50 protein-coding genes and 2 pseudogenes (1 of these 52 running past the window's edge) are annotated in these 57671 nt (G+C 41.5%); 30 read left to right on the plus strand and 22 right to left on the minus strand.

Annotated elements, in window-relative coordinates:
• Positions 1-39: 39 nt before the first annotated feature.
• The 3 genes from L4C39_RS02455 to L4C39_RS02465 all read left to right on the plus strand — a co-directional run bounded on the left by L4C39_RS02455 (position 40) and on the right by L4C39_RS02465 (position 4160).
• Positions 40-1926: a methyl-accepting chemotaxis protein gene (locus L4C39_RS02455; protein WP_136994794.1), complete on the plus strand. Its 1887-nt coding sequence runs from the start codon at positions 40-42 to the stop codon at positions 1924-1926.
• A 213-nt stretch (positions 1927-2139) separates the two neighbouring features.
• Positions 2140-2640: a hypothetical protein gene (locus L4C39_RS02460; RefSeq protein ID WP_429744208.1), complete on the plus strand. Its 501-nt coding sequence runs from the start codon at positions 2140-2142 to the stop codon at positions 2638-2640.
• Between the two features lie 14 nt (positions 2641-2654).
• Complete coding sequence (locus tag L4C39_RS02465; RefSeq protein ID WP_429744210.1) at positions 2655-4160, plus strand: GGDEF domain-containing protein; 1506 nt, start codon at positions 2655-2657, stop codon at positions 4158-4160.
• 9 nt (positions 4161-4169) lie between these two features.
• On the opposite strand, the gene L4C39_RS02470 is transcribed toward L4C39_RS02465, so the two are convergent.
• Positions 4170-5735 carry a DHA2 family efflux MFS transporter permease subunit gene (locus L4C39_RS02470; RefSeq protein WP_429744315.1) on the minus strand — a complete coding sequence of 522 codons (1566 nt, stop codon included), beginning with the start codon at positions 5733-5735 and terminating at the stop codon, positions 4170-4172.
• Between the two features lie 12 nt (positions 5736-5747).
• On the minus strand, positions 5748-6914 hold the full coding sequence (locus L4C39_RS02475) for an HlyD family secretion protein (protein ID WP_171755728.1): 1167 nt from the start codon (positions 6912-6914) through the stop codon (positions 5748-5750).
• 171 nt (positions 6915-7085) lie between these two features.
• On the opposite strand from L4C39_RS02475, the gene L4C39_RS02480 reads away from it, so the two are divergent.
• The 4 genes from L4C39_RS02480 (at position 7086) to L4C39_RS02495 (ending at position 12813) form a co-directional block, all read left to right on the plus strand.
• Positions 7086-7991, plus strand: coding sequence for a LysR family transcriptional regulator (locus L4C39_RS02480; RefSeq protein WP_017051362.1), 906 nt, complete (start codon positions 7086-7088; stop codon positions 7989-7991).
• A 116-nt stretch (positions 7992-8107) separates the two neighbouring features.
• Entirely contained in the window at positions 8108-9643 is a 1536-nt protein-coding gene (norR, locus tag L4C39_RS02485) for a nitric oxide reductase transcriptional regulator NorR (RefSeq protein ID WP_429744213.1), read from the plus strand.
• A gap of 195 nt (positions 9644-9838) precedes the next feature.
• A complete protein-coding gene (gene hcp / locus L4C39_RS02490) occupies positions 9839-11503 on the plus strand; it encodes a hydroxylamine reductase (protein WP_017051364.1) in 1665 nt (554 codons plus the stop codon).
• 224 nt (positions 11504-11727) lie between these two features.
• Complete coding sequence (locus tag L4C39_RS02495) at positions 11728-12813, plus strand: FAD-binding oxidoreductase (RefSeq protein ID WP_429744215.1); 1086 nt, start codon at positions 11728-11730, stop codon at positions 12811-12813.
• A 282-nt stretch (positions 12814-13095) separates the two neighbouring features.
• On the opposite strand, the gene L4C39_RS02500 is transcribed toward L4C39_RS02495, so the two are convergent.
• Positions 13096-14064, minus strand: a complete 969-nt coding sequence (locus L4C39_RS02500) for a LysR family transcriptional regulator (RefSeq protein WP_429744217.1) — start codon at positions 14062-14064, stop codon at positions 13096-13098.
• A 171-nt stretch (positions 14065-14235) separates the two neighbouring features.
• Here L4C39_RS02500 and L4C39_RS02505 point away from each other — a divergent pair, with 171 nt between their 5' ends.
• The 4 genes from L4C39_RS02505 (at position 14236) to L4C39_RS02520 (ending at position 18925) form a co-directional block, all read left to right on the plus strand.
• Positions 14236-15186 (plus strand): universal stress protein, encoded by a 951-nt coding sequence (locus L4C39_RS02505; RefSeq protein WP_429744219.1) that lies wholly within the window; start codon positions 14236-14238, stop codon positions 15184-15186.
• A 14-nt stretch (positions 15187-15200) separates the two neighbouring features.
• The gene (locus L4C39_RS02510; RefSeq protein ID WP_017051369.1) at positions 15201-15644 is read left to right on the plus strand and encodes a phosphate-starvation-inducible PsiE family protein; all 444 of its coding nucleotides are present in this window, start codon (positions 15201-15203) and stop codon (positions 15642-15644) included.
• Positions 15645-15962: 318 nt separating this feature from the next.
• Positions 15963-18122: an AAA family ATPase gene (locus L4C39_RS02515; RefSeq protein WP_429744221.1), complete on the plus strand. Its 2160-nt coding sequence runs from the start codon at positions 15963-15965 to the stop codon at positions 18120-18122.
• Between the two features lie 380 nt (positions 18123-18502).
• Complete coding sequence (locus tag L4C39_RS02520; RefSeq protein WP_429744223.1) at positions 18503-18925, plus strand: TIR domain-containing protein; 423 nt, start codon at positions 18503-18505, stop codon at positions 18923-18925.
• 79 nt (positions 18926-19004) lie between these two features.
• Here L4C39_RS02520 and L4C39_RS02525 read toward each other — a convergent pair whose 3' ends face one another.
• On the minus strand, positions 19005-19148 hold the full coding sequence (locus tag L4C39_RS02525) for a hypothetical protein (protein WP_261890207.1): 144 nt from the start codon (positions 19146-19148) through the stop codon (positions 19005-19007).
• Between the two features lie 80 nt (positions 19149-19228).
• Between L4C39_RS02525 and L4C39_RS02530 the strand changes: the two genes are divergently transcribed.
• Positions 19229-19858, plus strand: coding sequence for a hypothetical protein (locus L4C39_RS02530; RefSeq protein ID WP_261890208.1), 630 nt, complete (start codon positions 19229-19231; stop codon positions 19856-19858).
• 234 nt (positions 19859-20092) lie between these two features.
• On the opposite strand, the pseudogene L4C39_RS02535 reads toward L4C39_RS02530, so the two are convergent.
• From L4C39_RS02535 to L4C39_RS02575, 9 genes and pseudogenes are all read right to left on the minus strand, one after another.
• Positions 20093-20196 (minus strand): annotated as a pseudogene (locus L4C39_RS02535) (integrase); the annotation flags it as partial.
• 336 nt (positions 20197-20532) lie between these two features.
• Complete coding sequence (locus L4C39_RS02540; protein WP_261890112.1) at positions 20533-21141, minus strand: deoxynucleoside kinase; 609 nt, start codon at positions 21139-21141, stop codon at positions 20533-20535.
• A 33-nt stretch (positions 21142-21174) separates the two neighbouring features.
• Positions 21175-21594 (minus strand): ParE family toxin-like protein, encoded by a 420-nt coding sequence (locus tag L4C39_RS02545; RefSeq protein ID WP_429744226.1) that lies wholly within the window; start codon positions 21592-21594, stop codon positions 21175-21177.
• Positions 21482-22348, minus strand: a complete 867-nt coding sequence (locus L4C39_RS02550; RefSeq protein ID WP_429744228.1) for a viperin family antiviral radical SAM protein — start codon at positions 22346-22348, stop codon at positions 21482-21484. The genes L4C39_RS02545 and L4C39_RS02550 overlap by 113 nt, the downstream gene beginning before the upstream one ends.
• Before the next feature lie 62 nt (positions 22349-22410).
• A complete protein-coding gene (locus L4C39_RS02555; RefSeq protein WP_261890110.1) occupies positions 22411-23112 on the minus strand; it encodes a hypothetical protein in 702 nt (233 codons plus the stop codon).
• Positions 23113-23446: 334 nt separating this feature from the next.
• A complete protein-coding gene (locus L4C39_RS02560; protein WP_261890109.1) occupies positions 23447-23938 on the minus strand; it encodes a hypothetical protein in 492 nt (163 codons plus the stop codon).
• Positions 23939-24377: 439 nt separating this feature from the next.
• The gene (locus tag L4C39_RS02565) at positions 24378-24743 is read right to left on the minus strand and encodes a hypothetical protein (protein WP_429744231.1); all 366 of its coding nucleotides are present in this window, start codon (positions 24741-24743) and stop codon (positions 24378-24380) included.
• Between the two features lie 176 nt (positions 24744-24919).
• Positions 24920-25420, minus strand: coding sequence for an RDD family protein (locus L4C39_RS02570; protein ID WP_429744233.1), 501 nt, complete (start codon positions 25418-25420; stop codon positions 24920-24922).
• Between the two features lie 16 nt (positions 25421-25436).
• Positions 25437-25691: a hypothetical protein gene (locus tag L4C39_RS02575; RefSeq protein WP_371729989.1), complete on the minus strand. Its 255-nt coding sequence runs from the start codon at positions 25689-25691 to the stop codon at positions 25437-25439.
• Positions 25692-25906: 215 nt separating this feature from the next.
• Between L4C39_RS02575 and L4C39_RS02580 the strand changes: the two genes are divergently transcribed.
• The 3 genes from L4C39_RS02580 to L4C39_RS02590 all read left to right on the plus strand — a co-directional run bounded on the left by L4C39_RS02580 (position 25907) and on the right by L4C39_RS02590 (position 29643).
• Entirely contained in the window at positions 25907-27094 is a 1188-nt protein-coding gene (locus tag L4C39_RS02580) for an alpha/beta hydrolase (protein ID WP_429744235.1), read from the plus strand.
• Between the two features lie 212 nt (positions 27095-27306).
• Positions 27307-28656 (plus strand): MFS transporter, encoded by a 1350-nt coding sequence (locus L4C39_RS02585; protein ID WP_171755719.1) that lies wholly within the window; start codon positions 27307-27309, stop codon positions 28654-28656.
• Positions 28657-28854: 198 nt separating this feature from the next.
• Positions 28855-29643, plus strand: a complete 789-nt coding sequence (locus L4C39_RS02590; protein WP_171755718.1) for a phytanoyl-CoA dioxygenase family protein — start codon at positions 28855-28857, stop codon at positions 29641-29643.
• 125 nt (positions 29644-29768) lie between these two features.
• On the opposite strand, the gene L4C39_RS02595 is transcribed toward L4C39_RS02590, so the two are convergent.
• Positions 29769-30665 carry a LysR family transcriptional regulator gene (locus L4C39_RS02595; RefSeq protein WP_261890105.1) on the minus strand — a complete coding sequence of 299 codons (897 nt, stop codon included), beginning with the start codon at positions 30663-30665 and terminating at the stop codon, positions 29769-29771.
• Positions 30666-30768: 103 nt separating this feature from the next.
• On the opposite strand from L4C39_RS02595, the gene L4C39_RS02600 reads away from it, so the two are divergent.
• Positions 30769-31137 (plus strand): DoxX family protein, encoded by a 369-nt coding sequence (locus tag L4C39_RS02600; protein ID WP_113797050.1) that lies wholly within the window; start codon positions 30769-30771, stop codon positions 31135-31137.
• A 425-nt stretch (positions 31138-31562) separates the two neighbouring features.
• Positions 31563-33362: a hypothetical protein gene (locus L4C39_RS02605; RefSeq protein WP_261890104.1), complete on the plus strand. Its 1800-nt coding sequence runs from the start codon at positions 31563-31565 to the stop codon at positions 33360-33362.
• Between the two features lie 158 nt (positions 33363-33520).
• On the opposite strand, the pseudogene L4C39_RS02610 reads toward L4C39_RS02605, so the two are convergent.
• Together L4C39_RS02610 and L4C39_RS02615 are read right to left on the minus strand one after the other, a co-directional pair.
• Positions 33521-33601: pseudogene (locus tag L4C39_RS02610) on the minus strand (ferric citrate ABC transporter ATP-binding protein FecE); the annotation flags it as partial.
• Positions 33602-33676: 75 nt separating this feature from the next.
• Complete coding sequence (locus L4C39_RS02615; protein WP_261890103.1) at positions 33677-35146, minus strand: ADP-ribosylglycohydrolase family protein; 1470 nt, start codon at positions 35144-35146, stop codon at positions 33677-33679.
• Positions 35147-35264: 118 nt separating this feature from the next.
• On the opposite strand from L4C39_RS02615, the gene L4C39_RS20190 reads away from it, so the two are divergent.
• The 5 genes from L4C39_RS20190 (at position 35265) to pepE (ending at position 40234) form a co-directional block, all read left to right on the plus strand.
• On the plus strand, positions 35265-35339 hold the full coding sequence (locus L4C39_RS20190; RefSeq protein ID WP_489686396.1) for a BrxR family helix-turn-helix transcriptional regulator: 75 nt from the start codon (positions 35265-35267) through the stop codon (positions 35337-35339).
• Between the two features lie 60 nt (positions 35340-35399).
• Positions 35400-35975, plus strand: coding sequence for a hypothetical protein (locus L4C39_RS02620; protein ID WP_261890102.1), 576 nt, complete (start codon positions 35400-35402; stop codon positions 35973-35975).
• A gap of 118 nt (positions 35976-36093) precedes the next feature.
• Complete coding sequence (locus L4C39_RS02625) at positions 36094-37869, plus strand: McrB family protein (RefSeq protein ID WP_429744239.1); 1776 nt, start codon at positions 36094-36096, stop codon at positions 37867-37869.
• Positions 37869-39206 (plus strand): 5-methylcytosine restriction system specificity protein McrC, encoded by a 1338-nt coding sequence (locus tag L4C39_RS02630; protein ID WP_429744241.1) that lies wholly within the window; start codon positions 37869-37871, stop codon positions 39204-39206. Before L4C39_RS02625 ends, L4C39_RS02630 begins: the two co-directional genes overlap by 1 nt.
• Before the next feature lie 296 nt (positions 39207-39502).
• Positions 39503-40234, plus strand: a complete 732-nt coding sequence (gene pepE, locus L4C39_RS02635; RefSeq protein ID WP_017054760.1) for a dipeptidase PepE — start codon at positions 39503-39505, stop codon at positions 40232-40234.
• 71 nt (positions 40235-40305) lie between these two features.
• Here the strand turns inward: pepE and L4C39_RS02640 are convergent, their stop codons facing one another.
• The 3 genes from L4C39_RS02640 to L4C39_RS02650 form a co-directional block, all read right to left on the minus strand.
• The gene (locus L4C39_RS02640) at positions 40306-41229 is read right to left on the minus strand and encodes a LysR family transcriptional regulator (RefSeq protein ID WP_017054761.1); all 924 of its coding nucleotides are present in this window, start codon (positions 41227-41229) and stop codon (positions 40306-40308) included.
• 210 nt (positions 41230-41439) lie between these two features.
• A complete protein-coding gene (locus L4C39_RS02645) occupies positions 41440-43362 on the minus strand; it encodes a sensor domain-containing phosphodiesterase (RefSeq protein WP_261890099.1) in 1923 nt (640 codons plus the stop codon).
• Positions 43363-43491: 129 nt separating this feature from the next.
• Positions 43492-44052: a DUF2301 domain-containing membrane protein gene (locus tag L4C39_RS02650; RefSeq protein ID WP_261890098.1), complete on the minus strand. Its 561-nt coding sequence runs from the start codon at positions 44050-44052 to the stop codon at positions 43492-43494.
• A 485-nt stretch (positions 44053-44537) separates the two neighbouring features.
• Between L4C39_RS02650 and pdhA the strand changes: the two genes are divergently transcribed.
• The 3 genes from pdhA to L4C39_RS02665 are packed head-to-tail and all read left to right on the plus strand — an operon-like array spanning position 44538 to position 47864.
• Positions 44538-45647, plus strand: coding sequence for a pyruvate dehydrogenase (acetyl-transferring) E1 component subunit alpha (gene pdhA, locus L4C39_RS02655; protein WP_113797126.1), 1110 nt, complete (start codon positions 44538-44540; stop codon positions 45645-45647).
• Entirely contained in the window at positions 45640-46623 is a 984-nt protein-coding gene (locus L4C39_RS02660; RefSeq protein ID WP_136994822.1) for an alpha-ketoacid dehydrogenase subunit beta, read from the plus strand. Before pdhA ends, L4C39_RS02660 begins: the two co-directional genes overlap by 8 nt.
• Positions 46620-47864 carry a dihydrolipoamide acetyltransferase family protein gene (locus L4C39_RS02665; protein WP_261890097.1) on the plus strand — a complete coding sequence of 415 codons (1245 nt, stop codon included), beginning with the start codon at positions 46620-46622 and terminating at the stop codon, positions 47862-47864. Before L4C39_RS02660 ends, L4C39_RS02665 begins: the two co-directional genes overlap by 4 nt.
• Before the next feature lie 131 nt (positions 47865-47995).
• Here the strand turns inward: L4C39_RS02665 and L4C39_RS02670 are convergent, their stop codons facing one another.
• On the minus strand, positions 47996-48982 hold the full coding sequence (locus tag L4C39_RS02670; RefSeq protein ID WP_261890096.1) for an electron transfer flavoprotein subunit alpha/FixB family protein: 987 nt from the start codon (positions 48980-48982) through the stop codon (positions 47996-47998).
• A 50-nt stretch (positions 48983-49032) separates the two neighbouring features.
• The gene (locus tag L4C39_RS02675; protein ID WP_261890095.1) at positions 49033-49812 is read right to left on the minus strand and encodes an electron transfer flavoprotein subunit beta/FixA family protein; all 780 of its coding nucleotides are present in this window, start codon (positions 49810-49812) and stop codon (positions 49033-49035) included.
• A gap of 138 nt (positions 49813-49950) precedes the next feature.
• Between L4C39_RS02675 and L4C39_RS02680 the strand changes: the two genes are divergently transcribed.
• Both L4C39_RS02680 and L4C39_RS02685 read left to right on the plus strand, forming a co-directional pair.
• Complete coding sequence (locus tag L4C39_RS02680) at positions 49951-51618, plus strand: electron transfer flavoprotein-ubiquinone oxidoreductase (RefSeq protein WP_261890132.1); 1668 nt, start codon at positions 49951-49953, stop codon at positions 51616-51618.
• Positions 51619-51944: 326 nt separating this feature from the next.
• On the plus strand, positions 51945-52745 hold the full coding sequence (locus L4C39_RS02685) for a class I SAM-dependent methyltransferase (RefSeq protein WP_390903269.1): 801 nt from the start codon (positions 51945-51947) through the stop codon (positions 52743-52745).
• A gap of 450 nt (positions 52746-53195) precedes the next feature.
• Here the strand turns inward: L4C39_RS02685 and cysS are convergent, their stop codons facing one another.
• Positions 53196-54569, minus strand: coding sequence for a cysteine--tRNA ligase (gene cysS, locus L4C39_RS02690; RefSeq protein WP_261890094.1), 1374 nt, complete (start codon positions 54567-54569; stop codon positions 53196-53198).
• A 474-nt stretch (positions 54570-55043) separates the two neighbouring features.
• Between cysS and L4C39_RS02695 the strand changes: the two genes are divergently transcribed.
• The 3 genes from L4C39_RS02695 to creD form a co-directional block, all read left to right on the plus strand.
• Positions 55044-55766, plus strand: coding sequence for a response regulator (locus tag L4C39_RS02695; RefSeq protein ID WP_017054771.1), 723 nt, complete (start codon positions 55044-55046; stop codon positions 55764-55766).
• Positions 55766-57208, plus strand: a complete 1443-nt coding sequence (creC, locus tag L4C39_RS02700) for a two-component system sensor histidine kinase CreC (RefSeq protein ID WP_429744247.1) — start codon at positions 55766-55768, stop codon at positions 57206-57208. Before L4C39_RS02695 ends, creC begins: the two co-directional genes overlap by 1 nt.
• Before the next feature lie 75 nt (positions 57209-57283).
• Positions 57284-57671: the 5' portion of a cell envelope integrity protein CreD gene (creD, locus tag L4C39_RS02705; protein WP_429744249.1), read on the plus strand. Its footprint extends 953 nt past the window's final position; the window shows 388 of its 1341 coding nt (coding positions 1-388); its start codon is at positions 57284-57286; its stop codon lies beyond the right edge, outside the window.

Genomic DNA, 57671 nt, shown 5'->3' on the forward strand with positions numbered 1-57671 from the left:
GCATGCTGCTAACTAATACAATTAAAAATAAGAATTATTATGTTTAAAAAACTATCTCTAAAAAACAAGCTAGCCATATCCGCAAGCGCCGCCATCATTTTAGGGGGCGTGTTGGTAGAAGCGTTATCATTTAATGCATCATTAGATCGACTAGATATTGAAGTAGAACAGCGACTAGAAAGTACAACCGCTTCGTACAATCAGTATGTTGCTGACTGGCTGGTGTCAAAAGAGCGAGCACTCAAGTCGCTCACTTCAGAAGCAGACAAAGCCGCGATTGTGGTGCATTTAAAGCAAGTTCGAGATTCTGCTAAGTTTGATAATGTTTTCTTAGCTTACCCTGATGGCTCACAAGCAAACGCCAATGCGGTCGTATTACCACCTGGTAATGATGACCCACGTAAATGGGGCTGGTACACCAATGCCGTCGCAAACCCTTCAAAAGTGTTCATGGATAACCCAACGGTTGCCGCTGCGACAGGGGCTAATGTTGTTTCTCTTGGTAAAGCGCTTGATTTACATGGTCAGCAAGTAGTACTTGGTGCAGATGTAGAGATCACCGATATCCTAAATAGCATGGAAAAGGTCATTCTCCCGGGTGAAGGCTACATGTTCATTGCCAATGATAAAGGCAATATTTTCACTCACCCCAATACTAAATTGCTAAACAAGCCCGTTTCTGAGCTAGGACTTAATTTCCCAACACTTCAACAAGCCGCAAACAGCAATTCAGATATGCAGGTTGAATTGAATGGCGAGCAGTATGTTATCTACGCAAAAAGTATCGAAGGCACGAGCTTGATGACCGTGAGTGTCATTAATTACAACTCTCTCGTTGCTCCACTATTTGATGCGGTATACGGTCAAATTTTAGTGACGGGTATTGTCGTGATCATCTGTACACTACTATTCAACTTGTTATGTAACATTCTATTCCGCCCACTGAACTATGTATCGGAAGCGCTCGCACAGATCGCAAATGGTAGTGGTGATTTGACTCAGCGCATCCATGTTGAAAACGAAGATGAAGTTGGCGAACTGGCACACAATTTCAATACTTTCGTCGCGAGTTTACAAAACCTGATTGGTCACATTCGTCAGCAATCTCACCAATTAACCGATCAGTCAGACCAAAGTGCTAAGCGTGCGAATAGCTCAGTGAATGAGCTTAACCTCCAGCAACAAGAGATCACTATGGTTGCAACCGCCGTTACCGAAATGGCATCTGCTACTCGTGAAATTGCCTCTCATGCTGAACAAACCGCTCAAGCTGCACAAAACTCATCAACGAGTACTAACGAAGGCCACACATTAGTGCTTCACACTAAAGGCTCAATCAATAACCTCGCTAATGAAGTCAGCGAAGCTAGTTCTGTGATCAGCGAGTTACAGCAACATGCACAAGAGATCAATACGGTTCTTTCAACGATTCAAGGCATTGCAGAGCAAACCAACTTACTTGCACTTAATGCTGCGATTGAAGCCGCTCGCGCTGGCGAACAAGGCCGTGGTTTTGCCGTCGTTGCTGATGAAGTTAGAGTGCTTTCTCAACGAACTCACACTTCAACGGAAGAGATCAAATCAACCATCGACACTCTTCAACACACCACAAATCGCGCAGTTTCGTTAATGGAAAGCAGCTCGACTTTAGCAACAAGCTCGGTTGAAGATGCCGATCGTGCGACCCTTGCTCTAGAGGAGATCAGCTCTGCGGTAACATTAATCAGTGACATGGCAACTCAGATCGCTACGGCGGCAGAAGAGCAGACTCATGTAACGGGAGAAATCACGCAGAATGTGACGTCGATTAAAGATGTGACCGATCAGCTTGTTATTGGCTCTGAGGACAGTTTATCGCAGTCAAATGAACTCAAACAACAAGCCATTGAATTGAGTGAAAAAGTAGCAACCTTTAAGCTCTCTTAACGGACGCTTTCATATACATTTATAATGGCGCTCAATGCGCCATTTTTTATGCCGTCATAACACTTTAATGCCCTCGTTCATGCCATATCATGCGTGAGCTCTAGTTGTGGCCGATAAACGTAAGTAAAAAGTGAATTTTTCCTCAAAATTCCCAGCTATTGTCTAGACTTAACTTTATAGCACCCGTTTAGATTGAAAAGCTAAGAGAGCATTATGGCGAGATTTTATCTAATTTTAGCGTTACTCATGTCTGGGCATTCAAACGCTACCTCTATCGCTTCATTTCCCGATGATATTGATAGTATGATCTTAGTAAAACAGAGTGTGCTCCCTGGCAACGATGTCGTTCTACCTCCAAACACCGCCCTTTTCGTTCAAGAAACCGTAAAAATGTATAACTGGATTAATAACGGTCAGGGCACCAAGCTCAATATTTTTGTTCCCAAGGAGAGAGTTAAAGCTTACAAGAATCATGGTCCATACCCTGATGGGATCACTGCGGTTGCCATATATGAAGATCAGGATATTGTCTTTGTCACTGAACATCTCGCTGGAGAGGCGATGTATGGGACCTATGATATAAATGGCAATGACATCAGTTCGCAACATCCATCTTTTGCGACGGAGGTTTGCTACGCTTGCCATCTTGGTCATCAAGACATCTGTATCAATGGCACCTGTGCGGTTCCAATTATCGAAATATTCGATAAATAGCTCTGAGATACACTATGAAAATTGCCATATTTCACTCTATCCGTACCAAAATATTTGCTTCACATCTGTTGTTGATACTAGTGATCATCGCGAGTTTGACCTATCAGCACCACAAGAATGAGATCAACAATACCGTTAGTATGACAACTGCATTTCATCAAGAGGCAGCCATTCCTCTGATTTCTGACATCAGTACCGCTATTTCCGGTGGCAACTATTCCAATCTCCTATTGCCTAAATTCAAAACACAATTAATGAATACGCCAGATCTGTTGTACCTCAAAATTGTTGGCCGTTCAGATAATAGGAGCATCCCTATCGAGGTACAGTTCGATCGCGAAGTATGCCAAGTATGGCGTTCTCATTTTCCGCTGAATTTCCAACAAAACACTAAAGACAGAATTGAGAGGATTCAAGCACGCTTAGCCACTAATGAAGGGGATATCGTTAAACTCAATTATCTGCTCAATAGAGCTAAAGAAGCGCTCAATACGTTCGAGCTCTCCAACCAACTCGAAGCAAAATACCACTTCGATTTTGATAACAATAACGAATTCAACGCGTCCTATTTTGATAGAGAAAAGAACATTCTATTTCTCTCTCTACCCACAACAAATAGCGCTGGTGGACGAGTTGACATGGTCTACGATATAAGTTCGATTAAGAAAGTGGAGCATGTCATATTATTCGATGCTCTGTCCGAGTTATTCGTCGCTTTAGCCATTGCTTTACCTGCTCTTGGTTTGCTCTCCTTTCACATCTCCGCACCATTGAAATCACTCTCAAAATGTATGAAGCGTGATATTAAAGATATCGATACAACAAAAATCCCAGAACAGAATCGACATGATGAGATCGGTGAACTCTCTACCGAATTCACGCACCTGATTAAGAAAATGGCCATTCACACCAAAGAGCTTGAATACCTGACTCGTAATGACCCATTAACAGGATTACTGAATCGACGTTCATTCAATTCACTACTGGCTGAGATTCAAGTTAAAAATCGATCAAAGTACGTCGCCATTATGTATGTCGATATCGATCACTTTAAAAAGTACAACGACACTTATGGGCACAACCTAGGCGATATTGCACTACAAAAAGTGGCCCAAGTATTAAGTGACAATACGGTCGATGAGAACGAAAAGGCATTTAGAGTCGGAGGCGAAGAGTTTGTGGTGACGCTCAATATTAGCAATCTTGAGCAAGCGATTACTCGAAGCGAAAAGATCCGCAAAATGGTGCACGAATTAGAGATTGAACATAAAACGAGCCCAACAGAAAAGGTCATCACCATTTCTGCTGGGGTTTGCATCTATACAAAACAAGATTTGCTCAACACAACAATAGAAGATGTGGTTGATTACGTTGACCATGTTCAATATCAAGCAAAACACAACGGTCGAAACCAGATCATCATTTGTGATAAATACATATCAAACCAAACTAACCGTTCTAACTTCGCTCAATTAGAAAACAATTATCACGACGACGGACTGCCTCCAACACACCCATAATTTTTTGATTTAATTCTCTTTCCTGACAAGTAACATCACCGCGGCAAGAGACAAGAATGCCGTCATCACCACAAAAATATCGTTGTACGCCATGATCCGACCATTTTGATACATGGTCGACATCAGCATTGAGTTTGCTTGCAAGTTCGCCGTCACAGGGTCACTTCCTGAACCAATGAAAAATTGAGCTTGTTGTTGTAAGTAATACCATGCATCAGAACTAACACTCGGCAGGCTACTCTGAACGTGTGCTAAATGTTCTCTAGCCTTGTTATCAAGTAACGTTGCGATGATCGCAATACCAAACGCACCACCCAAATTACGCATGATATTGGTTAGCGTCGAAGCGTCCGGTACGCTAGGTTTCGGAACGCCTTGCATCGCCACCATTGACAAAGACACCATCATAAATGGGCTACCAACTGCTCTAATGAGCATTGATACGACCAATTGATCATGCCCAAAATCAGCCGTCATGTGAGTATTCATCCAACAGCTCAACGCAAACATGCCAAAACCGAACGCCGCTAAATATTTGGGTTTTATGAACTTCAATACTTTAGGCACAAAAGGGAAAATCAATAACTGAGGAAACCCCATCCACATAAGTACTTCACCAATTTCAAGCGCGTTGTAATGCTGGATTTCCGTCAAATACAGTGGGATCACATAAATCGATCCCATCAATCCCATCCCCAAAATCAAATAGGTAAAGCATGCCATTGCAAAACGTTGATTCCCCAACAAACGCAGGTTCACTAATGGATCTTTTCGACACAATTCATTAATGATGAAATAGGTAATACAGACCACCGCAATAACTGAAAGCGCAGTGATGAAGGTTGAACTGAACCACTCTTCTCGGCTTCCCTCTTCTAGAACGACTTCGAGACAGCCAAGCCCTACTCCCATCAACAAAATACCAGCCCAATCAGCATTGCGAAGGGATTCGATATTAATTTTTTCATCATCTAGACCGAACCTCACCATCGCAATGACTGCTATAGCAGGGACTAAGTTAATATAGAAGATGAAATGCCATGAGAAGTTTTCAGTTAGCCACCCACCAAGCGTCGGACCAATGGAAGGCGCAAACGTCGCGGTAATACCGAACAAGGTCATACCAAGCGCACGTTTATGCAGTGGTAGTAATTGCACCACCAGCGAAAATGCGAGCGGTATTAATGCTCCACCACTGAACCCTTGTATAGCTCGAAATGCGATCATTGAGGGCATATTCCAAGCAAAAGAACAAAGCAATGAAGACAAACCAAAGATCACGGTTGTACCCGTAAGGTAGCGGCGTTTGCCTAAGGTTTTAGACAACCAACCACTAAGCGGAATCGCCACCATTTCGGCAACTAAATAAGAAGTCGCAATCCACGAACTTTCATCGAGTGTTGCAGACAGTGCGCCTTGAATATCTTTGAGCGATGAGTTGGTGATCTGGATATCCAAAATCGCCATGAATGAACCTAGCATACCGCCCATCAGTGCAATCCAGCTACGTAAAGAAACTTCAGAAGTTGTTTCCTTCGGCTTTACTGATTCGGCTTGTGTATTTGAAGCAACCATTTCAGCCATGATTTAGCCTCTTGGCTCTAATGCAATATCACTACTTTCTGCCGCCAACTCACTCTCATTTTCGTTGCGAATATCATGCGTATCGACCGTAACGACTGCTGATAAACCTGGAATGATTTGCTGCGCTGCCAGTGTCTGATCATCAAAGTGGATTTTCACAGGGACACGTTGAACGATTTTTGTAAAATTACCCGTCGCATTCTCAGGAGGTAGCAGTGCAAATTGAGCCCCAGTGGCAGGAGAAAAGCTTTCTAATGTGCCTGTTATCTCGCGATTTGGAAACGCATCTAGCTCGATATTCACTTTTTGTCCCGGCTGCATTTTAGCCAGCTGAGTCTCTTTGAAGTTCGCTTCCACCCAAACATCCGACGTTGGCACTAAACTTATTAGCGGCATACCGGGCTGAATGAATAACCCTTCCCTTACGCTACGTCTACCCACAATGCCATCGACTGGCGCTACGATTTTGGTATAGCTTAAATTCAGCTCCGCTTGATCCAATTCCGTTTGAGCTTCTGCCACTGATGCTTGTGCTTGCACAATTTGGCTATCAATGACATTCAGCTTTTCTTGTTCAGCAATATAGTGTGACTGCGCTTCTTCTAATTGTGCTTTGGAGACTTTCAAATGAGCGAAAGCATTATCCACTTCATCTTGTGACGAATACTGTTTCTTGAGCAAACTTTGACTACGTTGAAGCAGTTGCTGTGAGCGTTCTAAATCTGCTTGAGCTGAATCAACTTCACTTTTAGTTTGAATAATGACTCGCTGCTGCAATCGATGCTGCGCTTGAGAATATTCAACCGATGCAAGTTGGACTTGTAAGTTGGCTATAGACTGAGATTTTTTAACCTGAAACTCACGATCATCAATCTTTGCCAGTAGCGTTCCCGATGTCACGAACTGATTGTCATCGACCAAAGTTTCGACGACGTAGCCTGAAACCTTGGCACTGATATTAGTGATATTGGCTTTTACGTAAGCATTATCTGTCGATTGGAAATATTGCCCATATCCGAACCAATAACCTGATGCAAGTAAACCTAAAGATACGAATATCATCGTCGCAATGATAGCCGCTTTAGGCTTCTTTCTAGGGGTAAGTTCAAGTGATGGTGCGGTTTGTAACGGTTGAGATGTTGCCTGATTAGTGGGATGTTCTGTGGCCAATGTTGTGTACCTTGTATTATAGAGCGATGAAATGTTGACTCAATAATGAAGCGGCTGATAGTGATGAGCAGCCATTTCTATGAGAAGCCCTATTTTATACAAAAAACATTATTTGATTAGATAGGATAAAAAGGAAATACTGTCCTAATAATCTTACTAATAGAGTGTGTTATGGACTTAAATGCCGTCGCTATTTTTGCGAAAGTCGTTGAATCTGGAAGTTTTACCCTTGCGTCAGAGAGCCTAAAACTCACCAAATCTACCGTAAGCCGCAAGGTTTTAGAGCTAGAGAATCAACTGGGGGTGAAATTATTAGTCCGTACCACTCGCCATTTAGCGACAACCGCAGAGGGACAAACCTTTTATCAGTCTTGCTCTGAGATGTTGTCGATCATGGAAAGTGCAGAGCAAGAGATCTGCGAAAGCCAATCCACGATTCGCGGGCATATCAACATCGCCATGCCCATTGAACTCGGCCACCAAATGCTGATGCCTTATATAGACGCTTTCTTGTTACGCTACCCAGAAGTGACCATTAATCTTGATCTGACCAATCGCCATATTGATTTAATCGCAGATGGTGTAGACCTGCATTGTCAGATAGGTGAACCCAAGCTCTCCAATAATGTGGCTCGGCTTTTTTACTCTTCAAATCAACAACTGGTGGCTAGCCCGAATTACTTAAAACAACACCCTAAGATCCATCACCCACACGATTTACGCACCAACCACAAGCGGGTGAAACTATCACGCCCTCAGTTAGAATCATTGTGGATGTTTAGCAATGGTGAGCAGCAAATTACAGTAGAACTCCCTCATCAACTCAGTGTGAACACCATTACGTCATCGCTCACCGCAACCATTGATGGGCTCGGTGTGTCGGTTCTACCTGAATACCTCTGCCGACCGCATATTCAAAGTGGAAAATTGACGCGACTGCTTCCAGAGTGGTCTATCCCGACGGTTGGGATCAGCTTTGTCTATCCAGAAAGAAAACTCATGCCTAAGCGATTAAGAGTGCTGCTCGATTTCTTACTCAGTGAGTTATCACAGCGAGATATTCATCCTAAAGATTGATCCCGCAGTGGGCGTGTTTAGGTAAAAAGTACATCAAGCAAGCTAGATCAAATCAAAACGTTTGATGTGTTTTTTACAACGAACTGATATTGTGTGCGTTCAATACGGAGCGCACCATGAAACTTTCTACTGAAAACGTCTTACTTCAAATCGCTTTAGACCTAAGCTCAAATCTGGCGAGCGATAAACATTACCAACGCTTAATTGACTCACTTCATCAAGTATTTCCTTGCGATGCCAGTGCTCTTTTCGTTTTAGACCAAGAAGATTTTCTTAAGCCCGTGGCCGTAAAGGGGCTCTCTCAAACCGTGCTTGGTCGACGCTTTTTTCCCAAGGCGCACCCACGTTTGGCGGCGATTATTGACAGCCAACATCCAGTCCGGTTTGCCGCCAATAGCGACCTACCGGATCCTTTTGACGGCTTGCTCCTCAATGAGTCAACTCACATTGATGTACATGACTGTTTAGGGTGCAGTTTATATGTTGAAAACAAACTTGTCGGTGTGCTCACTCTCGACGCTTTAGAAGTGGGCGCGTTCAATAAAATTGACAATATTACCATTGAAACTTTCGCGGCTTTGGCTGCGGCAACGCTCAGAAATCGAGCTCAATTTGATGCGCTAAAAGCCAAGAATAAACAGCAAAAATCAATCACGACAGCCTTGATTCAGCAAGCTCGTAGCATACAAGGTGAAATGGTTGGGATCAGCCCACAAATCCAAAAATTACGAAGCAATATTTCGATGGTCGCCCACTCCGATTACGCGGTGTTAATCAGTGGCGAAACAGGGGTGGGTAAAGAGCTCGTAGCCCATGCAGTCCATGAACAGTCACAGCGAAATGACAAACCAATGATCTACGTAAACTGTGCAGCGCTACCCGAAACATTGGCGGAAAGCGAGCTATTTGGTCATGTAAAAGGCGCGTATACCGGGGCCAATTCACAGCGAGCGGGTAAGTTTGAGCTTGCTGATGGCGGCACGATTTTTCTTGATGAAATTGGAGAACTACCACTACTGATTCAAGCCAAATTACTGCGAGTGATCCAACAAGGTGAAGTACAGCGCGTAGGTAGCGATAAAAATGTTCTCGTCGACGTTCGTTTGATTGCTGCAACGAACAGAAATCTTGAATATGAAGTCGATCAAGGTAACTTCAGAGCCGACCTTTTCCATCGTCTGAATGTATTTCCTATTCATATCCCACCACTGCGTGAGCGCGACGGAGATATTCCCGTATTAGCGGGGCATTTACTGGATAAGGTTCGCAGTCAATTTAATGTTCCAAACCTACACATTCATCCTAAAACACTCATGCATTTAGAACAGGTTGCTTGGCCCGGAAATGTACGAGAGTTAGAGCATACTTTAATGCGAGCGGCGCTAAGAACCATTCAGCACAACGAACACATCATTACTTTGCAGCACTTTGTTGATGAACTAGAAATCAAGCGGAGTGTAGAAATGACATCAAACATATTCCCTACTGAGAGCCAGCCAATGCGGGAATTAGTCGAATCGTACCAAAAACAATTGATTGAGCACGCTTTAGCCGAATCGAACGGGGTCTGGGCAAAAGCAGCAGAGTTCCTGCAAATGGATCGTGGAAATTTATATCGAATGGGTAAAAAACTCGATATAACAAAAACATAGGAACAATTTAAATTGATGTGTTTTTTACAACAGCTGCGATGTAAAAAACACATCAACCCTCTTAAGATAAAAATACAAAACCCTTCAAAAACAACAGGTTAACTTCTGGCACAGTCTGTGCTATAACGCTCGGTAATTATATTCGATTTCAGCAACGAACTGAGATCGCAACACTACTCAATGGAGCGACAATACATGTTCTGTATTCAATGTGAACAAACAATCCAAACGCCTGCTGTAAAAGGCTGTTCTTTCACACAAGGTATGTGTGGCAAAACTTCTGAAGTTTCTGACTTACAAGACGTACTCGTTTACTCTTTACAAGGTGTTTCATTTTGGGCTGAACAAGGTCGCAAATTTGACATCATCGTAGATGAAATTGATCAGTGGGCACCAAAAGCTTTCTTCGCAACATTGACTAACGTTAACTTCGACCCTGCTCGTATCGTTGAATTCGTACAACAAGCTAACCAATACAAGCAGCAACTAGAGCAAGCAGTTCGCGCAGCAGCAACACTTTCAAACGTAGAGCTTCCAGAGCTTTCGGCGGCAGCGAAATTCGAACTACCTACAGACGCAGAGCAGTTCCTTGCAATTGCACCTCAAGCAGCGGTTAACCGTGGCCATGATTCACAACACGAAGACGTTATCGGCCTTCGCTTACTTTGTCTTTACGGCCTAAAAGGTGCTGCAGCTTACCTAGAGCATGCACGCGTTCTTGGTCAAACTGACGAGAAAGTATTCGCTGAATACCACGAAATTATGGCATGGCTAGGTACTGATCCAACAGACCTAGGCGAGCTACTAGATTGCTCAATGAAAATTGGCCTAGTGAACTACCGCATCATGGAAATGCTTGATACTGGCGAAACGGCGACATTCGGTCACCCAGAACCTACTCAAGTGAACGTAAAAACTATTGCGGGTAAATGTATCCTTGTTTCTGGTCACGATCTTCACGATCTTGAGAAGATTCTTCAGCAAACTGAAGGCAAAGGCATCAACGTTTACACTAACGGTGAAATGCTTCCAGCACACTCTTACCCTGAGCTGAAAAAATACCCTCACCTAGTAGGTAACTACGGTAGTGCATGGCAGAACCAACAAAAAGAATTCGCAAACTTCCCTGGCGCTGTAGTGATGACTTCTAACTGTCTGTTGAACCCAAATGTAGGTCAATACTCAGATCGTCTATTCACTCGTAGCATCGTAGGCTGGCCTGGCGTTGCTCACATTGAAGGTGATGATTTCAGCCAAGTAATCGACTGTGCACTTGCACAAGAAGGTTTCAAACAGAACGAAATCGAACAGATGATCACTATCGGTTTTGGTCGCAATGCTCTTATGGCAGCGGCTCCAGCAGTTGTTGAACAAGTTAAAGAAGGCAACATCAGCCACTTCTTCCTTGTTGGTGGTTGTGACGGTGACAAATCTGAGCGTAGCTACTACACAGACTTCACAGCTCAAGCTCCTGAAGACAGCGTGATCCTAACGCTTGCATGTGGTAAATACCGCTTCAACAAGAACCAATTCGGTGACATCAACGGCATCCCACGTCTATTAGATGTAGGTCAATGTAACGATGCTTACTCTGCAATTCAGCTAGCGCTTGCTCTAGGTAAAGAGTTCGATTGCGACATCAACGATCTACCACTAACACTGGTTCTATCTTGGTTCGAGCAAAAAGCGATTGTTATCCTACTGACTCTATTCGCTCTTGGCGTTAAAGGCATCTACACTGGTCCAACTGCACCAGCATTCTTGACTGATAATCTACTTGCTATCATCCAAGACAAGTTCGACATGCGCAGCATTGGTAACGTTGAAGACGACCTTAAGACTATCTTAAAAGCGTCATAAGTCTCCGCTATCGCTAAGCAGTTAAGCAATTGAGCAATTGAGCAATTGAGCAGTTAAGCTTGATTAAAGCGACTAAATAGCGAATGACGTAGACCAAGTTCGATGCCTGATTACTTTTATATATGACTTTCATATTAAAGTGGCAGGCATCGAATTTTTCATAATGAAAGACACAAGATACACCTTCCATAATTTCTCATTTCTCGATTAAAAAAGTGACAATAATGATGACATTCGAATGGCCAAATACCACACCTGTAACTATGGTGTGTCTCAAAAAATGGTTTGAAACCGACGATACTGTTAGCCTACAAATCGCGCCAAAAAACAACGATGCTAGCTTTGACTTCAAACCCGGACAATTCATTTCCCTTGGGCTTCCAATCGAGAAAAGTAACCCTAGTAAAATTGATTACCGCGCGTATTCAATCAGCTCAATCCCAGGGCAAGTGCACCTTCAACTGACCATTAAACGCGTTGAAAATGGTGCCATGTCTAACTACATCGTAGATTCTCTCAAAGAAGGCGATGAAGTTCAGGTTCTTAAACCTGCGGGCATATTTAACACTGTCGATCACGCGCCAAAGCGCAATACTGAACGCCAAAAAGTGGTATTGATCAGTGCAGGTTGTGGTATTACACCAGTGATGTCGATGGCTAAAACATGGTTATCAGATGAGCAGGCTTCAACTGTCGATATCGATTTTGTGCATATGGCGAAAAGCCCGCTGCAAACTATCTACTTTAGTGAGCTTGAACAGATGGATGAAGAGCACGCTAACTTCAACCTCAAGCTATTACTGAAAGACAATCAATCAACTCGCCACCCACAAGGCCGATTGGATGCTCAATGGTTACAACAACTATGTAGCGATATTTTAGAGCGCACGGTTTACCTATGTGGTCCCGTGAGCTTTATGCAGGATATGGAAAACAACTTGAAAGAGATGGGCTTTGATATGGCACATTTCCACCAAGAGAGTTTTACGCCAACAGCAGAAGAATCAAACCAAGAGGAAGCGGTTGTTGAACAGCAGGCTTCTGGTGCGGTTAGTATTCATGTTCCAGATTTCGGTGCAAGCCTTGAAGCAGAGCACGGCGCTCCACTGATCGATGCATTAGAAGGTGCAGGTTTGCCAATCATAGCAGCATGTCGCAGCGGTATTTGTGGCTCTTGCAAATGTAAAGTAAACAAAGGCGAAGTACGCTCTACCAGCCAAGAGACTTTGACTCCGGAAGAGATTGAGCAAGGGTACGTATTAGCTTGTTCAAGCCAAGTGCATTCCGATGTGGAAGTTAGCCTTAACTAAACACATGTAGTATTTCAGTCATCTAGGTTGTCGGTATGCATGCCGACAACCTGAATATGTTCCAAGTCCCTCAATAAATCCCCCACCACCGTATCAAGCTGTCAATTGAATGCATACTGATTGGTGAGCACACCGCCGATGGCTTGTCTATTAATTCATTTTTGGACCATTCCGTTTTACCGCAATGGCTAATTTAGAAAAATATTAATTATTAATGTGCCTGTAGAATTATGCTCAATCAAGCTGCGGTTAAATAAATGGTACTCATTACGCATCTTTTGTTTAAGTTGAAATGTTATGCAATCTAAAAAATTGAGACATTTCTTTTTTGATCAAACTGTCTTTCAGTATTTTTTTATAGTCAATAAGATGCGCCATGAATGCTTGGCTGAGTGGACTTTGTTGCTTGGTACTCGGAAAGACAAGATTCCAGTGCGTTTCAATAGGGAACGTGTCGACTGACAATATAGCGATGTTATCTGGATTCTCTTGGGTTAAGGCATATTCAGAGAGGATAGAAAGCCCCATACCAGCCATAACACAATGTTTAATTGCTTCATTGCTCTCCATTACAAATTTGGGCTTTATATTTAAATCGTGCCGCTCAAGGTGCTTTTCTATTGCTTGGCGAGTGCCTGAGCCTCGCTCTCGTAAGATCCAAGAAAAACCTGCCAGTGACCGTAAAGTAACGCGTTCTTTAAGAGCAAGAGGATGACTTTTGTTCGCAATGGCATATAAATTATTGGGAAAAAGAGGGACAACATCGCCTTTCATATCACTATCAATATGACTGAATAAGTACAAGTCATCTCGACCATTTATATACCTTTCTTTTATGCTGTCTCGATTGTCTACTTTCAAAACGATGTCCACCATAGGATGTTTATCTAAGAAGCTTCCTATTAAATGTGGAACAAAATACTCACAAGATGTCACGGCTGCTACTTTTAACGTTCCCGATTTTAATTGTGTCAAATTGGCAATTTCAATCTCTAAATCGTCGACGTTTTGCACGATTTGCATGCAGTACCGAGCGGTAATATGGCCCGCTTCGGTGAACACCAGTTTTTTTCCTTGCAAGTAGTAAAGCTCGACAGAAAGAAGCTCCGAAAACTGCTTAAGCTGTATTGAAACCGTTGGTTGAGTCAGGTTTAAAACTTTAGCAGCCTTCGAAACTGAACCTTCTTCATAGACGGTAAGAAATACTCGAAAACTCCGAAAATTGGACAACCGATTTCTCAATAATTGCATATATCGTCCTCTGTGTTCTATGCCTAATTTCTAAGAGCTTAGCCAGTTAAGCTGAATTTAAGTATAGATAAATATCTATGATCATCATTGTTATTATTAATTATTATTAATACATACGGTGACGTATTGTTTTTGTAAAGCACAACGAATCACAGTTAAATTGGAGGCAACATGTTATTTAAACAATTACTAGTCCCAGTAGCACCTGAACAAAAGATAACGTCATCTCTCAACAATATACTTAATATCGCAGATGAATGTGAATCAAAAATTACGTTATTAATGGTTATCGAGGATATGGATGAGCTAAAAGAAATTAGTCAATATTCTGTAAAAACGTTAGATATTCTCGATAAAGTCACCAAAATATACTATTCACAATTAAGAACACTTGTAAGTGAATTAAAAGGTAAATATAAAAATATCGATTTTAATGTTCAAGTAAGAATCGGTATCCCGTTCATAGAGATAATTCAGTGTGCCAGATCTGAAGGTTCTGATTTTATAGTGATTGATAGCCATCGAAAAAGTAAGCCTCATGCCTGTCAAAGAGGGAGCACAACACTTCACCTAATGCGTAAATCTGAGATTCCTATTTGGTCTACCACTCGCGAATTGCATTCGTCCAAAAAAATCTTAGCGGCAATAGACCTTGATGAACAAGTAAGTGCAGATCTGTGTAATAGAATACTCAATTCTGCATACGATTTATGCAAAGCAACAAATTCTGAGTTAGTTCTGTGCCACATATGGGAGCTAGAGTCTGAAGGCTTCTTGCGAAAATGGAGTGGCTATAACGATACTGATATCGCGATTCTTAAAGAGAAAATGAAGATTGAACGTGCGAGAAAAATGAGAGCTCTCATAGATAACCTTGTAGATAATAACAATACCGTTAATGTTCATATCGAGCTAATACAAGGCCATGCCAAAGAGCTACTCCCAACATTTATTGAACAAAACTCAATTGATGTCACTTTCCTAGGATCCATGTCGCGAACCGGTATTGCTGGATATTTAATGGGGAACAAGGCTGAATATTGGCTAAATAAATTAAATGCAACCGTTGTTACCTTAAAACCAAGTGAGTTTATTTCTCCCATTGTGTCCACGACGCGGTAAATGGAGTTAACGATATGAAAATTGACAATAATGATAGATTCTCAAGTAGCCTACAAGTCGTTATTCACTGGTCGGTAAGAGTACTATCTATTCTTATGGTATTTGTAATTATTATGGGTGTCGTTGATGTATCATGGATTCTATATAAGAAGCTGACATCGCCGCCATTCTTTATTTTGACCATATCAGACATGCTAGCCACTTTTGGTGCATTTATGGCAGTACTAATCGCGATAGAAATTTTCATCAATATCACCGTTTACCTTAGAGATAATGTCATTCATGTCAAAATAGTAATGGCTACAGCTTTAATGGCTATCGCTCGAAAGGTGATTATTATTGACATTGAATCAACGAGTGCAAATTATCTTTTTGCAATCGCATCCGTCGTGTTAGCTATGAGCGTAGGCTATTGGATGATACATAAACTACCTCGAAAAAGTCATATAGAGGATTAATTTTAAATTCAATAAGCCACTTTTTTCGGTGGCTTTGTAATACGCCGGTATTGCGCGTTCTGCTGCGCAAACTCGGAATCGAGCAGAAATATGCTAACGAAGATCACACTCTATTTTTTGTGTTCTGACTCGTTTCTGGACAGAAATGAGTTTGGAAGTAAAAATTATTCTTTGTCTTCGCATAATATCTGGTATTACAAATCACTAGTGGCTTACTCTAAGTATCTAACTTAATTTATGTGCGTGACATCTAAAAACAGCTCAGTGCCCCATGTTACTTTTGTTTCATATCAACATATCTTATAAGGGGGCGAAATAGTGATTACAGTAATTAGTTTAGATAATGTTGCTAGTTACAAGTCGAAAGCAACACTAAATACAGAAAAAAAAGTAAACTTGATTTACGGTCTTAATGGCTCTGGAAAAAGTACGTTTTCAAATTATTTTTATGATTCAGAAAACCCTAAATACGCAAAATGTTCTAATACTCATAATGATGAGACAGTCCTCGTATATAACCAAAAGTTTATTGGCGATAATTTTTACCAAACAGAGAGTTTGAAAGGTATTTTTGGTCTATCTAAAGAGAATAAACTTGCAGAAGAGAACATAATTGAGAAAACCAAAGAACTAGGGACTATTAACAAAGAAAAAGCTGACAAAGTAACTCTAATTGAAAAAGAAACTAAAAAGATAACTGATGGAAAAGCCGTTGCTGAACAAAAGGTTTGGGAGATCAAGCAAACTTACGCTGGCGGAGATAGAGTCCTTGAATATTGCTTGGATAACTTAAAAGGTAATAAGTCGAAGTTATATGATCATATCAGTTCTTTGCCTATGCCTACTGTTAAGCCGACTAAAACGATAGAAAACCTTAAAGAAGAGGTGAATACTGTCGAAGGTGATACTGCTGTCAAACTAAGTACATTGAACGTTATCGCTCTTGATAACCTAACTGTAGATAGTGTAAATGCGTTAAACGAAATAGTTATTGGTAACGATGATAGTCCAGTGGCTGCGCTAATAGATAAACTGCAAAATTCAGATTGGGTTATTTCTGGTTTGCAGTACCTTAGCGATATCGATGGTGATGAGTGCCCATTCTGCCAGTCGAAAACGATGACTACTCAGTTAGTAGAACAAATCAAAGATTACTTTGATGAATCATATCAAGGGAAAGTTGATACACTAAAATTGATTGAAACAGAATACGAAAATTTAATACAAGACTTTCCTACTCTAGATCATTACAAAGAATCTCAGTATGCAACTGAATATTTGGCAAAGTTAACAGAAGTATATTCCTCTATTGTTAATATAATCGAAGAAAATAAAAAAACAATTCAATATAAAATTACTCGCCCGAGTACACAAGTTGAATTAAAAGATGCTTCAAAGCAAATTAAAGTTTTTAATGATCTTGTATTACAAATTAATTCCTCGATTATCGTACACAATACTAAGATTGATAATGTTGATATTGAAAAGAGACGCATCAAAGACGAGTTTTGGAAGATTTTAAGATATCAATATGACCAAACAATTAGTGGCTATGACAAAATCAAAGATACAGCTCAAAAAGTCATTGATGCAGCAGAAATAGAGAAGAAGAATAAGATCAAAGAAGCAACTACCAAAGAAGGTGAGATTGCAGAGCAACAAAAAGCTACCGTTAATATCGAAGAAGCTGTTATCAATATCAAAAACAGTTTAAAAGATATTGGAATTACGGACTTTTCTATTGAAAAACATGAAGAAAACTTGTACCGAGTGGTGCGACCAGGTGTTGCAGAGGATGTTTTCACTTCATTGAGTGAAGGTGAAAAGATGATTATTAGTTTTCTTTATTTTAGAGAACTATTTAGAGGGAAACAGACGGCGACAGAAATTTCACAAAAGAAAATTGCAGTCATAGATGATCCAGTATCGAGTCTATCCCATATATTCGTCTACAACATTGGTCGGGTTATAAAAAATGACTTCTTTAATTCAGATAACATTGAGCAGGTTTTCGTGCTTACTCATAGTCTCTATTTCTTCTATGAACTTACCGATACAAACAGAGATCGCCGCAACGATACACAGAATTTATTCCGTTTATCAAAGAATGAGGGCGGATCTTCTATTCATTCCATGAAATATGAGGAAGTTCAAAATGATTACCATTCTTATTGGTCAGTAATTAACGACGATAAGCAACCACCTGCGTTAATTGCTAACTGCATGAGGAACATCGTTGAGTATTTTTTCAATTTTGTTCAGAAAAAAGATTTAAGCAATGTTGCTCAGATTCCCACTTTACAAGCTAATAAATTTCAAGCATTTATAAGGTATATCAATAGAGAATCTCATTCAGTTGGCCAGAATATTATTGACTTTAAAGAGTTCGATTATGCCACCTTCAAAGAGGCATTCAGGCTTTTATTTGAAGCTGCTGGTTATTCTGAACACTATAAAAAAATGAGTAAAATTAAATAGATAAAAACCTCACCAAGCAAGGACGTCAGATGACGCTCTTGCTTGTCCAAAGGATAAACCCTAATAGGTAGTGCTATTAAGAAATGGAGGTTTTTAATAATGCACTACTGACATTAGCAAAATCAGGTCAAACTGGGCGCGATAGAAATATTACTTTCAGCAACTCTAACAAAGTTTGGGGCAAGGATGAGTTTTACACGATGCCCTCTTGACTTGCCCTTGGGCGGTGCCTTTGAGCTAAAACTAGCGATGATAAGAGAAAGCATATTACATGATATCTGTGACTGTTTTCGCACTTAGTGAAGTATACCTCAATAAATAATTGTTATTTTTGTAGTGAGCAACCATGTCATTAAACAAACCATACAAGGATAAATAACATGACAACAGTATTCATTAGCCACAATCATCAAGACAATCACTACATTGAACAAATTAAATCAATCCGACAGAATCCAAATCACCCATTAACATTTGAAGATAGATCCTTAGCTGAGGCGATATGTAACGAACATGGCCATACCAATCGTCGCCCACCATCAGATATGCGTTCAGAGTCAGTGCGAGAAGCTATCGCTAAGTTATTGGGTGGGTCGCATAAGCTATTAGTACTTGTGGGCAAGGATACTCACAGCAAGTTGTGGGTTGAGTGGGAAATAGGACAATTTAAAAAGCACAACAGTGAACGTAATATATTAGTCATGCGGACACCAGATAGCATTTACTCAGGTGCTCCCAAGGGCGTGCAAGAGTTAGAGCTATACGCTTGGGATCTCAATCGTATAGCTCAGTGGGCAAGCTAATTACTTTTTGGGTGGGCAGTTGCCACGGCCTTTACCAGATGGTCTGCCCGTCTGACTAGGGAGATTCGGGACTTTAGATTTACTCATCTCTACTCTCCCAGTCACTTGGTCGCTCATCATAGTCACGTGATTGCCAGTAGGCATCGTTGTTATCATTAAGTTGGTTGCTGTGATTATCTAAATCATCTTGTGTTGGTTCGAAATCTTGACTAAAGCCACTCATAAGGTTTTCCTTGTGTTGTTTGTGTGTTTTTAATTTAATTGAAATTGTGGGTGTACTGAAGGGAAGGAGAAAGAGAAAGTATGTCGAAAACAGGGAAAGAACCTTCTAATCAAGAAATTTACAATAAATTGGCAGCCGAATTGAAAAGCGAGCTTGCAGAACATGAACTGCTAAATCAACGAAAGTTCTCAGATGATTATTATCAAAACGAAGTCAACCTCTGCGCCAGTGAAAATGATCTAGCGGCTCATCATGATCGCTTTAAGAAAGTTATTAGTGCCACTGATACCCGCTCTCTAGAACGTATTAAAGTCTATCACTCTTACTTTTTTGACAAGTTTCGTGCCGACGGTAAGTACACCTATGCTGATAAACAAGCAGCGTGGGATATGTTCATTGAACTTGATAGCCGTATTGCCACACAGCAGCTAAAAGGGGGGGTTCTCGAAACCGCACTAGCAAGCCTTGCGTCATTATTCACTTTTCATCGCCAAACCGCTCACACGCACGGATTTAATTGTAGGCAGTATTATCAGTTGGTGAGTGAGGTGTTGGATAAGGAGTTACGACCATTTACCGCAAAGTGGCATAGTCAGTTACCGGCACTTAAAGAGTCTTCTAAGTTAGAAAAAAGCTGCCGTACCGAGCTAGAAGATGTTCAAACTAAACTATCTGAGCTAAAAACTTCACTGAGCAATATATGCCGTTAATTTAATGATTGAACTACTCCGTCATAATTCTTATCCAACCATTAAAGAAGAGCCCCAGCTTAATTGAACATAACACACGCTCTATGAACAATGCAGAAAATCTACCCAGAAACCTACATTATAAAATTGATTGATAAACAATATTTACGATTCGTGAATGAGCATCCACTCTAAACAATAATGGGGCAACAACTTGTCAGAATAGTGGCTCCTAAGAAATAGGGTTTCTTTTGACTAACAATCAGTGCCTTCTGAAAGTAGCAATGCTCTTCTAATTCAACACCAAGATAGCGAATAGTGTTATCTACATTTGTATGTCCCAGTAAAAGCTTTCGTGCCAAAGGTATTCACTTGAACTAAAAAAACTCGGTGAATTGGAGCACGACAAATTCCTAACTGTTTACAAATTTCAGACCGTTCGGTCTAGCACAAGTTTGGACAAAAGCGAGTTAACGTAAATGCTCAACAGTCCTGCTTCCAGATAAGTTCTAGTATCTCAAAATGCAATCAGGCACCGCTTACCGCACTGCCTGAGGTGGAAGATTTTGGACAAATCTAATATAGAGTGTCCAATCAATTCAAAACACCGAATTAGTTAGTGTATGGTAATTTCACCAAGGTGATAATCCTGTACTGGTAATTCGGTTCAAAATTGCTTGTGTCGTAATTTAAGGTTATGAGGTGACCTGTTCTTCAAGTGCGTCGGCTATCAACCCTTTCATGCGCTGATAGTTCTCTTCTACTGCCAGCCCTAACTTGTCAGAGGTATCAATTTCTATAATAGGGATATCAAACCATTCAAAAATCGTTTGGTACGCGACTTCCACCGAGTGTTTTTGTGTGACTTCATCTCCATACCATTGCAGTTTTCCGCCACGGCGATCAATTCTGCCATCAATGGTCTCGGTGTCAGCCTTTACAAAGACGACCAAATCCGGGAGCACAATTTTCTTTGCCACATTGAGTGCGTCAAACACACCTTTGACGGTCTCTTTACCAAGCAGAATACTCTGGTATGCCAACGTAGAAAACAGATATCTATCTAGTACCACGTTTTCCGTATCGAGCGCACTAGCAACTTCATTGCTCTTCAAAAAATTATTTAACAGAAAGAAAAGAAATGCGCTCTCTTTTGACTCAAAATCGTCAATGGTTTCTCTAAGACTAGCGGCCTGATCAACCACAGCTGTATGCACTACGGTGCTTGTATCTTCTGCGAACATTTGGCTCAACGTAGTTTTCCCACAGGCGTCTGAGCCTTCAAATACGATAAATTTGTTCATGTACTATTTTCCTTTTTGTAGTATGTCTAGTCTTTATTTGGACTGGTGATGATTTACCCAGCGATCGAACTCTGCATGATTGAAACAATAGTAAGGACCAACGCGGCACGATTTTCTCAAAACCACAATCCGATATTTCCTATTAACCCTGTAACTCAACCAACGCCTATCTCGTTTAATTACTTTGGGACGCATTCCATTCACGATATCGTTGTTTACTAGCCTAACGAGCAAACCCTTAATTTTTGAAATGATGTTTATTGGTGCCTTTGTAATTACTAATTCAACGCTTACTTTGTCTTGAACAATAACTTTGTGACGTTTCATTTCGACGGCCTCACTAGTAACGCAAAGCAAATTTTTCGGCATCGAAACCCGTTTCTGCAAGAGCAATCTCGACCGGTGTTGTAAGCAAAGATCGGCTCTTAAAATAGCCTTGGTCTTCATTCCCATTTTGGAAAAAAAATCCATCCGGACCGAGCATTAGGTAAGAATTTGTCATTGAGTCGTTGTTCTCAACAGACATATACTGCGCAACCGACTGATGACGCTCTACAAAGCGAGAAAACTGTTGGTCGCTAATAGTCTCGATTTTCTCGAATACGGGCAGTACGCGAAGAACCTTCCATTTATTTGGCTTAAGTTCAGCGATTAACTTTGAGAGGTTCTCTTCAGTATTGTATTGATTGACTACAGTATTAATCTTGAGCTCAGTGCTTGGGGAGAGCAGCTTGATTTGTTGAAAAATTGACTTTAGACGTTTGGAGGTCAGGGTTTTACCTGAACGTGTACTTCGGCCAATGTTGCGTTGTCTGTTGTAATCTTCAGAATCGTAACTAATGCCTAACAACTGAAGTTTGTGAACATGCTCGGTGATGAACTCATCCGAGAGCAAGTGACCGTTAGTAATTAGGGAAACGTCGAAGCCAAGCTCGATAGCATAATCTAAAGCATCAAAAAATCGTTGTTTAAGTAATAACGGTTCTCCACCTGCAAAGTTGAGCCGTACGCTTTGATACTTAAGCTTTGTTTGAGTCGGATTTGGTGAAAAGAAGTAAGCAGCGAGCTTGTCTAAGACCCGCTTCATATTATTGAGGTCATAATGCAACTCGTTAATTTTCTCCCACTTGGCATAACAATAGTGGCAGTCGTAGTTACATTTCTCGGTGATGTGGTAATTAATTACTAATTGATTAACTGGTTTCATAACACTACTCCTTTTGGGTTCAGGAGTAGTGTCAGTTTGTGCAGTGCACAAAAAAGCTTTTTTTATTCCGGAAGACTATTTAATAGTGATTGGAAAATTTTTGCTTCTTTGTACTCCGCTCGAACCTTGTGAACGATCGCTTTTAGCATTGAATCGTCTTCAAATAGAGAAGGATCTACTTGTTCCACCAGTTCAGCGGTCGTTGATAGGTCTTGCTCTAACCAACTCAATAAAATGTTATCCTTCCAAGACAGCGAAAGCCGGTGTGACCTAAGCATGTGGTAGAGCAACCCTGTATTTTGAAGCGTCATGTCCATTTGTGGTAGGCGCTGAGAGCCAAATGGACACACCAAGCGCCGTTCTTGTAAATCGAATGAAGTATCTCGAAGCTGACCCAAAAACTGCTGCGCTTCGATTGTCAATTGAGATTTGGTTACTACAGACTGCGCCGTGAGCAAAACCTCCTCGCACAATATTCCATTCGTCGTGCGGGTATCTCGATTCCCAAACATATCTTTGACAATTTTGGGGTCGTTAAAGAACGCATCTAATACCAACGCGTTAAATAGGCTATTTACCCCGTTGGAGTTGAGGCGTTTCTTACCACGTTTCCCCATACTCGCATCGCTAAAGCCTTCTTCGACCACCGATTTAGGCGGTATGACCTTATTGCGCAGGTAGCTGTTTGCCTTGGAACGAAGTGGTTCACTTCCTTCAACTCCAAACAGCTCTTTTACAGCTTCATTGGTGGTCTTTAGTAGCATGTGGCTTTTTCTATTACATCCGATTCAGAGTAGCCTCGAAAGCTCCCCACGGTCGCAATGGCTTGCGCTGTTTTAAAAATCGAATGAGTATAAAAACACCTGTTATTTGTATTCATGATCGCACCTAGGCAATAGCCCGCGCGAAAACTCTCCTCTTTTGAAGTGGATACAAATGCACCAAATCGAGGGTCATTTTTTTTATTATATAGCTCGGTATATTCTTGACAGGCTGAGATCAAAAACTCTGCGCTTCCTGGCTCTGAGTCTGAATTGATAAGAGCATGACTATAGGGAGTAAACAAAATTATAAAGCAAGCTAAGTATTGGATCGGTCTCATTCTGTTACTCCATCCATGGTTGGTTCCTCAATTAAGCTCTCCGATTGACCGCCAATTGCGTTTATTCTGTAATAACTATACAAAAGTGTTCCCGAGAATAAAAACCAACCCATAATTTCAATTATCGGTATAGTAATACTGAGTTCTATATCCAAGTTAAAGGCAAATATTGAAGCCAAGAATATTGAGGACGAAAGCAGAAGCATATGGCCTTGGTGAACAAAGGGAGTCATGATTTTTCGACCCAGAGTGGCTGAATTTCTCTTGCACAGTTTGATGTAGTAATAGCAGAATACCCCGATGAAAATGATCATCACGGTTTCTATCAGATCCAGTTCGAAGAGCGAAAATGAGTACTCGAATACAGCGAATGGAATACCTAGAAAAACAATGCCCCCAAATATGAACATTGTAATGAGCCAAAGCCATTTAAAAAACAGCTTAGTTCCTTGCCAAATTTTTGAGGCAATAGTAGTTTTGTTATGCATTTAATTAGCCTAATTGATGTGTAGCACCCCTGACGATTGGACAGAAAAGATATCACACTTTAACCTTAATAATCAATACTTTAGACCACGACTTGTCAGGTTATTTTATTTAGGACAACTCTGTTAAAGTGTTTCTGCAAGGCAACTGATCATTCTAGGGCCAGATCACTCCATGCAATCACACCTGACATCAAAAAATTATCAACATATAAGTTTGTTAGCCCTAAGATTGGGGAAGTAAGTTAGTTTACAACCGAAAATAAAGACTGAGCAGCCTCACACAGGACCGAGCGCCTTACTGATTGTTTACTATTCCACATACACTTTCAGTCCAGAACGCCACGTCCTCTTCTGGTGTCAGTTTATACGCCCACAACCTGAATATTTTACTAAACCTGCACTATCTATTTGGACAAGCATTTGATCTCATCAAAACAGATCAGAAGGCTGACTTCAGATAGACACCAACCTCTCTTAGTTGAGCTTTGAGATCCAAGATCTGAATATGAGCCAGTACAATATTAACTAAATTAAATATAGCTACCGAAAACATCATTCCAGCAACATAACCTGACCATGTTTGTTGCTCTGGGTGGTACATGGTATTAAATGACATCACAAAAAATATAAGGCTAGATAAACCCAACATATATTCATTGCAGTTGTAACGGTATGAATTAGTTGCGTAGTCATACTTGATCGTCACCTTCCCACCAGCTCGCCCCAGCTTTAGGTTGATAGCACTTCCAACTATTTCATAATCAATATCATTCTTAGCAATGACGTCTTCCACTCTCTCAAGCATAATTTTATTCCTTTCATATCCCGTAAAGGGTCTGCTTTTGTTTACCCAAATGATCTGATCGTAAATTTCTAATACACAATTAGCCTTTCACACCAATACCATCGCTTTAAGCTTTGCCGCAATCACTAAATTTGCTCACAACCAATAGCTGTTTACGATTGATACAGAAAGACTTACTACACTTTTACGATCACAGATTTCGCTATAAAATCATGAATAGCGCGTTGTTTTGCGTTGGAAAGCATCGATAGTATTTCTATAACTCCCCATGTGAGTGTTACAAGACCAACGAAGTGTGGTAATGGTTGAGTTCCAAGGCTCTCTGGGCTTTGCCCGTTGAAGGCTATTTGAGTATAAAAATAAAAAGAGAATGGCAACATTATTAGAGGTGCAATATCTCTCATCAGTGATTGTCGAAAAGTTAATATTCTATCCTCTGAAAGATCGAGAACTTTTATTTTCAAAATCCACTTCCCAACCGTTTGTCCAAATAGTGCGTGCAGTATGACGTAATAAGCGACCCCAAGAGTCGAATAAAATATCCCCCAAAATAGAACCCCAAATGGATTAGCGCCTGACGAGAGAATGTAATCACCAATCCATTCAAACGGTAGAAGTACAAGCCCATCGATAAAAAATGCAAATGTTCTTCGCCAAAAATTCGAATATCTGTCCATGATCTCAGCTTAACTTTTACTTTCGATTATTGAAGCTACTCTCAAGAGCTTCTGCTTTGGTTTTCTGCGAGTCTTGATACGCCTCAAATGCATCGCCGTTTTTGCGGCCACTAAAATGAAGAAAGCCGTGGACTAACATCGTAAAAAAGGCAATCACAATGACAAAAATAGGGGCTAAACCTAATTGGTTAACATTGAGCGAAAGTAGCCCAAGAACAAAAATGACAGCGGAAAAAATCGCAATGGATTTGCTACGTGATGAGGACTTCATAAGTAACCTGATGTATAAAAAATTAAGCTACCAAGGGTACTTACCATCACTTACGCATTCTATGAAATGGACCACAAAAAAGAAAAGCAAGTGCAACATATAGATCTCACTTATATCTTGCCGCACTTACATTGATGTGGCTCGACATTTTTTCGACATCGATGGAAATACTCTATTTGTACTGAATTTATCTGTTTTCATGAGAAGAGTATTGTATGAATAAAAAAATGATATCCCTAAGTGTATTACTTGGCCTAACCTCATTTGGTGCAACAGCAAACAACATCGACGCACATGAAAAATTCCGTGGTGAACAATCACTAGAGGCAGATCAGTCTAAGTGGTTCCGCGAGCTAAGAATGGATAATTGGAACACAATCGTACCTGAGCAAGAAATTCGGAGCATTCTCGATAAAATCGACTCTGGTGAAGCACTGCGCGATTTTAAAAACACCAACGAAGCTGGTCACTGGACTTATGAGTTCACTCAAGCAGCAGACGTTTTTGCAAAATCAGCAAACGACTATGACTCATACCGCAAAGCATCAATGATGTATTTGATTGCATCATACCCAAACCATCTAACTGACCACGAGCACAACGCAATTGAACGCTCTCTAGACATGTACCTTAGAGCAGAGTCATTGAGTAAAACTATTGATATCGAGCGTGTAGAAATGCCACTTGCTGACGGTGGTACTATCACAGGTCTTTTACATGTTCCAAAGGGTGCGAAAAAACCTGGCGTCATTCTTTACACTGGTGGCGTGGATAAAATCCTAACAGAACATCGCGAATCAATTGACGGCTTGCTAAAACAAGGCTTTGCTGTTCTAACTTTTGATATTCCTGGTGGCGGTTTAAATAACAACATCATTATTGAACTTGGTAAAGAAGATCAAGCTCACCAAGCCGCTCTAGCCTATGTAAAATCAAACTCAAAGCTAGACAGCAGTAATGTTGGTGCTCTAAGTTCATCTGGTGGCGGTGTTCCACTACTGACATTCATTCTTAATACACCTGAGCTAAAAGCAGGCGTGGCACGTTGTGCAGTGGTAACGGACGTTCTTACTGATACACAAGTATTCCACCATGCTCCATTAATGTCATCAATGTCTTACGGTTACCGAGTTGGTGTTAAAGATGTGAGCAATCTTGACTCTTATGGAGAATGGACGATTCCGCTAGCTCTTAAGACGAAAGGCTTCAAAGCCAATGAAACGGATGTTCCTGTATTGGCAATCAACACCAAAGATGACATGGTCAACCCGCCAGAAGAAATGAAATATACTGCGGGGCTTTCAACAAAAGGCGAAGTGGCATACTACGGTAACTCTGGACACTGTCCTGATGGCCCAGAAGCAGAGCAAGCTATCATTAGCTTCTTTGACAAATACATGTAATTAATTCACACGTATAACGCTAGCTAGCAAAAGCCTAAAGACTTAACTCTTTGGGCTTCTTTCTATGTCACATAAATAACAGGAAAACATAGATATATAAGCCAAGTTAATGTCGAGCGGGTTTATGAGAGGTGATTTGTGAGGGTTAACCTTTACCTTCAAGGCTAAAAGGGTATATACCTAACATTATATTATTAAAAAATGGACATTTCATGACGGTCAAAGAAGTCCTTCAAATCGGCAATGTCCGCTACTTCCTCATGTTTCGATGCAGCTACTTTGCGCGTTTTTACTATCCTGTATTCACCCTACTCTATTTAGATTACGGCTTAACGCTTTCTCAATTTGCGATGCTTAATGTAGTTTGGGCTGCCACCATCGTACTTGCTGAGGTGCCATCAGGGGCATTTGCCGATACTTTAGGGCGCAAAAAGCTCGTGGTTCTATCTTCGATTGTCATGTTTATAGAAATCGCAATGATTGCCTTTGTGCCGACTGGAAACCCCAACTTGGTATTCATTGTATTTTTAGTCAACCGAGTATTAAGTGGCTTAGCAATGGCGCTGGCAAGCGGTGCCGATGAAGCGCTAGCTTACGACACATTAAAAGAGCAAGGTAAAGAGGAGGCGTGGCCGCAAGTCTTACAGATCCAAATTCGCATCGCTTCGACTGTCGGTATTTTTGTTACCTTATTAGGGGCAGCAATGTATGACGTGAACTTTATGGCGACCGTCTACTCGTTTCTTGGATTAAACGAGCCAGAAAAGACTCAAGACATCATGCGTATACCTGTTTACGCCACCCTCTTTGTTGCAATGCTCGCCTTTTATGCTGCGATCAATATGAAAGAAGACAACAAAACACTGCCAATACATCACAGCAAATTAGCGACCACCATCGCCAGCCTTAAATTAACGCTAAATACGGGGAAATGGGTACTTTCCACACCGTATGTGCTGTTCATATTGCTCTACTACAGTTTATTCGAACACACATCGCGGATGTTTTTAACCATGAACAGCCAATACTATCGCGCCATTGATATACCCATTATCTATTTCGGTCTTATTGGAGCGGGGATCAGTGTGCTACAAATAGTACTAGCAGGACAAAGCCGTAAGTTAGCTGAGCGGATGGACCCAAAAACGTTTATCTTTGTCATGGGTTTAGCAACGATGGTAACCTATTATTGCATAAGTTTAGGGTGGTCGATTTACGGGGTAATACCTGCATTAGTGCTAATTTTTATCATCATGACAATGAACATTTTTATTAGTTACCATCTTAATAAAAAGACCGAGTCAAACAACAGAGCAACCGTTCTAAGCTTCAAAGGGTTAATGTTTAATCTTGGATACGGTTCTATAGGTATTTTGTACGCCTACTACTACAAATTGCTGTCTCAGAACTACACCGAACAAGAGATGGAACAAAACCTTGATTTCTTAGCTTCACTGTCTTCGTTCTTCTACTACTTCACCTTTTTGTTTGTTTCGATCAGCACTCTGTTCTATTTCAAAAACAAGAAAGAACCGATATTTCAAGAATCTAGCGATAACTAATCCGAATTTAAGGCGAGCATCTTTGACACTGAAAGATATAAACCGGAAAACGCATAGAACTAATAAACACATATTCTTATTACTCCACTACATCTATTAATTATCCCATTAGTGACTTGGTTGAACGACGGCAGTCTGGCATTATGCGCCCAAGAAATCTGTGGTTATTACACGGTACAAAATGAACGAAGGTAGTCAGTGGTAGAAAACAGCCAACAATTAAGTCACCGTTACGATGAACACGGTTACTTTGTTATCAGAAATTATTTCGATGAAGCTCAAATTGCATCACTTAGAGATGTTGTACTGAAATTTCATGAAGCATGGAAAGCAGACAACGAAGAGTTCTATCAAGAAGAAGCATTTAACTCCTCTTTAATTACGGGTAGCGAATACTTACCCACCGACGATAGAACCGTATTGTTTGACTTCATCAGCTCAAAAAAAGTGATGGACATAGTCGATGCGGTGCTACCAAACAACCCTGCTTTTATGAACACTCAACTGTTCTTCAACCCTATGAACCCACAACAAAAAGACTTCTGGCATCGTGACTGTCAGTACGACTACGACATTGATGACCAAATGAACGTCATCATGGAAACCCAAGTATTGCACCTTCGTGTGCCCTTATTTGATGAACTCGGTATGGAGCTTATCCCTGGTACGCACAAACGCTGGGACAACGAAGAAGAGTTCAATGTTCGCCAAGAAGTGAATGGTAAAGTGAGCAGCGACAGCATCTCTAGCGGTAAGCCGATACCGTTAGCCGCAGGAGACTTGCTGGTATTTTCAGCGGATATGATCCACCGAGGTCGATACGGGTTAGATCGATTGGCATTGGATATTTTAATCTTTGATTCGGCGGCAGACTATGTCGACTACGTTGATGATGATTGCTTGCCAACTCCAGCAATCCTGAGCAATATTGCCGACCCAAGACTGTTTATGAACACCTTACACCTGAAATCGACAAGCACGACCTGATGCTGACGGCAAACATGGGTAGCTCCATCATATTTCTCTGAATTTTTGATCGAATAAACTCAACCAAATATGAATGATCTCAAAAATGGAATACCCTTACGTTTTTCGATTTACTTGGTGCTGTTCTATCTTTTTTCATTTCGAAAGAAGTAATCGGATAGAAAATCTATAAAGGAACGAATACTTTGTGGTTGGTGATCTACATCTTTATAAATTAGATACATAGGCAATTTAAAAGGCTGATACTGATCCAATATTATTTTTAGCTCATTTGATTTTAGTTCTTTTTCTACCATCCACTTAGGCATTCCAGTCACACCCTGGCCAAGTTTTGCCATCTTCACTAACATTTCGGGATTGTCACTTCTAATTCGCTCATGCACTTTTATTCTTAGCTCTTCTTTTCCATCATAAAATCGCCACAAGTTTGATGGGTTAGATAGGGCATAGGTAAGGCACTTATGCTGCTCCAAATCCCTTGCTTTCATAATTGGCGGATGGCTCGCTAAATAATCGACTGACGCAAAATAGACAAGCTCATTGTCCATCAGCCACTTAGCTTTTAACCCCGAATCTTTGAGATAACTTGCTCGAATTGCAATATCAATCTCATCTTCAACCAAATTAACTAACTTATCTGATACCGACACATCAACGGTTAAATTAGGGTTCAAATTCATAAACTCGTTGAGTGGTGAAGAAAGCAAACGCACGCTAAATGCACTAGGTACTGATAGTTTCAATTTACCCGATACAATAGTTTGTTCTTGCCTTAACTGAGATTCAAATGTACTCAACTCTTCAGTCAGCTTTATCGCTAACTTCAAATATTGTTTCCCACCGTTTGTAAGGCTGATTGCACGAGAATGACGGTGGAATAATGTGATACCAATCTCTTTCTCTAACCAAGCTATCTTCTTGCTCACAGCGCTTTGAGTGATATTTAGTTCATTTGCAGCAGCCGTAAATGTTCCATGAAAAGCAACGCGGGTAAAAACAGTTAAGCATTGAATTTTATCCATATGCATTCCTATTTAGAATCATAATAAGTCAAATAGTAGTCTACTTATGATGATTTAGGAATGCTTAAATAGCCATATCAAATTAATAAGGAGATAAACTTATATGTCGATTATTCAAGGGTTGCTGATTACATTTTTTTTGTTTGCAAGTTCCATTAAAATATTTGGATGGATCAAGCCCGTATTTGAACCTCAATTAGCCTTCTTTCATAAGTATGGCCTTAACCGAGCTTTAATGGTTGCCGTTGGGGTAATTGAAGCTATCGGTGCAATAGGAATGCTCGTAGGAATGATTACGGAAGAGTCGTTGCTAAATTCTCTAGGTGCAGGGTTAATTGCGTTAACTTCTGTGGGAGCAATGTACTTCCATTTCAAATTTGATACTTGGAAAGAAGCCATTCCTTCAATGTTAACACTACTACTTTCTCTGCTGCTGCTTTCGTCGTTACTAGAAATGCTGATTAGCCGTTAGTGAAAAAAATTAAATATCAGGCAACAAGACGCCTAACTTTATCCTACTAATAAACCCTGAGATTGATGAATGGATCCTTCTTACATCCTCAACCAGGGTAAGATCTCTCGCCGCCATAGGCTCAATGGTCAATCTACGTTCTTTCTCAAGGTTACTAGGGAAAATATAAATAGCTTACAACCCTATCGACCCCAAAAATTAATTAATTCTTGCTCTCTCAATTTAAGATTTTTAATTCACCAATCGCTCCATTCTCGACTCAATACATTAGCACTTCCTTAAAAATCAACAAATTGATTATTTTTCATACCAGAATCACACATTCATTCATTTTATAAAGTCAACAATATAAAACAGAGTAATATCCTCGTGACAATCAATCCAATAGGTTGATTTATATCTACTTTTAAACAAAAGGATATAACATGAGCAACATTTCTAGTTCCTTCCTCGGCTTAAGTTTATTGATGGCTTCCAGTTCAATATGCTATGCATCGAACCTTGATCAAACCGATCCAATTGCAGATTTAATTCAGTCATCGACACCATACTTTCAACCACAATGTCATTTATACGGCGTTGAAAAAAGTGTTCCCACTGGCTGTAATTACTACCTCTTAAACTTGAGTGACATAGCCAAGGAAGAGAGAAAAACATTCACGTCTGAGTTATTAGGGCTTGGTGTTGATAGCCAGTACGTATTGGTGACTAAACCAAGTGAGATTGAAAAAAGGGGTATATATCTTCTTGATGATCTTGATCCTGAATATCTCGCATCTAACTTAATGACTGAACTCAATAAGCGAAGCCGTAGTAAGAGGTCTGCATCCCAAGATAGTGGCAATGTGATGGAATTTATTGTCCACCGTCGCTTCAATGTTGAAAGAAAAGGCAAAGGGAATGTCACGTTAAAATACAAAGTTCGCTACTACAGCAAGTCCCCATTTTATGCTCGTTCTGGCGACAAAGATAAGTATGTAGAAATCGTATTGGCGGAAGGCTCTGGTGTTGATATGGGGATGGCAGATAGCTGGTCTGATATTTACCGTCGCTGGAATCATAATAGTAATACAAACTATGTCTACAACGAATATCTTGATGCTATTGATGTCAATATTAAGATTAATGACCCTACCAAGCTGTTATCAGGTCAGATTTATCTCAACGATCTCTACCCACGAATGCAAGATCAAGTGGAGTCAAAAATCGAGAAAGAAACAAGTACTAGCATTAAAGTTGGTTTAGGGTTCTCTCCTAAAATACCAATCAAAGATATTGAATATAAGTTTACGGATAAATACAGCATCACCAATAAAAAACAGTTTGGCCTAGTGACTAAAACCAATAAAGACGGCTACAACATTAAATATGTAAATAATAAATATGGGTCGTCATTGGATCCTGAACATGGTTTCTGCAATTTAGGCACCGCAGATGGCTGGTGCTGGGACTACGATGAACGTCGAGGTAACCCTTGGAATTTTGATAATCTAAGAGAAAATAACTCTTTGGCTATTAGCGGATTACGTCCTGATTTTGTAGCAAAAGTGGCAGCGAAAGAAGACACAAATGGCTCATCTGATATTGTTGTCAAAACCACTGTAGATAGCCTCGCTCTATTTGGTCATAACCGTTGGATTATTGGTCGTCGTTACGCATCGGGTAGCCAATTATGGAATAGTAATACAGGAAGTGACTCTGACTGGGATACTGGTCGTGACTTTGAAAAGCTGACTTATTCAGATCAATTTTCTGTAACCGTTGATTGGAATAGTCCGTGGTTCTTAGGGGCTGACGCCGTAACCATTAAATCCACTTACTTAAGCCAAGAGAACGCGCAATGTTTGACGGTGGTAACCAATAAGTCGTTACAGTTTAAAGATTGTATCGATGGCTCTAAATCTCAATCCTTTATTTATGATCAAGAGAAAAGATACCGTAGCGTCGCCAATATCGACCAATGCTTAGAAACGGCAGATGGCCAATTAACGCTGAGTTCCGATTGTCAAGATGACTTTGCTCGAAATACTCAGATCTGGTACTGGCAAGAGCCTAACGGGTTTGCTAATGATGTTCTGTACACAGTGAATAATAACAGGACGATCAATTCAATCGATGCTTCAACAGAAGTACCTAGCGTTATTACGCTCGACGACACAGAGAATATGCCTGAAAGCGTACTTTACACCAGTCGTTTCACGGATTTTAGTTCTATTAAGCCATAATATTTTTTAGATTATTAAACCAAATAAAACCGCTCACTTATTATATGCGTGAGCGGTTTATAGTAGTTATCTAGGTCGCGTCTCAGGTTTAACAGTATTGCTTTCTAACATCAAATCGCCACACACATCGGTGTATTTGAAATAGGGTCACGGAACACTCAAGCTTTGAGATCGAAAACATGGCTAAGTAGTGTTTCTGTCAGCACCTCTTCTGGTGGACCTTCGGTGACGAGACGCCCAACAGTGCCGAATGTCGGGCTTCACCTTTTAGTGATGAACAGATCGCAGATTCGACTGCAATAGTGACTTAAAGACTACGAAGATTTGGCCAAATAGCAGCGGTTCACTTCCAAGAAAGTTTCAATAAATTCGCCCACCGTTTTCCATTCCGAATCAAGGCCATCAATGACTAAATCATAACCTTCAATTTCTGAATTTTTCCCGTTGATTCCCATCGTATCTGGTAATTCATGACACAAAGTCAAGTAGGCCACTAAGCCACGATCCGACATCCCACCATTACCATTTTTATCACAGAATAATCGCCCATTCGTCGCTTCAGAATCATCATCGAGTGAATAATAAAGCCTATCAAGATCCTCATAGATATTGGTCGTGCCTGAGATCGAGAGCGTCGGTATATCAAAAGTGTATCTAAAGAATTCTTGAATATGATCAAGTAACGTTGAATACGTTTGAGGCATAGATAGATCTAAAGTTGGGCACCGCTGTTTATTCTTTCCTTGCTGTTCTTCTGATAAATTTTCATCGTCAAGCGACACAACTTGTTCAGGCTTTTTAAACTTAAAATACATTCTATTACTGTCAGGTGAGTTGTCATAAAGCGCGAGCATTATTGCCGTTTCTGAAATTGTCTCTCGCCATGCCAGTTTTTCTAACCACTCTACAGGTAGGGCATCCAAACCGTAATGTGCACCCGCTATCTGTCCGTATATAGCCGCTGTAGTATCGGCATCATCACCAAGGTTAGCAGCTAGCAACGCACCTTCAGCAAAAGAATTGGTCTGTAAAAAACACCAAACCGCTGCTTGTAAAGAGTCAACCACATAACCTCGCCCAAAAATTTCATCGCGTGTTGTTTCAGCATCGGCTGCTTTTTCGATCGCTCTACGTAATTTATTACTCCCCTTCCCTCGTTGTTCATCAATAGGAAAAGTAGCGAGTACATTATCAATCAATGCACTCTTATCTAGCTCATTGAAAATAATCAAATTCAATAAATAAGCGAGTATTTTACAAGCTTCAACACACTGCTCTTCACCATGAGTCGTTAATGAGCTTTGTACTGCCAGCGATTGAATTTGATCAGGAGTATGTCCTTTATGCTGAGAATAGAAAATAACGATAGGAGCAAGGCGCATGATACTGCCATTTCCTGCTGAGTATTCATTGGTTAACCCAGATTCAGGGTTATGGGTTTTCTCATAAGCTCTTAGCGATTCAGACACGGTATTACCAATATCAAAACATCGGCCAGTCGGCGAATTGTACCCAGTGTCACGCCAACGAATATAGCGCTCAACTTGATCTTTTGCATTGTGTCCTTGGCAAGAAAGCAATGAATCAGCTAAGCAGAGCGCCATTGAAGTATCATCCGTCCATTGACCAGCTTGAAGGTTAAACGGCCCTCCACCGCAAAGATCGGTAATGGGTTCAAAAGTATCTTTAGGCTGAAATTCAAGCGTTGTTCCTAAAGCGTCTCCCAATGCTAACCCTAGTAATGCCCCTTGCGCCCTTGAAAAAAAATCAATATGAGATGACAAATCTACGCTCTCCGTAATCAAATTTACTGCATGAACTGATACTAAACGATCTCCTTACAGAGTAATATGTTGTAATAGTATACATATCAAAATAACGAACAAAATCACGATATCATGGATTCAAAACCAACAATTCAGACTCATTGAGCTTATTGCTTATTGGGAAGGTCGACTCACCACAAACCATCCATGACACATCTCGCTAAAACATTCTGTGGTACGATCCAGTGACTGACTCAAGATAGATATTGAAATGAAAAGAAAACGAATCACACAAAATAAAGCCAAACTATCGCAGAGGCAAAGACAGGCTAAAAAAAATAGCCACCCGGCCAATTTGTACATGAGTACTCGAATGTCGCTGGTATTAGATGTTTTTACCTACATGGAAGAGTGCTTCAATAAATCGAGAGCAGAAGAAACACACAATATGAATGACGATACGCTCCAAGATAGCTTTGAAATCGCGTTCTCAGAACCATTAACTCAACCTGACATGATCATTGCGATCCACCAAGATCTACAATATTGGCAGGAGAGCGAAGAAGACTCTTCAAGCTACACACTCCTGCTAGAAACTCAATCGAGAATAGAGCGACTTTTTCCGTTTGTCAGAAGCGCAGAACCACTTAAAACCATCGACCTTGAGTGGTGTGTTTGGGAACAGATCTGCGCGGTGACACAAGACTATTCACTTAGAAGTTGTGGCACTTCGATCTATAAAAGGCCGGAAGCCGTAGCACCAGTAATGAGTGCAAATGAGCAAGTCATCCATGACCGCCAAGTCGCAGATTTTTTTAACAAGGCCGGTATCAAGCTAGATGAATAACGGTTGAAACAGAGTCATCGAGATTGAACCTACTCTAGGTAAATGGATGACATATGCTCATGCTATGAAGCAAACCGACCACAATAAACAAGACACCGAATTTAGAACAGGTAATAAAATGAACAAAATAGATTTCGTTAGTAAATTAAAAGAAGTGCTAACCAAAGGTGGGTCTCTCAATGGTAACGGCGATCTATGGACCCAAGAAAATTTCAATAATTTGAAAGCGGCGACGCTAGGTTCTCCCGATGAGGATAAAAACAAATCCTTTTCAGACAAAATTAAAACTCAGCTTGACGGGAAAGCTCCATCACTTCATCTACTCATGGTTGAAATACTGACTATCTATTACTTTATCCCAACCAGTATTAGCCGCTCTACAAAATCTAGCAATATAAATTATTTGATCTCTCTCATCCCAGATAGCCAGAATTTTGATTTTTCGTTTAGCATTGAATGTTTGGATTTCTACGGGATTGCGAGTGGTGGAATGGGATATAACACTAATAAATTTAGAGAGGTTTTCTATCCTATTACCGTATTTTCTAAGTGGTTCGACTTTAGTGAAACAGAACGAGAGCGCTTACTACAAGAAACTAATCATGCAGAATTTCAATATTTGATCGACAACCTTGATGAGTTAGAAGGAAGAACACCTCAATCTCGCCACGCACTACTGCACCTCTTATTCTCAAATCAATACGAGCCAATCATTAGCCAAGGCGAGAAAACTAAATTAGTGAACGCTTTTGAAGGGCTAATAGAGAATTCGGACATGATTAAAAATGCCGATGTAGACCAAAAAATACGCATGATTAAAACAAATCTTGCCGAAATCAGAGGCAAAGAGGTCAATTTCTATGATGAAGATCTTAAAAAGTTTTGGCTGCAAGGTTCATCTTCAAATAAAGACAATCCAGATTCATCATTGTTGGAATATAAAAAACAGATCGTTTTGTATGGGCCTCCAGGAACAAGTAAAACCTACAGAGCAAAAGAGTTAGCGAAAGAGATGATCAACCATCAGCTAGCGAAATCACTTGGTAGTCATCTATTCAAAGAAGAAGGACAAGCTAAATTAAAGATTGCCCATGAAAATAATATACATCGCTTACAACTGCATCCAGCCTATAGCTATGAAGACTTTGTTCGTGGTATGCACTTTCAAGGCGGCAACACTGTATATAAAAAGGGCTATCTATTAAACCTGATAGACAAGATGAAGTCTGAACCTGAACTTCCTCACGTTCTGATTTTAGACGAAATAAACCGAGTCGACCTCAGCCGATTATTTGGTGAATGCTTTAGCGCTCTTGAAAATAGAGGTGAGGCGATCGACTTAATCGGTAACACTGACACTGAACCAATGACATTAACAATCCCAGCCAACCTCTATGTCATTGGCACCATGAACCTTATAGATCACTCAGTCGAGCAACTAGATTTTGCACTCAGAAGACGTTTTCTATGGATTGAAGCCACATACTGCCCAGAAGCGCTATTTGATATTTGCCAAAATAATTGGACTAAATTCGTTCAAGGTAAAATATCTAAAGAGTTCAGTGCGGTAGAAGATGACTTTATTAAATTAGTCGAAGCTGCCAACAATTTGAATGACGAAATATCTAATGAAAGTGAATTAGGTGAAGATTTTAAACTCGGCCACGTTTTCTTTATCGATAGCGTGATCTTCTTACAAGAAGCATTAATGTCGCAACCAAAGAAAACAACCTATCTATTTAGAGAAAGCGGCTGGTATGAACCCATCACAAAACTTTGGAACTACTCATTAGAACCATTATTAAAAGAGTATCTTTCAGGCATAGATAAGGAAAGCAAAAAGCAAGTATTAGCTCGTCTTAAAAAATCATTTAACCCTAATAAGGGTAACTAATGCTGAAGGATTGTAGTCAAATTGATATTAATCAGTTCGCTAAAACTTACTTTGGTGGAACTGCAAAAAATAAAATTGACCAAGCGATAAATTGGTTGCAGAGACTTGGTGATTATAATCTAAACAACAACGACGTATTACGTTATACCAATGCATCTCGTGAAATGGAGCCGATTGTTTACTGTGATGGCAAAGGCACATGGTGGACGGGAAGATATGTGGGAGCCATATTTTTCGATGGGATAAATCTTGATATTGCTCCGCGCTTTCCCTTTTCTTTTTTTATCGATAATTTTCCTATCAATAACTTTATCCCCATTGATACGAAAAAATCGATAAAACAGGAAAAAAGCATGGAGGGAACAGTACTAGAACTGATGCTCGCCATTCAATGGGTTAACCTTTTAGTCAACGCATCTAAACATGCCTTGCCCGTGGTTCAAAAAAAGAAAACCCATATAAAATCAGCCATTGTTGGAAGATTAGATGTTCGAGCCACTCTCAAGCAAAGAGTGGTCGATGGATCCAAGGTTGTGTCGACTTCTTTTTCTAAAGATATCAATAACCCGATTACGCAGGTCATTGTTCTAGCCTACTATGAGATTCAAAAATGGTTTCCATCACACGATGTTATGCACTGGATGCCCGAGGTCACTGCGGCGCGTTTGCAAAAGATGATTGATGCCACACCTCGCCGCACCAAAGCCCCCAATCATCAAGAGATAAAATCCGCGAAGTTAATGCCAATTGCAAGAGAGTATCGCTCGGTTGCCCGTCTCAGCAAAGATGTGTTAAATCGTAAGAATCTATCAGAGCATCAAAGTCACTCGACAAATAAAACGATGCTAATAGACGTTGCAGAGCTATGGGAAGCTTATGTATTTAACGTACTTAAGCAAGTTACCCCAGAGAACCTGAACGTAAAAAATGGCACCTCTACTAGTCAGAATTATTTGCTTAAGTCTGAAGAAAAAACCCTTGGAAAGTTGATACCTGACTATCTAATTTTAGACCGTAATAAATCACAGAATGATGACGATGCACTAATCGTCGCTGATGCAAAATATAAACGAATTGGCGACGCACCTTGGATGAGTCCGAAGCGGGATGATCTTTATCAAATGTCGGCATACCTTAATAATTTCACACACGCAAACAGTGGCTTCCTTTTCTACCCTAAATGGGATGATGACCTTAGCGAAATCGTTAAACAAAACCCTTGGCAATTTAACAATGGCAAAGAGTTAAGCTTTATCCAACTCCCCATACATCTGGATGATGCCATTACGTTCCTTAACAAAAACGCCATTACCCCTTCAACTCATACACAGAATTAAAGACCTGATAACAAAGGTATTTCTAAAAACTGGAGCGTTTTATCACTCCAGTTTGCCATTCACTGGCATCGACAACCCAGTAATGTCAGAAATAGGAAAAGTTGTCCAAATATCCTCACTGGCGCACATCATTTCTACTCAATTTATGAATACTACCCCTATCAGCAAACTAGATAAAAAGTGCAAATTTCGCTCATTGTTTGTAAAAAAAACCAATGACCGATTTGCTTATAGTTTGATACCGAGATTCTGGCAAAATTGCCGATAATTAACAGAAATGAACAGGAGCTTAACCAATGAACATGATGCTATTTAGCAACGGTAAAATTCCGGGCGACCAACAGATTTTACAATACGGCCTTGAATGGATTCGCGCTGCCGTCGAGCGCACGCAAGCTAAAAAGTTACTTTTCATTCCATACGCAATGATTCGCGGAAACTACGATGATCGTGTAACGGCACTACAAGACATTTTAGGCCCAATGGGATGCGAAGTGACTGGGATCCATCAAGCGGATGATCCTGTGAAAGCGATAGAAGAAGCCGATGGTATCGTCGTCAGTGGCGGCAATACTTGGGTACTAAACAAAATGCTTCATGACTTGGGTTTAGTTCGTCCAATTCGTCAAGCCGTTCTTAACCACAACAAGCTCTACATTGGCTGGAGTGCTGGTACTAACATTGCAACCCCTACCATTCGCACAACGAACGACATGCCAATCGTCAGCGCTGCCATTCTGCCTTCGTTAAACCTTGTTCCTTTCCAGATCAACCCGCATTACATTGAAGCGAATATTTCTGGTCACATGGGCGAAACTCGTGATGAGCGTATTGAAGAGTTTTTAGCGATTAACCAGCATGAAATTGTGGTGGGTATTCCTGAAGGCACAATGCTACAAGTGATTGGCGATAAGCTGACATACCACAGCGCAACCGATGCGCCACTAAAACTGTTCAAGCATCAGCAAGAAGCAGAGTACTACCATGAACATGATGAATTTGAATTCTTAATGTCCCATGGTTGCTAACCTGCCTCTCTAGCATAAACATATACGTATTGGCATAGCGAAACACGCTATGCCTTTTTATATGGTGGTGTCTATTTACTCGCGTCTTCTTTCTCGCTTTCACGCTGTAAACTTTGCTTAAAAACCTCTTTAATCATCACGTATCGTTCAGGCAGTTGACGATTACGTTTTTGTACCAAATACAGAGTCTCCAATACGGTTTCAGACGGGGTATGCACATGCAGGAAGTGTCTTTCTGCAAACATTTCAACCGCACTCTGTGGCAGTACAGTAAATCCAATCCCTTGAGAAATGGGCAGTAATATTTGGCCAATTTGGTTGATATAACTCACTACAGGAAAGCTATCACTATTAAGCGCAGCCAATTTCTTATCGCCACAAAGATCAAAATAGAGAGATAAATAGTGCTCTGCATCAGGATGTTTCACTAGACCTAATTGAACCAAAAGCTCTGGGGTAATGGGTAAATCTTGATATTGACGAGGTAGGATTAAGCATAATGGCTCACTCGCGAATTTTTTAGATTGAAATAGGCTCGGAGTGGGAATATGCGTGACAACACCTAAATCAATACTGCCACTTTGAATGTCATCCAAGATCTTATGGTTGGGTGCCGCTTCGATATGTGCCGTCAACTCAGGGTACTGTTTTTGTAACGATATCAGCTGTGGGTACATCAATAGCGCCAAAGCACCAGAACAGGCCAAACGACACTCTCCTGATTGAGGGTCATCAAAGCTCAGACTTTCAAGAAGTTCCAGCTCGCGCAGAGACTGAGTCAGTGCGTAGTCATACACCTGTTGCCCTTGCTCGGTCAGCTCAAAACTCTTCCCTTCTCGCTTTAAAAGTTCATGTCCACATGCCAGCTCTAACTTTTTGATATGTTGGCTTACTCCGGGCTGAGTCATATACAATTTTTCAGCTGTCTGAGTAAAATGCCCCACTTCAACCAGAACCTTAAACGTTTCCAACCATTGTGGATTTAATGCTGCCATGCTTTTCTCTCCCAACCGTGATCTTTCGAGCATTCAATATCAGGAGAGATAATAACAAAAAATTATCATTAGGCGAAAGGTTGATATTTTTAAATTATAAATAAGGATTTATGAATAGACATTATTCATATTAAAAAAGAGAAGAGATCAACTTTACATTAAAAATCCAAACGTGAAGATGACCCCTTTCTAATAACAACACCGATGGGTTTAGCGTAAATAACTCTTTTCAAATGAATCAGCAGTAACAGGCTTGCCGTAAAGGTAGCCTTGTCCATAATCGCACTCTTCAAATTTAATGAAATCATCTTGGGCTTGTGTTTCTACCCCTTCGGCGATGACGTGCATATCCAACTTTTTACCAATGGCGATGATCGCTTTAGAAAGCTCTCTATCTTGCTCATTTTTTTCTATATTAGTGATAAAGCAGCGGTCAATTTTAAGGGTATTAAAAGAATATTTTTGTAAGTAACTTAAAGATGAATACCCCGTCCCAAAATCATCCAAAGACACTCTAACACCCAGTTGCTGCAGCTTCTTGATCGTACGCTGCGCAATATGCTCATCTTGCAATAAAATGCCTTCAGTAATCTCAAGCTCCAACGCCGATGCGGGTAATTGGTACAAAGTTAAAAGATCGGCAACATGTTCAGCAAAGCTCGAGCACCTAAATTGAACCGGAGAGATATTAATCGCGATTCGAAAATCGCCCGGTTGTAGGACATACCATTTTGCAGCTTGGGAAATCGCAGTATGTAAGACAAAGTTACCGATCTCATTGATCTGTCCATTGTGCTCGGCAAGGCTGATAAATTGATCCGGCGGTACATTTCCTAAAATTGGGCTATTCCAACGCAATAGGGCTTCCGCACCGATCACTTTGTTATCCTTGAGGCAGAAGAGAGGCTGGTAGTTAAGGCTCAACTCTCGATTTTTAAGTGCATCGACTAAATTAGATTCCAGGTGATATCGCTGCTCAATATTTAACTGAGTTTGCTTCGTAAAGAATGTGTATTGAGAACCATCAACCTTACTGATATCCATCGCCGCTCCCGCTTTCTGTATCAATTCAGCTGCGTTATCAGAATCTGACGGTGACTGCGCTATCCCCATGCAGCAAGGAATCGTGATGGTAAATTCGTCGATCGTAAACGGGTGATTACTGCTAGTTATGATTTGATTAATCAACTGCATTTCATCTGTTGTATCACTCTTAGGTTGCGCGATAACAAATTCCGCTCCCGCGACTCTGGCAAATAGAGTATCGCTGCTTAGAAAGCGCTGTACACGTTGGCTAAAAAGCTGCAGTAATTTATCGCCAATCACATAACCGTAACTATTATTAATCGACTTAAAATTTCGTAATCCAAAATAGATAATGGTTGTATGTGGTGATATTGAAGCATTTAACTGTTGGGTCAATGAACTCATAAAGCTTAAGCGATTAGGTAAGCCAGTGAGAGCATCGTAGCTTTTATAGTAGTCTACGGAATCTTCAATGACTCTACGGCTCTCAATTTCTTGAATCAACTTTTCACTCAATTTTGCCAGTTCTGAGGTTCTCTGTTGAACATTATTTTCAAGGATTTGATTCAGATATTGCAACTCGGAATGTTGATATAAGCTCGCCAAGTTAGCGTTAATTCCATTTTGAAACCGTTCCAATAACTGTCGGTAAAGTGGGCTGTATTCTCGTTCTTGACTATCTAACATACAAATAGTGCCAAATGGTGTCTTATCTGGCCAAGTTAACGGCAACCCACAGTAAGCGATCATTCCTAGCTTGATGTCAGGGTTATGATCCCAATCCTTATCCTTAAGTGCGTTAGGTATATTCAATTCACTCTGATTCTGAATCACCGTTTCACAGTAAAGGCCATTACCTAGCACCTCACTATCATGCCGGTGGTAAGGGTTACCTTGAGTTCGGCTCGCTGTAAATACTGAAATATCAGTCGCTGTGACTCTCATAATCAGCACCGCAGGACTATCGACAATCTCCGCTAAGAGATCGAGTGTTTGCTGCCAACCATTAAACATCTCATCAGGTACATCTATCTGAGAGGTATTAATATTCAGGTGACCAAATAGGTGCTCATATTGCAGTTTTTTAAGCTCGCTTTTATAGGGCATCGCATAGTGTCCTTGCTATGAGTTCGACTCATATTCAAATAATAATAGCTCTTGTTTGCAAACATCGTTATGTCTTCGAGATGAAATTAAAGAGAATAATCTCCTCAACAATCCCGGTTCATTTACCCTTTACACTTGGTAATTAGACTTATCACCAATATCGAAATGAAGCGGCATTCGCCATTTTTCATAGGATAAATAAGCTAACACGAAACCTGAAACGAATAACATCACAGCGGCCAACATCCAACTTTCAAACATCATCAAAAATGTGCTTAAAGCCAGTAACAGTGGTACCAATTTTAAACCTAGCACTTTAAAACAGAAGGACTCTTTTAACGCAATTCCGGAGAAGGTAATAAAAATAAAACCAAGAGATAGCCATGAATAAAACAGATTGGGATCACTCAACATCAAAAGAATACCAATCCAACTCGACCATGAGATCACCGCTCTCACAAGCTTATCGTAAACGTGTATATTAGCCGCGCTCATAGCCGCTGAGATACTCATGATCAGCAAGCACCCTCTCTCCATATCGGCAGGTATCACCATCCACTCTGCTTTTCCTGCCAGTATTGCGGAATACATAATCGCCACTACCGAAAACAAGCTAATACCACTCCGATACAAACACACGCTTAATTTATCAAAGCGATCTAACGTCTCTTTATGCTCTGGATTTGCCACGATTTAACTCCCCAACTCTGACTTGTCATGCAGTATATACTGAAACTCAAACCACGTTCATAACCGCATTCACAGCTTCAAATTGATTGAAGTTTCAAGGTGCAATAACATCGCTCATCCTACAGCACAATAATCTTATGAAATCCCCTTTAATAGCAGTGAATGTTTTCAAATAACGTCGCTCTAGGTGTTTAAATTATAAGTTTTTTAAATCTAGGTTTTTAAATTCTGAGCTTTTAAATTCCATATTTTCATCTGTTTTACTCACTGTACATCTCAATTTACTCCGTCTCGCTTTTAGATTTCAAGCACAATTTAACATTTTGGTTACACTTAATGTATTCGCAATACCAATGTTAATGACAATTAAAAGTGATGTTCCTAGAGTAAAGCATCAACTTATTGGTATTGGTTACAAGCAGTTAGGCATAACTCGTCATCATCGACAGTGGATTTGTCGAACTGAGCTACCAAAGGAGCTTGAGATGAATGTTCAGGCGTTACCTATGCATCGGTTTATCGACCATCAAGGCAATCTTGTTTGCCCACTCCCATCATGGGCCGACAAAGCAACACTAAAAGGGTTTTACTGCGACATGGTATTAACCCGCACCTACGATAAAAAAGCCGTCGCGCTTCAGAGGACCGGGAAATTAGGCACTTACCCTTCACACCTTGGTGCAGAAGCCATTGGGGTTGCCATCGGACGTGCGCTCAATTCTGATGACGTTTTCATTCCATATTATCGAGATTTTCCTGCGATGTGGGCTCGTGGAATACCAATGGAGAAAAACCTCCAATACTGGGGAGGTGATGAGCGAGGCAGTGACTTCAGTTCAAGCAGCACCTCGCCAAACCACCCACCTCAACAAAGTTATGATTTGCCCTTTTGCGTTCCTATCGCGACCCAATGTACCCATGCCGTTGGGGTTGCTTCTGCATTGAAAATCGAAGGAAAACATAAAGCCGCATTGGTCACATGTGGTGATGGCGCGACTTCTAAGGGGGATTTTCTAGAGTCTTTGAATTGTGCGGGCACATGGAACATCCCATTAATTTTTGTCGTCAATAACAACCAGTGGGCCATCTCTGTTCCCCGTAGCCTGCAATGCGCAGCAGAGTTTCTTTCCGAAAAATCGGCAGGCGCTGGCATCTCTGGCATCACTGTTGATGGAAACGACATTGTCGCCATGTTTGATGCCATATTATCCGCGCTTGATCATGCACGAAAAGGGAAAGGAGCAACGCTCATAGAAGCAATAAGCTATCGCTTAAGCGACCACACCACGGCTGATGATGCCACTCGCTATCGAAGCGATGAAGAGCTTCATGAGGCATGGGAATTTGAACCGATCAGCCGACTAAAAACCTTTCTTATTCAACAAGGCTACTGGTCAGAAAAAGAAGATCAGCAGTGGTTAGAACATTGCCAAAAAGTGATAGAACAAGCCGTAGACAACTACCTAAATACTCCTGGTCAAGCCCCTGAAAGCGCCTTTGATTTTCTCTACGAATCTCTCAGCCCAGATTTGCACCACCAGCGAGATGAAATCATCAACAAAGCAATGCGGTTGCAAGGAGGCAAGCATGGCTGAAATAACATTGGTAGAAGCGGTCAACCTTGCTCTGCATTATGAGATGGCATCCGACTCTAACGTGGTACTTTTAGGGGAGGACGTGGGTGACAACGGAGGAGTATTTCGTGCCACTGTCGGTCTCAAAGAGAAATTCGGTTTAAAGCGCGTCATTGATTCCCCCCTCGCTGAGGCGTTAATTGCAGGCGTGGCAATTGGCATGGCCTCGCAAGGGTTACGCCCCATTGCAGAGTTCCAATTTCAAGGTTTCATCTTTCCAGCCATGGAACATTTAATGTGCCATGCCGCCAGAATCCGTAATCGAACTCGTGGGCGTCTCACCTGCCCTGCGGTTTTTCGAGCGCCATTTGGTGGAGGCATCCATGCGCCCGAACATCACTCCGAGAGCATTGAAACCTTATTCGCCCATATTCCAGGTTTAAAAGTGGTCATCCCATCCTCGCCACAGCGTGCCTACGGTTTACTGCTGGCCTCCATTCGCAGTAACGACCCTGTGATGTTCTTCGAACCAAAACGGATTTATCGCACTGTCAAGTCCGATGTTGTCGATAACGGAAAAGCGTTACCTCTCGACAGTTGCTTCACGCTTCGCAAAGGGCGAGATTTAACTTTAGTCACTTGGGGAGCGTGTGTTGTCGAATCCCTACAAGCGGCGAATACGCTTTCTGCTCAAGGCATTGAAGTGGAAGTGATTGATCTCGCGAGTATCAAACCTATCGATATGGCAACGATTCTACACTCGCTAGAGAAAACAGGTCGTCTGTTAGTGGTTCACGAAGCGAGTAAAACCTGTGGCGTAGGCGCTGAAATTCTGGCTCGAACAGCAGAACAGGCGATGTGCTTATTAAAAGCCCCACCTAAGCGAGTAACAGGGATGGATACCATTATGCCTTATTACCGAAACGAAGATTTTTTCTTGATAAAAGAGCAGGATATTGTCCTAGCCGCACAAGAGTTAGTGGAGGGATGGAAATGAAATCTTTTATGCTACCAGACTTAGGCGAAGGCCTTGCCGAATCAGAAATCGTGCAATGGCACATCAACATTGGAGATCATGTCAAGGTTGATCAGATTGTGGTGACGATTGAAACAGCAAAAGCGATCGTAGAAGTGCCCGCCCCCTACAGTGGTAAAATCGTCCGTCGGTATGGTGAAGAGGGAGATGTCATTAATATCGGCTCCCTTTTACTTGAGATTGAAGAAGAGGGAGAACTGACGAAAGTAAACTCTGAACCGTCTCTATCCGAATCCACGCTATCTGGCTCTGAACAATCCGGCTCTAAGCGATCTAGTTCTAAACAATCGAACTCCGCTCAAAATGATTCAACCATCAGCAAGAAGCAAGATGCCGCAACCGTAGTTGGCAATGTATCGCAGCAAAACCATCACGTTAATATCGATGATTTCTGGATCGGTGGTGATCCTAATACGAGCACCGAAAGTCTCATTACCGCCATGCCTTCTGCTCGGCTATTAGCGCAGCAGTTAGGCGTAGACTTACACGAAATCGTAGGCAGTGGCGCTGATGGCTTGATCACCGATGATGATATTTACCAACAGTGTGACAAACAACTCCCTGGCACTGAAGTACTCAAAGGGTCTCGACGTGCGATGGCAAATGCGATGACGCACTCGCATCACAATGTCGCAGCAGTAACCATCACAGAAGAAGCCTTACTGATGAATTGGGCCGAAAATGAAGATATCTCCATTCGACTGATTCAAGCGGTACTCAATGCTTGCCAACAGGAGCCAGCACTCAATGCATGGTTTGATGCTGAAACCATGACTCGATGCATTCATACCACGGTCAATGTAGGCGTGGCAGTAGACAGTTCGCACGGTCTGTATGTGCCAGTATTGCGTCACGCTGATGAGTACAGTGCCAAAGGGATTCGTCTGTGGCTTGATAAAACGGTGGATGGTATCCGAGAGCGCAAGATCGGCAGAGAACAGTTACAACATGCCACCATCACACTATCCAACTTTGGTGCCATCGCTGGGATTTATGCCACACCTGTCGTGTCTCCCCCACAGGTCGCTATCGTGGGAGCAGGACGAATCATCCGCAAAGTAATCGTAGAAAACGATAAAGCGGTAGAGGTCAAAGCGATGCCATTATCGATGACCTTTGATCATCGAGCGTGTACAGGAGGGGAAGCGGCGCGATTTATTAAAGCCTTAGTGACACATTTACAGCATGCTAAAGTGCAATAACGCTCATCTGCCATAGCACTTGTATACAATAGTACTTATCTGCAATAGCACTTACCTACAATAGCGCTCATCGATGCGAATACTCGTGATAGAGCATCAGTTTAAAAGAGAATGATTCGCTCACAACCCATTTACACTGAGCGAATCAATTCAGGCATGATTTCAAAGAGATCGCCGACGATTCCATAATCGGCGACCTGAAAAATCGGCGCATCTGGGTCACTATTGATCGCGACGATCACCTTAGACTCTTTCATGCCTGCTAGATGCTGGATCGCCCCTGAAATGCCCACTGCGATATACAACTCTGGAGCCACTATCTTACCCGTCTGCCCAACTTGAAGATCGTTAGATACAAATCCTGCATCTACCGCCGCCCGAGATGCACCAATCGCACCACCGAGCTTATCGGCAAGCTGCTCAATTAAACCGAAATGCTCTTGGCTACCCAAGCCTCGTCCACCTGAAATAACGACCCGAGCTTCGGGTAACTCAGGACGCTCACTTTCAACTTTCAGCTGCGACACAAATTCTGTCGATTGTGCTTTGATGCTCTTGTCCCATCTCTCTATCTTTGCCTTTTTGTCTTCACTAGAAACAAGTTCCTCACTCTCTATGGCATCAAACGCTGAGCTTCGAATTGTGATCACTTTAATTGAGTCGAGAGATTTCACTTTTGCGAGCGCGTTGCCTGCATAAATCGGGCGAATCACGATATCTGGAGTCTGGATCTCAACCACATCTGAAAGCTGCCCCACTTCCAATAGAGCCGCAACACGAGGCATCAGATCTTTCCCAAACGTTGTCGCAGGGGCGAGTAGATGCGAATAATCTTGTCCGATTTCAGCAATCAACTCCGCCATATTTTCTGCCAGCCTATATTGATGATCACTTGAATCGGCGACAATCACTTTATCAACGCCACTAATTGCCGTTATTGAGTCGACCACCATTTCACAACTATGCCCTGCGACAAACACAGAAACGGCGCCTTTATCGTGCTGTTCACTACTCATTATTAGCAAGCTTGCGGCTTTGATGGTTCGCAATGTTTCCATCGAGACTTGTGAGTTATCGTGCTGTGCAACAACTAAAACTCTTAACGGTTGATCGTCCATGTGTTTACTCCTCATCCCTACCCGAACAATGCGTACCTCTTACCACTACGCTAAATGACTTTGGCTTCACTCTTCAGTTTATCCACCAGCTCTGTCACGTTTTGCACTATGACTCCGGCTTTTCGCTCTGCTGGCGGCATCACTTCAAGTATCTCTTGGTGTTTCACCTCTTCAACCCCTAGCGCACTTGCCGTTAACACTTCTAATGGCTTTCGTTTGGCTTTCATTATATTTGGTAAGGAGGCATAACGAGGTTCATTAAGGCGCAAATCGGTACTGATAATCGCAGGAAGCGCCAACTTCAACGTTTCCAGACCACCATCAATTTCACGAGTGACTTCTACGCTGCTCTTATTACCATCCTCATCAGCAACGATTTTCAACTGCGAAGCAAATGTTCCTTGCGGACGCTGAGTCAGAGCCGCCAACATTTGTGCCACTTGATTGTTGTCAGTATCAATCGATTGCTTACCAAGTAGCACCAACCCTGCCTCGTCGAGCATTGATTCCTGCTGCATCACCGCTTTCAAAAGTTTGGCAACGGTAAGAGGCTCAGGAGGTGTGATGAAATCAATATGAATAGCGCGATCGGCCCCTAAAGCCAGCGCCGTACGCAACTGCTCCTGACAACCATGATCACCCGCAGACACCACAATAACTTCATCCACATATCCCGTTTCTTTCAACCTCACAGCCTCTTCAACCGCGATTTCACAAAACGGATTCATCGTCATTTTTACGTTACTGTTTTCAACGGCTGAACCATCACTTTTAACCCTAATTTTGACATAGGGATCGATCACTCGTTTGATTGCGACTAATACTTTCACAATGCCATCCTTATCAATGAGCGCTACTCATGTCTGCCTTACTTTTGAGCTTAGTAAAGTTTACGTTTACGTCAACTGGACTATATTTAATGGTAAGTCAGCGTAATACAGCAGGGCTATCGTATGGGCAGTGAGCGTATGGACAGAGAGTGCATGGAATTTGACGTAGTAATTGTCGGTGCAGGCCCATCAGGCTTAGCGGCCGCTTGCAAACTCGCGCAATTAACCCAATTGGAAAACCGATCTCCAATATCCATCTGCGTAGTGGAAAAAGGGGCGGAAGTTGGTGCTCACATTCTCTCTGGAGCTCTGTTTGAAACGAGCGCGCTAGATGAGCTATTCCCTGAATGGCAGAGCATGGATACTCCTATCTCAACCCCCGTAAATAACGATAAGTTTGTCTACCTCACCACTCAACATAACCACCTAACAGTACCTCGGGTGCTGACCCCAAACCCCATGCACAACAATGACGAAAACTACGTGATCAGTTTATCGAACTTATGCCGTTGGTTAGCACAACAAGCTGAAACACTCGGTGTCGAAATCTTCCCCGGCTTCGCGGCCACTTCCATCAATTACGATGACAATGGCACAGTGACAGGCATCAAAACCTCCGACATGGGACGAGACAGACATGGTGAACCTAAAGCTAATTTTGAAGCGGGAATTGAGCTAAAAGCCAAATACACTATTTTTGCTGAAGGGGCGCGTGGTCACTTGGGCAAACAGCTCATGAGTAAGTATCGACTTGATGCAGATAAACAACCGCAGCATTATGCGCTTGGGCTCAAAGAGATATGGGAAGTGCCTAGTTCCGAAACTAAAGCAGGAGATGTCATCCATAGTATTGGTTGGCCATTAAGCGAATCAGACAGCTCTGGTGGCGGATTTCTTTACCATTTAGAAAACAACAAAGTCGCGGTGGGATTGATTGTCGACCTCAATTACAGCAATCCATATTTAGACCCTTTCGAGGAGTTTCAAAGACTTAAACACCACCCTGTTTTTAGTCAGCATCTCAGAGGCGGTAGTCGTATTTCTTATGGCGCGAGAGCGATTGCAAAAGGTGGGTTTTCTTCCCTCCCGAAACAGCAATTTCCTGGTGGTTTATTGATTGGATGCGATGCTGGCACACTCAATGTGGCCAAAATTAAAGGGTGCCATACCGCCATGAAATCTGGGATGTTGGCGGCAGAAGCGATTTTTAACGCTTTAGAAAATGTGAATGATCAACCACTTGAGCCTGATTACGATACTCAGTTTAAAGCTTCTTGGCTCTATCAAGAACTCGAAGATACTCGCAGCTTCAGCGCCGCTATTCACAAGTACGGCAACCTACTCGGTGGAGCGCTGATTACTCTTGAGCACAATGTATGGATCCCTCTATTTAACCAACCTGAACCTTGGGTGATTCATGACAGAAAGGCGGATCACCTTCACCTAAAAGAACTTAGCCAGTGCCCGCCAATCACTTACCCGAAACCTGATGGAGTATTAAGCTTTGATCGAGCGTCGTCTGTCTACCTATCATCGACTCAACATGAAGAAAATCAACCTTGCCACCTCTTGTTGAACGACTCGACCATTCCTATTCAAAACCATTTATCTCGATTTGATGAACCTAGCCAGCGTTACTGCCCTGCCGGGGTATATGAAGTGGTCATTACGGACAATGAAAAGCGATTTCAAATCAACCCTGCCAACTGTTTACACTGTAAAACTTGCGATATAAAAGACCCATCGAAAAACATTAGCTGGCAACCTCCAGAAGGCGGAGGCGGGCCTAATTATCGGGATATGTAGATAATAGGATAGCCCACGATCACGTGTATCTATCACTTATCAAGCCCTTACTCTCCTGATATGGTCGATGGCTTGAGTTCCTCTTCATTAGCTCCCAATCACGATGCTATCTATCGCGGCCGCTTTGTTTCATGTACTCCCCCGCATCTTAGACCGTTTGTTCAAGTCTTAGCTAACTTCTTGCACAGTAACTCCATGCTAAAGTGGTTGCGTAGCCCCGCTAACCTGTTAACTTATTATTTTCCAAGAAATTAGCATTCAAACTAGGTACATTCTTAGTATACGGAACTCTTGGCAATACACTTCAAACTGCATGGGAGATAACAGTGCAAGAGGAATATATGGATTACTATGCGAATTTTGATGAAGAGCAGCGTCTCGTTTGTCAAAACATTACTCGCATTGAATTTGATACCACCATCAACCAACTAGAATTATTTACTCACTCAGCCGAAACGCTTACCGAGTTTGGTGCTGCAACGGGTCGCTATTCCATTTTTTATGCCCAAAAAGGCTTAGATGTAACCGCAGTCGAGCTCGTTCCGGAATTGGTTGCACAACTAAAACAAAATGCCGTTGTTCAAAATGTTGAGCTGAACGTATATGAAGCAAATGCAACGGATGTTTCTTTTGTTCCAGACAGCTCTCAAGATATGGTGTTAATTCTTGGGCCCCTGTACCACATACAAGAAGAAAGCGAACGACAAGCTGTAATAAGAGAAGCTCATAGAATTCTTAAGCCAAATGGTGTTGTCGCAGTCGCTTATATCAGCCGTTTCTTTGTAGCCGGACTGCTTGCTAAAATGTCGAGTACTTTGATTTCACCACAAATACTTAGTGAATTGAACGAAACGGGATTAGTTACATCGAAAGATGTCGATGCATTCTTTAGAACAGGATATTTTGCAAAACCTTCTGAAATCGAAAACTTAACTAAATCCGAAGGGTTCTGTATAGAAAAGCATGTGGCGACAGATGGCTTTGGACGTTACATCGGTTCTGAAATCAATTCATTATCAGAACAACAATACCAAGCTTGGTTGCAGCATCATCTATTGGTGTGTTCTGAACCATCACTTCTAGGTTCGAGTAACCACGGTTTGGTTATCGCACGTAAGTACAGTTAACAAATAACCATAAGTGTCGTTTAGTATTAAAAATAATGGAAACTTGTCGTATGAATAATCTTTTTACGTATATTGCCGCGATAAAAGGTGAAATGACGGGATTAAAACTGGTAAGTCATGAATCAATCGACAAATCTTATAAAGATCAGGACATAGCCGTTGATTGTGTAGAGTCGCTATTTCATTTTTCAAACGGAGTCATAATAAAGCATTGCACTGAGTCAGAGCTCTTTGAAACGACGGAAAAAACATGTCCGGAGTGTTGGATTTCATATGAGGTAATTTCAGACTCAAAAAGCACTAAGGTACGCCCCATAAGAAAGACCTTCACAAACCATTGCCAAGAGATTTTTTGGCTAAAAATCAATAAGCAACAGGTAAATCCATAACAAGAGGCCGTTGCTAGCCTCTTGTTCTAACAGTGAGTAAAATACACTGAGTTGTATTTATTTAGAGTGGCTTAACGACACTCGACTGGTTAGCAGTGTCGTTAACTTGATATCCCAAGCCTATAATTTTCTTGCGAATTGTATCAGCTTCATCATATCGACCTTGCTGTTTCATACGTTGGCGTTGTTCAACGAGGTCTTGAACTTGCGTGGGGATTGTTATTTGCTCTACCTTATCAAGTTCTAAACCAAATATTTGATCAAAATAGAGTAACGTCGCTTTTTTATTGGCTGGTTCCATTGCGCTATCAAGAACTTTCCATACTAAGGCTAATGCCTGTGGCATGTTTAAATCACGGTTGATACGTGCAAAGAATTCAGCTTTGAACTGGTTGTCGACGCGACCACCGTCAGGCATATCTATAATTTTCTCTCTTAATCGACGGAGGGCCTTTTGTGCGCCAGCCAATCCTTCCCAGGAAAAGCTGAGCTGGCTACGATAGTGACTGGTTAAGGTTAAATAACGATAAGCCAGAGGATCATAACCTTTGTCGATTAAGCTTTTTAAACGCAATGTAAAGCCAGACTTAGATATTTTCTCATTGTTAATATTTAAAAAGTAACCATGCAACCAATAGTTTGCTTGTACATGTCCATTTTTAGCTTGGCATTGAGCTATTTCATTAGTGTGGTGAACAGGAATATGATCTTCACCACCGACATGTATATCGAAGGTTTCTCCTAAATACTTCTCTGCCATCGCTGAACATTCAATATGCCACCCAGGAAAGCCTTTTCCCCATGGGCTTAGCCACTCCATTTGTCGTTTCTGTTGGTTACTAAATTTCCATAACGCAAAATCTGTTGGGTGCTTTTTCTCTGCCATATCAACGCGAATACCCGCTTCCAAACCGTGCTTATCTAGTCGTGCAAGCTTTCCATAATCGGGCAATTTATCTGTGTCAAAGTAAATACCATCGCTGGTTTGGTAGGTATAGCCTTTCGCTTCGAGTGACTGAATAAACGAGATTTGCTCTTGGATATGATCGGTAGCTCGGCAAGTGGTCGAAGGCTGAAGAATATTAAGCAGTTTAAGATCTATAAAAAATGCATCTTCAAAAAATGTGGCGATATCCCAAGCTGATTTTTTCTGTGTGCGTGCGCCTTTTTCCATCTTATCTTCACCACTGTCACCATCTGAAACCAAGTGGCCGACATCGGTTATATTCATTACATGATTAACCTGATACCCGTTGATTTGTAGCACACGCTTTAAGACATCAACGAATAAATAGGTCCGTAGATTACCGACATGTGCGTAGTCATAGACTGTCGGACCACATGCATAAAGCCCAACCTTATTTGATTGAATTGTATCGAACGGACTCAATGTTCTATTCAGAGTATTGAAGAGTTGGAGTGTTGGTTGGGTCATAAATCATATCCTTATAAATACAAAAAGGCCGTGGATGTAAACATCAACGGCCTAGGTAATAGTGCGATAGGTTTGCTATGTAATAGCTACACGAAAACGGCCGTAAATAAGGTATTTACAGCAACAACATAGAAGGTGAGTGAAAGCAGTTATCAGCGTCATAATTTCTAAACTAAAATAGATAATTATCAAAAGCAATAATTTTATTCGGCGCGGTATGTTGAGAGTCACTCTTAGCGGCAACGTTCCAAATACAGTCAATAACGGAGGAGATGTTTCCAATTGAATGCATTATCGATCATTGAGCTAGTCGATTAAATATGGGAACCGTAACGTTGAATCCAGAGGTGATTTTTGCATCAATCACCTAGATTACTCTCGAATTTGGCCTTTTCAGTATCAATCCGATAGCCTTTGCGCCAAAGTAGTGGGTAACCAAGCAACAGAACAAACATCATCAACGAGGTTAAAACATTGAACGACCAATCGCCAGTCATCATTATTGAAGATGAATCTGCCATTGCAGACAACTTGATTCATGTTTTAGAGATGGATGGCTACCACGTGGAGTGGTTTACAACGGCAGGAGAAGGCTTGGCTTTTTTGCAAAAACACTCAGCACTTCTACTCGTGCTAGATGTCGGATTGCCTGATGGTAACGGCTTTGAACTGTGCAAAACTATCCGAGAATTTTCTGACATTCCGATTATCTTTCTAACCGCTAGGAGTGATGAAATTGACCGTGTCGTTGGCTTGGAAATTGGAGCTGACGACTACGTGACTAAGCCATTTAGCCCTCGCGAAATGCTAGCTCGCATCAAACTTCGAATCAAAGCTAAAGCGCCTATGGCTGAATTAAGCCCAGAGCCAAAACCAGAACGAAGTCCAGCCTTTGTGAAACTTCAACCAACCCATGATTTAGTCGCACACAACTTTGATTACGGTGTTGGAGGCAAAATGCTTGGTCTTACTGCCGTTGAGTTTAAGATCCTTGATAAGCTTATTTCCATATCTTCTAATGTATTGAGCCGAGAGCAGTTAATGATTGCCGCAGATATGACGCCAGAGGCAGCTTACGAACGAAATATCGATACTCACATCAAAGCCATTCGCCATAAGCTGAAGCCGTTTGAGATGTCTGAACGAATTTGTACCAAACGAGGCTTTGGTTACTTCTACAGTATTAAGGGAGAATGATGAATCGCTGGCCAAGGATCCCGCTTGGGTTAAGGCTGTTTTTGCTCTACTTTATCTTAGTAGGAATGACGGCTTATATGGTGAGTAAAACCGTTGTTCAAGAGCTTAAACCGACAGTACGTCAAACCACCGAAGAAACACTAGTTGATATGGCGAACTTGCTTGCAGTATTGGCAGAAGAGGACGTTGCCAATAGCAAATTATCAGAGAGTCGTTTTTCCCAACTTTTAGCGGCTTATGGCCAACGAAAACCACATGCACGCATTTGGGAAATTGGGAAAAAAGCGATTAACCATCGAATTTATATTACGGATAAACAAGGCACTGTAATTGCGGATTCTTGGGAGCAAGACATCGGCAAAGACTACTCACAATGGAACGATGTGTATCTCACGCTTCGCGGTCAATATGGTGCGCGTAGTACCATTGAAGATCCGAATGATCCGCTCTCTACCGTGATGCATGTCGCTGCGCCGATTTACCACAACGGCGAAATCATTGGTAGTGTGACAGTGGCAAAGTCCAATCGCTCAGTGCAACCATTTATCGACCTTTCTAAACGTAACGTGCTGTTTTGGATGGTGTGGATGAGCGGCTTAGTGCTACTTGCAGGAGCCTTGTTTGCTTGGCGAATTCACTCCGCATTGAATAAATTGGAAGTTTACGCGACCAAAATGGGCGAAGGCGAAAAAGTATCTAAGCCAAAATTTCGCATTTTTTACGAATATGGAACGCTCAGTGATGCGCTAGAGAAAATGCGCAATCAACTTGACGGAAAACAGTATGTCGAAGAGTACGTCCAGACCCTGACTCATGAGTTAAAAAGCCCGCTATCTGCCATCAAAGGGGCAAGCGAAATATTGCAGATGCCGTTACCTGAAGAAAAAATCGCTCGGTTCGCTGGCAACATCGAACGAGAAAGTGATCGCATGCAATCACTGATTGATAAGTTACTTGAACTGGCTCGTCTTGAAAAACGCCCAGAGCTTGAACAAGTCGAACAGATTTTAGTACACCAAATGGTGAGCGAAGTGGTTGACTCTGCGGACGCGCGTTTGAGTGGTAAGGCGGTCACTGCGGAAATCAAGGTTGATGAAAGTCTCGTGGTGCTTGGCGATACCTTTTTACTTAAGCAAGCTACCTTTAACTTGATGGATAATGCGCTGGATTTCGCTTACTCCGGAGGACATATTGAGTGGAAAGCAGAAATAGTTAAGGGCAATATACGACTCTCTATTTTCAACTCAGGCCCTCACATTCCAGACTATGCAATGCCTCGATTAACTGAGCGATTTTATTCTCTCGCTCGTGAAAATGGCGTTAAGAGCACCGGATTGGGACTCAACTTTGTAGAGCAAGTAGCTAAGCTGCATAAAGGTGAACTACGAGTAGAAAACATTGAATCCGGCGTGAAAGTGACTCTGACTTTACCAACTCCATAGAAACTCCACATTAGCTCCATTCGTTCTCCAAACTGTTGATTTAGATTATCTACATCAGCAAATGGAGAATAAAACATGAAAAAAATCCTCAATAATCAGCTCGGCATGAAGTTCACCTTCGTGCTGTTTTTGTTTGTCTTACTGCAAATCCCCCTTTCAATGGTCACGGGGCTTATCTCAGAACGTTCGTATCGCCAAGATGAAGTAAGGAATGACATAGCACGCAGCAGCAGCGGCGAACAACGCATCATTGGTCCTTTCATCATGGTGAACTACACCGAGACCAGCTATCGAGATGAAAAAGTCCAGATTAAAGAACGCCGTAAATTCCTCTTACCTAATACCTTCGATATGAGCGCTGATCTGGACAGTTTTGAAAAATATCGCGGTATTTACCGTGCGCGTTTATACAAAGCACAAGTGGCGCTTAACGGTGTTTTTGATGCAGGTGACTTAGCGGCAC

It is taken from the genome of Vibrio clamense, assembly GCF_050337905.1.
Classification (GTDB): domain Bacteria; phylum Pseudomonadota; class Gammaproteobacteria; order Enterobacterales; family Vibrionaceae; genus Vibrio; species Vibrio cortegadensis.

Bases quoted from the DNA above. Each gene is read 5' to 3' on its own strand.
- L4C39_RS02455 (WP_136994794.1), top strand. From the start codon at position 40: ATGTTTAAAAAACTATCTCTAAAAAACAAGCTAGCCATATCCGCAAGC.
- L4C39_RS02460 (WP_429744208.1), top strand. From the start codon at position 2,140: ATGGCGAGATTTTATCTAATTTTAGCGTTACTCATGTCTGGGCATTCA.
- L4C39_RS02465 (WP_429744210.1), top strand. From the start codon at position 2,655: ATGAAAATTGCCATATTTCACTCTATCCGTACCAAAATATTTGCTTCA.
- L4C39_RS02470 (WP_429744315.1), bottom strand. From the start codon at position 5,735: ATGGTTGCTTCAAATACACAAGCCGAATCAGTAAAGCCGAAGGAAACA.
- L4C39_RS02480 (WP_017051362.1), top strand. From the start codon at position 7,086: ATGGACTTAAATGCCGTCGCTATTTTTGCGAAAGTCGTTGAATCTGGA.
- norR (WP_429744213.1), top strand. From the start codon at position 8,108: ATGAAACTTTCTACTGAAAACGTCTTACTTCAAATCGCTTTAGACCTA.
- hcp (WP_017051364.1), top strand. From the start codon at position 9,839: ATGTTCTGTATTCAATGTGAACAAACAATCCAAACGCCTGCTGTAAAA.
- L4C39_RS02495 (WP_429744215.1), top strand. From the start codon at position 11,728: ATGATGACATTCGAATGGCCAAATACCACACCTGTAACTATGGTGTGT.
- L4C39_RS02500 (WP_429744217.1), bottom strand. From the start codon at position 14,064: ATGCAATTATTGAGAAATCGGTTGTCCAATTTTCGGAGTTTTCGAGTA.
- L4C39_RS02505 (WP_429744219.1), top strand. From the start codon at position 14,236: ATGTTATTTAAACAATTACTAGTCCCAGTAGCACCTGAACAAAAGATA.
- L4C39_RS02510 (WP_017051369.1), top strand. From the start codon at position 15,201: ATGAAAATTGACAATAATGATAGATTCTCAAGTAGCCTACAAGTCGTT.
- L4C39_RS02520 (WP_429744223.1), top strand. From the start codon at position 18,503: ATGACAACAGTATTCATTAGCCACAATCATCAAGACAATCACTACATT.
- L4C39_RS02525 (WP_261890207.1), bottom strand. From the start codon at position 19,148: ATGAGTGGCTTTAGTCAAGATTTCGAACCAACACAAGATGATTTAGAT.
- L4C39_RS02530 (WP_261890208.1), top strand. From the start codon at position 19,229: ATGTCGAAAACAGGGAAAGAACCTTCTAATCAAGAAATTTACAATAAA.
- L4C39_RS02540 (WP_261890112.1), bottom strand. From the start codon at position 21,141: ATGAACAAATTTATCGTATTTGAAGGCTCAGACGCCTGTGGGAAAACT.
- L4C39_RS02545 (WP_429744226.1), bottom strand. From the start codon at position 21,594: ATGGGAATGAAGACCAAGGCTATTTTAAGAGCCGATCTTTGCTTACAA.
- L4C39_RS02550 (WP_429744228.1), bottom strand. From the start codon at position 22,348: ATGAAACCAGTTAATCAATTAGTAATTAATTACCACATCACCGAGAAA.
- L4C39_RS02555 (WP_261890110.1), bottom strand. From the start codon at position 23,112: ATGCTACTAAAGACCACCAATGAAGCTGTAAAAGAGCTGTTTGGAGTT.
- L4C39_RS02560 (WP_261890109.1), bottom strand. From the start codon at position 23,938: ATGCATAACAAAACTACTATTGCCTCAAAAATTTGGCAAGGAACTAAG.
- L4C39_RS02565 (WP_429744231.1), bottom strand. From the start codon at position 24,743: ATGCTTGAGAGAGTGGAAGACGTCATTGCTAAGAATGATATTGATTAT.
- L4C39_RS02570 (WP_429744233.1), bottom strand. From the start codon at position 25,420: ATGGACAGATATTCGAATTTTTGGCGAAGAACATTTGCATTTTTTATC.
- L4C39_RS02575 (WP_371729989.1), bottom strand. From the start codon at position 25,691: ATGAAGTCCTCATCACGTAGCAAATCCATTGCGATTTTTTCCGCTGTC.
- L4C39_RS02580 (WP_429744235.1), top strand. From the start codon at position 25,907: ATGAATAAAAAAATGATATCCCTAAGTGTATTACTTGGCCTAACCTCA.
- L4C39_RS02585 (WP_171755719.1), top strand. From the start codon at position 27,307: ATGACGGTCAAAGAAGTCCTTCAAATCGGCAATGTCCGCTACTTCCTC.
- L4C39_RS02595 (WP_261890105.1), bottom strand. From the start codon at position 30,665: ATGGATAAAATTCAATGCTTAACTGTTTTTACCCGCGTTGCTTTTCAT.
- L4C39_RS02600 (WP_113797050.1), top strand. From the start codon at position 30,769: ATGTCGATTATTCAAGGGTTGCTGATTACATTTTTTTTGTTTGCAAGT.
- L4C39_RS02605 (WP_261890104.1), top strand. From the start codon at position 31,563: ATGAGCAACATTTCTAGTTCCTTCCTCGGCTTAAGTTTATTGATGGCT.
- L4C39_RS02620 (WP_261890102.1), top strand. From the start codon at position 35,400: ATGAAAAGAAAACGAATCACACAAAATAAAGCCAAACTATCGCAGAGG.
- L4C39_RS02625 (WP_429744239.1), top strand. From the start codon at position 36,094: ATGAACAAAATAGATTTCGTTAGTAAATTAAAAGAAGTGCTAACCAAA.
- L4C39_RS02630 (WP_429744241.1), top strand. From the start codon at position 37,869: ATGCTGAAGGATTGTAGTCAAATTGATATTAATCAGTTCGCTAAAACT.
- pepE (WP_017054760.1), top strand. From the start codon at position 39,503: ATGAACATGATGCTATTTAGCAACGGTAAAATTCCGGGCGACCAACAG.
- L4C39_RS02640 (WP_017054761.1), bottom strand. From the start codon at position 41,229: ATGGCAGCATTAAATCCACAATGGTTGGAAACGTTTAAGGTTCTGGTT.
- L4C39_RS02645 (WP_261890099.1), bottom strand. From the start codon at position 43,362: ATGCCCTATAAAAGCGAGCTTAAAAAACTGCAATATGAGCACCTATTT.
- pdhA (WP_113797126.1), top strand. From the start codon at position 44,538: ATGAATGTTCAGGCGTTACCTATGCATCGGTTTATCGACCATCAAGGC.
- L4C39_RS02660 (WP_136994822.1), top strand. From the start codon at position 45,640: ATGGCTGAAATAACATTGGTAGAAGCGGTCAACCTTGCTCTGCATTAT.
- L4C39_RS02665 (WP_261890097.1), top strand. From the start codon at position 46,620: ATGAAATCTTTTATGCTACCAGACTTAGGCGAAGGCCTTGCCGAATCA.
- L4C39_RS02670 (WP_261890096.1), bottom strand. From the start codon at position 48,982: ATGGACGATCAACCGTTAAGAGTTTTAGTTGTTGCACAGCACGATAAC.
- L4C39_RS02680 (WP_261890132.1), top strand. From the start codon at position 49,951: ATGGACAGAGAGTGCATGGAATTTGACGTAGTAATTGTCGGTGCAGGC.
- cysS (WP_261890094.1), bottom strand. From the start codon at position 54,569: ATGACCCAACCAACACTCCAACTCTTCAATACTCTGAATAGAACATTG.
- creC (WP_429744247.1), top strand. From the start codon at position 55,766: ATGAATCGCTGGCCAAGGATCCCGCTTGGGTTAAGGCTGTTTTTGCTC.